Here is a 57,260-nt window from a genome sequence, read left to right as displayed (position 1 = left end):
CGTCGCGTACCTCGGCAACGCGGTGCGGGTCGGCGGCTGGGCCGCCGACGCCGACGCCGGCTCCGCCCCGATCAGCGTCCACGTGTACCAGGACGGTGCCTTCGCGGCGGCGCTCACCGCCAACGGCTACCGGCCGGACGTGGCGCAGGTCTACCCGTCCTACGGCGCGTACCGCGGCTACCAGGCCGTCATCCCGGCGGGCCTGGGCACGCACCAGGTCTGCGCCTACGCGATCAGTGTCGTGCCGGCGGGCGCGGCGCACCCGGGCAACCCGCAGCTGGGCTGCCGCACCTACACGGCCACCCTGGCCGCCCCGAGCAACCTGCGCAACGTCTCGTGGGACCAGGCGACCGGCACCGCGGTGATCGGGTTCACCGACAACTCCGTCGAGGAGACGGGGTTCCGGATCACCATCCGCACCCAGCACTGGGAGCAGTACACCGACCCGCGCTGGGGCCAGCTGTGGCGGGCCTACTACACCGAGCGGTCGTTCACCGCGCCGGGCCACGCCGGCACCGGCGAGGTGACCGCGTCGACCACCCTGTGGGGCAGCGACTGCCGCACGACGGTGGTGGCCACGGCCGGCGCGTTCACCAGTCCGGCGGTCTCCACCGGCTGGTGCTAGTCCGGCTGGTGCTAGTCCGGTAAAGCACGACGGGCCGCGCGGGACTTCCCGCGCGGCCCGTTCGTAGTTCGGAGACGTCAGCGCAGGTCGAAGCGGTCCAGCTCCATGACCTTGACCCACGCGGCGACGAAGTCGCGGACGAACTTCTCCGTCGCGTCGTCGGCCGCGTAGACCTCGGCCAGCGCGCGGAGGATCGAGTTCGAGGCGAACACCAGGTCGGCCCGGGTGGCCGTCCACTTGGCCTCGCCGGTCGCGGCGTCGCGGCCCTCGAAGATCTCCTCGCCCTCGCCGACCGCCTTCCAGACCGTGCCGGGCTGGAGCAGGTTGACGAAGAAGTCGTTCGTCAGCGTGCCCGGCCGGCTGGTGAGCACGCCGTGCTGCACGTGCTGGGCGTTGGCGTCCAGCGCCCGCAGGCCGCCGACGAGCACCGTCGTCTCGGGGGCGGACAGCGTCAGCAGCTGGGCCCGGTCGACGAGCAGCTGCTCGGTCGGGCGCGACTGGCCCTTGCCGAGGTAGTTGCGGAAGCCGTCCGCGGTCGGCTCCAGCACGGCGAACGACTCGACGTCGGTCTGCTCCTGCGACGCGTCGGTGCGGCCCGGGTGGAACGGCACCTCGACGTCGACACCGGCGTCCTTCGCGGCCTTCTCGACGGCGGCGGAGCCCGCCAGCACGATCAGGTCGGCGAGCGAGATCTGCGTGCCGGTCCCGGCCGCGTTGAAGTCGCGCTGGATGTCCTCGAGCCCGCTGAGCGCCTTCGACAGCTCGGCCGGGTCGTTGACCTCCCACTGGTTCTGCGGGGCGAGGCGCACCCGGGCGCCGTTGGCGCCGCCGCGCTTGTCGGTGCCGCGGAACGACGCCGCCGACGCCCACGCGGTCGCGACGAGCTGTGCCACGCTCAGGCCCGACGCCAGCACCTTGGCCTTGAGCGCCGCGACGTCGTCCGGCCCGACCAGGTCGTGGGTGACGGCGGGCACCGGGTCCTGCCAGATCAGCTGCTCCGCCGGGACCTCGGCGCCGAGGTACCGGGAGACGGGGCCCATGTCGCGGTGGGTGAGCTTGAACCAGGCGCGGGCGAACGCGTCGGCGAACTCCTCGGGGTTCTCGTAGAAGCGCCGCGAGATCCGCTCGTAGTTCGGGTCGACGCGCAACGCCAGGTCGGTCGTCAGCATCATCGGCGCGTGCCGCTTGGCCGCGTCGTGCGCGTCGGGCACCAGCTCGCCGGCGGCCGGGTCGGTCGGCTTCCACTGCTTCGCACCGGCCGGGCTCTCGGTCTGCTCCCACTCGAAGCTGAACAGCGTCTCGAAGAACGTGTTGTCCCACTTCGTGGGGGTCGGCGTCCAGGCGCCCTCGAGGCCGCTGGTGATGGCGTCGCCGCCCTTGCCGGTGCCGTGGGCGTTCTTCCAGCCCAGGCCCTGCTCCTCGATCGCGGCGCCCTCCGGCTCGGCGCCGACCTTCGCGGCCGGGCCGGCGCCGTGCGCCTTGCCGAACGTGTGGCCGCCGGCGATGAGCGCGACGGTCTCCTCGTCGTTCATGGCCATGCGGCCGAACGTGTCGCGGATGTCGCGGGCCGCGGCCAGCGCGTCCGGGTTGCCGTTCGGGCCCTCCGGGTTGACGTAGATGAGGCCCATCTGGACGGCGCCGAGCGGGTTGGCGAGCTTGCGGTCGCCGCTGTAGCGCTTGTCACCCAGCCAGGTGTCCTCGGTGCCCCAGTTGACCTCGGTCGGCTCCCACACGTCCGCGCGGCCGCCGGCGAAGCCGAACGTCGTGAAGCCCATCGACTCCAGCGCCACGTTGCCGGCGAGGATCATGAGGTCGGCCCAGGAGAGCTTCTGACCGTACTTCGCCTTCACCGGCCACAGCAGGCGCCGCGCCTTGTCGAGGTTGCCGTTGTCCGGCCAGCTGTTCAGCGGCGCGAAGCGCTGATCGCCGGAGCCGCCACCACCGCGGCCGTCGAAGGTGCGGTAGGTCCCGGCGCTGTGCCAGGCCATCCGGATGAACAGCGGGCCGTAGTGCCCGTAGTCGGCCGGCCACCAGTCCTGCGAGGTGGTCATGACCGCGGTGATGTCGGCCTTGACGGCCGCGAGGTCGAGGGTCTTGAACGCCTCGGCGTAGTTGAAGTCAGCACCCAGGGGGTCGCCTGCCGGCGGGTTCTGGTGCAGGACGGTCACGTCCAGCTGGTTGGGCCACCAGTCCCGGTTCGACCTGGCCTTGTCCGCGGTTGCCACGTTGCTCTCCTTGGTGGGCTCGGAAGCGATCCGCGAAGAGTGTGGACCAATTTTCTGGAAAGAGTCAAGAATATCCGGCGAGTCTCACCGCAGGTGGCGATCCAGCCACGGACGCAGGACGGGTAGCACATTGACCGTCTGCATCGCCCCCATGTGGTCGAGCCCGTCGAACACGGTGACGTCCCAGCCGAGCGCCTCCAGCTCGGCCCGCGCCGCGACCACCGGACCGGCCAGGTCGACGGTGACGCCACCCCAGCGCTCCTCGTACGTGATCGCGTCGGCCGACCCGACGAGGCACAGCCCCGGTACCGCCCGCCGGGCAAGCTCGGCCGTGGCGGCGCGGTCGTCGAAGTCCCGCAGGGCCTCGTACAGCGTGACGAACTGCCGGGTCTGCGCCTCGGACATGGTGAACTCGGCGGTCGACCAGTCGTCACCGCCACCGGTCACGGCGGCCGCCGGCTGCGGGTCGATCGCCGCCGCGTGGGCCGCCGCGGTGACCTTGAGCATCGCCGCGTACGGCCCGCCGACCGGCGGGTACCCGCCCATCGCCAGCCCGGTGATCCGGTCGGTCCGCAGCGCCAGCTGGAGGCCGGCGACGGCGAGCCAGGAGTACCCGTAGTACGCGAACCGCTCCACCCCGGCCGCGTCCGCCACCGCCAGCAGGTCGGCGGCGAGGGCGTCCGGCGTCAGCGTGTCCGGCTTCGGCGTGCCGAGCACGTGCCCCTCGTAGTCGAACGCCACCACCCGGTACCCGTCGGCGAGCCCGTCGACCAGGTTGCGCCCGAGGGCCGGGTCGGCGCCCCACCTGCGCAGCTCGTCGGCCTGCGCCCCCTCGACGGGCACCGGGTTGACCGGCAGCAGGACCGCCGGCCCGTGCCCGTGGACCTCGATCGTCATCCGGTTGCCGTCATGCAGCTGGACCTCTGTCATGGCCTCTACCGTATCGTTGCACCAGCCTGTGAGGATTTTCCGAGAAGCGGCCTGGAGTTCTAGGGTGAAGCCTCAAACCGCGGTGCAGCACCGGCCGGTCGACCTGGCCCGGGAGCACGGCATCTCGCCACAGACGGTCCGCAACTACGAGCGCGACGGCGTGATCCCGCCGGCCGAGCGCGCCGAGAGCGGCCACCGCCGGTACACACTCATCCACGCCAGCGCCCTGCGCGCCTATCTGGCGCTGGTCGCGGCCCACGGCTACGCGACCGCAGGTGACGTCATGCGGGCCGTGGCGGCCGGCGACCTCGACACCGCCCTGCGCGCGGTCGACCGCAGCCACGCCCAACTGCTGCGAGACCGCGAGACGCTCGACGCCGTCGAGTCAGCCGCCCACGTCCTGACGGCGGCCCCACCGCCGTCGCCAACCGCGGCGGACCGGGCGACCGCGGCGGACCGGGCTGGTGCGGCGGAGCGGGCTGGTGCGGCGGGCCGGGTGGGCTCGGGGGAACGGGCTGGTGCAGTGGAGCGGGTGGGCGGGGCGGACCGGGTGGGTGCGGGGAACCGGGTGGGCGGGGCGGAGCGGGCGGGCGGGGCGGACCGGGTGGGTGCGGGGAACCGGGTGGGTGAGGCGGAGCGGGTGGGCTTGGGGGAGCGGGCTGGTGTAGTGGAGCGGGTGGGCGGGGCGGGCCGGGTGGGTGCGGGGGACCGGGCGACTGCGGGGGACCGGGCGACTGCGGGGGACCGGGCGACTGCCGCGGAGCGGGCGCTGCCGATCGGGGCGGTCGCGCACCGGCTCGGCGTGCGGCCGGCGACCCTGCGCAAGTGGGAGCGCGCCGGCATCCTGCGGCCGGAGCGGGACCGGGCGACCCGCCAGCGCGTGTACCGCCCGGCCGACGTCCGCGACGCCGAGCTCGCGCACCTGCTGCGCCGCGGCGGCTACCTGCTGGCCCACATCGCCACGGTCGTCGACCAGGTGCGCATCGCGGGCGGCCCGGAGCCCCTGGCCGCGTCCCTGGCGACCTGGCGGGAACGGCTCGCGACCCGCTCCCGCGCCATGCTCACCGCAGCGGCCCGCCTCGACGAGCACCTGCGCGCCCTGGGCCGCTGACCACACGTCCCGCCCTGCTCCGCCCCCCGTCTCGCGCCGCCCCGTCCTGCCCCGTCCTGCCCCGTCCTGCCCCGTCTCGCGCCGCGCCGCGCCGCCTCGTTCCGTCCCATGCTGCCCGCGCCGTGCTGCTGTCCCGCGCCCGTCGGGTCACTGTGGTCGCGCGGCGGATATTCCCCTCAGGAACATCGTGCGGCCGAACATCACCACCGCCCGCGAGAGGCGGTGCGGGCGGTGCGCGGCGGGCGGCTACGGCTTCGGGCGTTCCTTGTGGCCCGCCGCGAGCAGCGCGACCACCTCGGCGATGCGTGCCGGGCGCTGCTCGGGGTGGCGCTTCGTGGCGTCGATCCAGCGTAGGTACGCGCGGCGGTAGAACTGCGCCAGCGAGTCGAAGAAGGCGCCCGCGGCCGGGTCGGCGGCCAGCGCCGCGGCCAGGTCGTCGGCGAGGTCGGCGCGCTGCGGGCCCTCCGGGAGGAGTTCGACCGTGACGGTGTCGCCCGCGGCCACGCCGCAGTCGCGCAGCCAGGCCGGGCCGACCAGCAGCCGCGCCCCGGCCGCGGTGCCCGCTTCGGTTCCGGCCGCGGCCTCGGTACCGTGCGCTGCCACCTCGCCGCGGACGCGGATGCCGTTCACCGTGCCGCCGACCAGGTGGCGGTCCTTGCGGCCCCAGACCGTGTCGGGGTCGAACGGGACCGGGATCGCCAGGTGGCCGCGCGGGCCCGCCGCCACCGTCGTGGTGAAGCGTTCCATGCGGCCAACCTACGCGCTCAGTTCAGCTGGAAGAGCGTGAGGACCGCGGCGTGGTCCGAAGGCCAGGCGTTGGCGGACGGGTTCGACTGCGACGGGGTGCCCTCCCAGACGGCCTCCGAGGACAGCACCGTGAGCGGACCCTTGTAGTGCACGAAGTCGATGCGGTCCTGGGGCTCGGGCTCGCCCGCGTGGGCGTCGTAGCCGTAGCCGCCGGTGAAGGTCTTGTACACCGGGGACCAGGTCGCTCCGGGGGCTGTCGCCGGGTTCGGGTGGGCCTGGCGGTACGAGTCGACGAGGCCCGCGCCGGCCGGGACCGTCGAGGTGGGCCAGGGGACGGCGCCGTAGCCGCAGCGAGGGTTCGCGGCCGTCCAGTCGAGGTGCGACGGGGCGTTGAAGTCACCAGTCAGGAGGACCGGGGTGGTCGCGGACGCCGCCAGGTCGGCGGACATCGCGGCGACGATGTCGGTGATCTGGCCGGTGCGGCCCGCCGACGACTCCCGGTTCAGCAGCTGCTGGACGGTCATCCGGCCGAAGCAGGCGTCGTACGGGCCGTAGGGGGTGTAGCCCAGGTGGGCGCTCCACAGCCGCAGCGACCGGGCGCCGAGGTCGATCCGGGCGGCGACCGCCGCGCCGGCGACCGTCGGCGTGGTGGCGGTGATCGGGTAGCGGCTGAGCACCGCGGTGTCCGAGTTCTGGAAGTAGGACCAGCCGAGGGCGGCCGCCAGGGCCTGGGCCGCGGTCTGGTTCTCCTGAATGCCGACGACGTCGACGTCGCGTTCGAGCAGGAACTTCAGCTCCTTCTCCAGGCCGTTGGAGACCGCGGTGCCGCCGTGCCAGAGGTTCCAGCTCAGCGCCCGGAACTGCGGGACGAGCGCGCCGGACTGGACCCGGATCGTCACCGTCGCGTCGGCGGTGCCGGTCGTCGTGGTGGCCCGGATGCCGACCGTCGCGGTGCCGGCCGCGGCCGGCGTGCCGGTGACGGCGCCGGCGGCGGAGACCGTGACCCAGGCCGGGCCGGACGTCTTGGCGAAGGTGAGGCCGGTGGTGCCGCCCTGCACGAGCCCGCCGACCGTCGCCGAGTACGCGGTGCCGGCCCTGGCGTTGCGCAGGGTGAACGCCGAGGTGGGGAAGCGCGGCGCGGCGGTGCTCGTCAGCCGCAGGGAGACGGGCTGGGCGAGCCAGGTGTACCCGTCGTTGAACAGGAAGTAGACGACGTAGTCGCCGGCCGCGAGGCCCGACGTCGGCAGCGCCGCGGTGCCGCTCGAGCCCGGCGTGTAGGTCCAGGCCAGCGACGGGCCGACGTAGGCCTGGCCGACCGGCCCGTTGCCGGGGTTGCGGTACAGCCCGACCCAGTTCTTGGCGTTCGGCTTCGACGTGGTGTAGGTCAGCTGGATCGGCGTGCCCGCGGCGACCGTGGCCGAGCCGAGCGTCAGGCTGCCGGTGGGTGCGGCCGTCAGCTGCACGGGGACCGGCTGGGCCAGCCAGGTGTACCCGTCGTTGTACAGGAAGTACAGGACGTAGGCGCCCGGCGCGCGGCCGGTGGTGGGCAGCGTCCCGGAGCCGCTCGACCCTGGCGTGTAGGCCCAGGCCAGCGACGGGCCGACGTACGCCTCGTTCACCGGGCCGTTGCCGGGGTCGGCGTACAGGCCCACCCAGTTCTTCGCGTTCGGCCGGGGCGTGGCGAAGTCGAACCGCAGCTCGGCGCCGGCGCCGACCGACGTCACGGGCACCGTGAGCGTCCCGTCGGCCGCGGCCCGGGCGGGGTGGACCGGCAGGGTGACGGCCAGGGCGGCGATCATGACGACGGCCAGGACGCTGGACAGGAGGCGCATCGGGGGCTCCGTTGATCGACGGACGACGATCAGATGAGCATCGGCACCCGGTGTGCACCCGACGTGACATCGGATCGACGGGCAACCCAACGCTGGCTGACCTTGGTGGATGGCCCGCCGCGGACCGTGTGCGGATCGTGATCGGAGCGCCTTGCGCGGCCCGTGCCGGGTGCCCTACTGTCGGCCCCGCCTACACCCCGACACTTCCGGACGGAAGGGATGCGCCGTGCGCCCCGATCACGACGAGCCGCTCGAGCCCGGCGACGGCCGCGGTGAGGCCTCCGGCGCGGGCGTCCTGGTCGCCATCGGCGTGATCGGCATCCTGGTCATCATCGGCTTCGTCTTCAGCGTCGTCAGCCGCTGACCTGCGGATCCTGCCGCGGCAGGTTTCCTTACCGTATCCGGTGCACCGAAGAATTTACGTGCGGACGCCGCTGCGCACCCCATCGCGGCGGCTGGTGAACGTACGCTACGTGAGCGGGGGCATACGCGTCCGTTGCATGTAGAAGCTTCGATCAAGTGCACCGAGGAGCTCGGGTCTGTGAGCGGAAGTCCTGTCCGTGTCCTGCTGGTCGACGATCACACGCTCTTGCTGGAGGCCGTGTCCGAACTGCTGCGCATGGAGGACGACATCGAGATCGTCGGCACCGCGGGCGACGGCGGGTCGGCGGTCGCCATGGCCGCCTGCGTGCTGCCCGACATCGTGCTGCTCGACATCGAGATGCCCGGCGAGACGCCGCAGGAGACGCTCGCGCGGATCAAGGAGGTGTCGCCCGCCTCCTCGGTCATCGCGTTGAGCATGCACGACGGCGCCGGGCTGGTGCGGGAGATGCTGTCCGCCGGCGCCCGGGGGTACCTCCACAAGAGCGTGAGCCGCCAGGACCTCGTGGCGGCCATCCGCAGCGTCCACCGCGACCGCAGCCGGATGGTCGTGTCGGTGTCGAGCAACGGCTTCCACGCCCCCGACCCCGCCGACACCACGGGGCCGGGCGCGCTGTCCGCCCGCGAGCACGAGGTGCTCGCGCTGGCCGCCCAGGCGCTGAGCAACCGCCAGATCGCCAAGCAGATGTCGATCACCGAGGGCACCGTCAAGCGCCACCTGCGCAACATCTTCGCCAAGCTGGGCGCCGTGTCCCGCATCGACGCGGTCAACAAGGCGATGGCGCTGGGCGGCCAGCCCGGCTTCCCGGGCCGCCGCTCAGCCTGAGACCCGCTCAGGGACGGCCTCGGACTCCAGGCCGCTCACCCGGCGCTCGCGCAGCAGCGCGAAGGCGAGCACCGCCGCCACCGCGCAGAACACCGCGCAGGCCACGACCGCCACGTGCACGCCGGAGGTGTGCGCCTCGGCCAGGAACGTCCGGAACGCGCCGCCCGGCAGGCCGCTCACGTCGCCGCCGACCACCTGGTTCGCCAGGTCACCGGCGTTGCCCTGCTGGTCGGGGAAGCGGCCCAGCCCGTCGGCGATCTTCGGCCGGACGACCGACACCACGATCGCGACCATGCCCACGACCGCGACCGCCTCGCTCGCCAGCCGGACCGTGTTGAACATGCCGGCCGCCATGCCGGCCCGGGCCGGCTCGACCGTGCTCACCGCGGCGCCGTCGAGCAGGCCCACCATCGCGCCCATGCCGACGCCGATGAGCAGCAGCGGCCCGGCCAGCGCGAGGATGCCGACCTGCGGGCTCACCACGGTCAGCCCCAGGCAGCCGGCGGCGATGATCAGCATGCCGGCGCTGAGCATCACCCGCACCGGGACGCCCCGGGCGACCAGCCGGCCGGCCAGCAGCGGTGAGACCAGGATCGGGCCGGTCATCAGCAGCATCGTCAGGCCGGCGCTGCGGGCGCTGGCGCCGGTGGCGCTGATGAAGTACGCCGGCAGCACCACGAGCAGGGCCACGAATCCGACCGAGATCCCCACGTTGAGCAGGTTGACCGAGATGAACGCCTTGTTCCTGAGCAGGCTCAGGTCGAGCATCGGGTCCGGCCGGCCCCGCTCGACGAGCGCGAACACGACCAGGACGACCGCCGAGGCGGCGAACAGCCCGATGACCCGGCCGCTGCCCCAGCCGTACTGCGGGCCGGAGATGATGGCGAGGGTGAACAGCACCAGGCTGGCCGTGAACGTCACGACACCCGCCCAGTCGACCCGGCCGGCGCCCGGCCCGCGGCTCTCGGCCACGAACGGCAGGCCCACCATCGACGCCACGACGATCACCAGGTGCGCCACGAAGACCGCCCGCCAGCCGAACGCGCCGACGAGCAGGCCGCTGGAGGTCGGGCCGAGCGCCAGGCCGGCGCCGATCGTCACGCCGAGCAGGCCGAACGCCCGCGCCCGGGCCGCGCCGTCGAACGTCGAGGCGAGGATCGCGGTGCCCGCCGTCATGATGCCGGTCGCGCCGAGGCCGGCGAAGCCGCGGGCCACGTCGACGACGTAGATGTTCGTGGCGAAGACGGTCACGAGCAGCGACAGCGCGTAGAGGCCGGTGCCGAGCGTGAAGATCCGCCGGCGGCCGAAGCGATCGCTGAACGAGCCGGCCACGAGCATGAGGCTCGCCGCAACGATGTTGTAGGAGTTGACCGCCCACTGGAGGGGGACGAGGTCGGCATCGAGCCGCGCGCCGATCTCGGGCAGGGTCGCCGACGTCCCGCTGATGCCCAGCGGCACGATGAGAACGGCCATGCAGACCACGAATAGCGTGATTCCCGGATGGTTCCGGGTCGGTGTCGCGGAATTGGCCAGTGCCGTCATCCGAGCGTGCTCCCTCGTCATGTGAAAATGCCGACACCGTCACGTCATCATGCGGAAACGCGGCCCCGCAATGCGGTGACACCCAAAGACCCGCGGCATGTCACTTAAGAGGCATCGCCGCTGCCCGCTTGGTGGCAGGTAACATGCGCCGGGTCCCGTAGCATTGAGGGAGGTCAAAGCGTGTCCCTGGGGGAATGAATGCTGAAACCCGAATGCGTGCGCTACGGCATCCTCGGTCCGCTGCAGTTGCGGGCCGGCCCGGATCCGCGGCCGTTGCGCGGACCGAAGGTCCGGAAGGTCCTGGCGCTGTTGCTGGCCCGGGCGAATCAGGTGGTGTCCGCCGACACGCTCGTCGACGAGCTCTGGGACGAACAGCCGCCGAAGACGGCGGTGGCGACCCTGCGGACGCACATTTACCATTTACGACGGTCACTGGACAATGTCGCGCCGGGACTGAGTGACCGGCTCCAGACGGCGGAGACGACCGGGTATGTGCTGACCGCCGGGCCGGGGCAGCTCGACGTGCACCGGTTCGGCGAGCTGACCCGGCAGGCCGCGGACGCGGAGCCGGCCGCCGCCCTGCGGCTGCTCGACGAGGCGCTCGGCCTGTGGCGTGGGCCGGCGCTGTCCGACCTGCCGGCCGGACGCCCGCTGCGCCAGCACATCGCGCAGCTGGAGGAAATGAAGATCACGACACTGGAGTCGTGGGTCGGCCTGCACATGCAGCTCGGCCGGCACCGGGCGCTCGTGGCCGAGCTGCGCGGGCTGGTGTCGCGCTACCCGCTGCACGAGTGGTTCCACACCCGCTACATGGAGGCGCTGTTCCGCTCGGACCGGCGCAGCGAGGCGCTGCACGCCTACCAGCGGCTGCGCCGGATCCTGGCCGACGAGCTCGGCATCGACCCGTCGGCCCAGGTGAGGTCCCTCCACCGAGAGATCCTCACCTCAGGGGCTTAGGAACGGTCACCAGCGGACCGGCAGCGCCGTGGGCCGGCGCAGCAGGACCCCGTCGTCCCACGGCAGCGTCGCCGGGTCGGCGTCGAGGGAAAGCTCCGGGAACTCGGCGGCCAGCCGGGTCAGCACCGTCGCGATCTGCAGCCGCGACATCGCGGCGCCGAGGCAGTGGTGCATGCCGTAGCCGAACTGGAGGTGCCGCGGGCCGGTGCGGTCCGGGTCGATGACGAGCGGGTCGCGGTACACCTCCGGATCCCGGTTGGCCAGGAACGCGTTCGGGTAGACCAGGTCACCCTCGCCGAGCTCCCCCTCGGTACTGCGGAAGGGGCGCGTCGCGACCCGCGGGAACGCCGACATGCGGCCCAGCGGGATGAACCGGATGAGCTCCTCGACGAGCCGCGGCGCCACGTCCGGCTCGGCGACCAGGCGGTGCCACAGCGGCGGCGCGGCCAGCAGCGCGTACGCCGACTTCGTCAGCACCGACAGGCTGTTCTGGTCGCCGCCGAGCACCGAGGCGAGCACGAGCCCGGCCAGGTCGGCGTCGGTCAGCGGCGGGTCGCTGCGGTCCCGCGCGGCGAGCAGCCGGGCGATGAGCCCGTCCGGCCGCACCGGCCGCCGCCCGCCGACGAGGTCGAGCACGTAGTTGTACACCAGGAAGAAGTGCTCGACGAGGCCGTCGACGTCGTCGCGGGCGGCGATCTGCACGATCCGCGCCGAGGGCCGGAAGTACGGCACGTCCTCGTCGGGGATGCCCAGCAGCAGGCAGTTGAACCGCAGCGGGATCTCGTCGAGCACGTCGGCGAACAGGTCCGGCCGGTCGGACGCGCGCAGCGCCGCGAACCGCGCCGTGATGAGGCCCTCCAGCGCCGGCAGCAGCGCGCCCATCGCGTTGGCGCTGTAGTCGCTCGTCACCAGCGCCCGCAGCCGCGGGTGGTGCGGCAGGTCGAGGTTGATGAGCAGCTCCGGGGGCGTGATCGTGGGCAGGAAGCTGGGCCCGTCCGGCGTGTTCGTCACCGACCGGCTGAACGACGAGTCCATGAGGACGGCCTTGACGTCCTTGAACCGGGTCAGGTGCGCGGCGGTGTGGCCGCTGGGCAGGACCACCTGCGGGATGCCGCTCGGCGTGCGGTCCTGTTTCACGGTGTACAGCGGGGAGGGGTCGAGGCCGGGGATGTCGCCGATCGACACCCGGACATTGGCGGCAGTCGTCACGTCGTCTCCAGTTCGATGAGGGCGAACAACAGGTCACGGGCGTCCGCGTCGGTGCGGTGGTGCACGGCCCGCCAGCCCAGCGACCGGGCGGCGGCGCAGTTCTCCGCGACGTCGTCGACGAGCACGCAGTCCCCGGGCGCGACGCCGGCGGCGTCGGCGGCCATCCGGAAGATGGCCGGCTCGGGCTTGCGCACGCCGACCTCGCAGGAGTTGACGACGCAGTCGACGTCGCCGACCGGGCGGACGATCTCGCGCCAGTACGGCTCCCACTCGCGGACGTTGTTGGTGAGGATGCCGACCCGGCAGCCGTGCTCGCGGACCGCGTGCAGCGTCGCGACCATGGCGTGGTTGGCCTCGATGCCGTCGAACCACTGCCCGCCGAACGTCTCGAGGCGGCTGCGGGTCAGGTCGGCGCCGGGGAACCGCACCCGCAGCGCCGCCCGCAGCCGCCGGCCCCACTCGGCCTCGGTGATGAGCGCGACCTCCAGCGCCGCGAGCGGGTGCCGGCCGAGGTCGGCGGTGACCGCGTGCATCGCGGTCTCCAGCTGCTCGCGCGACAGGCCGGTCTTGCGCTCGTACGCCGCGAAGATGTCGGCCATCGGCGGCGACAGCACCCCGCCGAAGTCGAACCACACCATCGGCTTCACGACGCGCTCCCGGTGGTACTCCGCACGACGAGGCAGCCCGCCGAGCCGTCCGGCCCGAGCGCGGTGAGCAGCGCGACGGCCCCGGAGGGCGCGTGCGTACGCCAGTGGGCCAGCACCGCGGCCAGCTGCAGCGCGCCGTTGGCGCTGAAGCACTCGCCGACGACGTCCTTCACCCGCAGCTGCGCGGTGTCCGCGCCGACCGTGCGGCGGATCGCCCGCTGCTCGGCGGCGTCCAGCCCGGCCAGGCCGGTGGCGCCCGGCGCGACCAGCGACACCTCGCCGGGCCGCACGCCGCTGCGCTCCAGGGCCCGGGTCACGGTCCGCGCGAGGCGGTGCGCCATCGGCGGCCGGGCGTCGACCGGCCCCGGCGACTCGACCTCGCACGCGAGCAGCTCCGCCACGGCCGGCCGGCCCGCCGCCGCGGCCGCCTGCGCGTCCTCGACCAGGAACAGCGCGCAGCCCTCGCCGATCGGCAGCTGCGGGTCGAGCAGCCGGGTGGCCCGCCAGCCCCACGCGGTCTGTGGGCACAGCTCCTCGACCCCGCCGAGCAGCACCCGGCCGACCTGACCGGCGTTGATGGCGTTGCGGCCGTACCGCACCGCGTGGAAGCTCGACAACTGTCCACCCGCGACGGTCGCGTTGACGCCCCGCAGCCCGTTCCAGATCGCGATCTGGCCGGCGCAGCAGTTCATCACCGTGTTCGGGAAGGTGGCCGCGTCGACCAGGTACGGCTCGTCGCGCACGAGCGTGTCGCGGGCGAACTCGCCGATGCTGCGCAGGCTGCCCGCGCTCGTGCCGACGACCACGCCGGTCCCCGCCAGGTCGCCCGCCGGGTCGCCCGCCGGGTCGCCGGACGGGTCGCCGCGCAGCGCCAGGCGGCTGCTGACCAGGCCGAGCGCGGTGGTCCGGTCGAGGTACCGGGTGCCCTTGCGCCCGACGTGCTCGGCCAGGCGCAGGTCCTCGACGAGTCGCACGGGCTCCGGCAGTACCTCCTGACCGGGCAGCTGCTGCGGGTCCGCGCACGCGGCCGCCCGCCCGGCGAGGGCGTCGACGAGCGTGCCGAGCCCGATGCCGGCCGGCGTCACCACGCCCTCGGCGGTGACCGCGAGGGGCCGTACTGCTGTCGTCGTCATGCGACCTTCCCCAGGATCGTGATGGCGTTGTTGCCCCCGAACGCGAACCCGTGGTTCTCGGCGATCCGCACGTCGGCCGGGCGGGCCGTGCCGGGCACGCAGTCGAGGTCCGGCCCGAGCGCCGGGTCGACCGCGCGCAGGTTGGCCGTCGGCGGCAGGAACCCGTCGTGGATGGCCCGGCAGCAGACGAGCGCGCCGAACCCGCTCGCGGCGCCCATCGTGTGGCCGAGCATCGACTTGATCGAGCTGATCGGCGGCACCCGGTCGCCGAACACCTCCCGGACCGCCGCGACCTCCGTCACGTCGTTCGTCGGCGTGCCGGTCCCGTGCGCGCAGATGTAGTCGACGTCGGCCGGTGTGATCCCGGCGTTGCGGTGCGCCGAGCGGACGCACCCGGCGATGCTCGCCGCGTCGGGGTGCACCATGTGCTTCGCGTCGCAGCTCAGCCCGTAGCCGAGGAACTCCGCGTAGACGCGGGCGCCCCGGGCGAGCGCGCGGTCGTACGGTTCGAGCACGAGGGCCACGCCGCCCTCGGCGGTGAGGATGCCCTGCCGCTCGGCGTCGAACGGCCGGCAGACCTCCTCGGTGAGCGCGCCGAGCCGGTAGAAGCCGGCGTGGTTGTACCGGTTCACCGAGTCGGCGCCGCCGCAGACCATCAGGTCGGCCTCGCCGGTGCGGACCAGGTCGGCGCCGTAGCCGAGCGCGTAGTTGCTCGCCGCGCACGCCGTCGACAGGGTCAGCGCGTCGCCGGCCAGCCCCAGCTCGGTGTTGACCGCGACCGCGATCTGGCTGGCCGGGACCTGGGCGACCAGGTCCGGGTCGAGCGACTTGAGGCCGCCGCCGACCCACTCGGCGGCGAGCCGGTCGACGACCTGCGACTCGCCGCTCGTGGTGCCCATGACCGAGCCGGCCCGCAGCCGGTCCAGCCGCGCCTGGTCGGCCCGGTCGAGGCCGGCGTCCCGCACCGCCAGGACCGCCGCGGCGGCCGCGAGCAGGCTGCTGCGGCCCCACCGCTGCGGCGTGACCCGCCGCAGCAGGGCGGCCGGGTCGAAGTCACGCACCTCGCCGGCCCGCACGTAGGGGAAGCCGGTCGTGTCGAAGCCGGTGATCGGCCCGGTGCCGACCTGGCCGGCCCGGATCGCCGCGGTCAGCGCGTCGGCACCGATGCCGAGGCTGCTGACCGCGCCGAGCCCGGTGACGACGACGCGCCGGTTCATCCCTGCGCCTCCACCGCGGCCCGGATCGCGTCCAGGTTGACCAGCCGCTCGATCTCCGCCGCCGGCAGCTTCACGCCCAGCTCGCGGTCCATCCGCGAGACGATCTGGATCAGCGCCAGCGAGTCGGCCTCGTACTCGTCGACGAAGCTCGCCTGCCCGTCGAGCTCCTCGGGGGCCAGGTCGAGCTCGAGCTCGTCGACCACGATCTGCCGGATCCGCGCCAGCCGCTCGTCGACGGTGGCCGCGACCGAAGTGTTTGACATTGCCGCCTCCCCGCATTTCGACGCCCCTTTTCGGCGTCACCGTTCGGAAGCGTAGATCGCGGATTCGCGATTGTTGAGAGCAATACCACGGACAGCACATCGGGCCGGATATTAAGGGGTATTGACACCCTTCAGTCACGGCGCGGGTTCGACGGCGATTCTACGGTACTTCTATGCGCCGCTGGAAGCCTGTGGGAAACGCATTCGAGCAACCATCCGAGCGAGGAGCGGCGATGAGCCTGGAGACCCAGAAGCCGGCCCCACCCGTGCCGGACCCGCGGCCCGGACCGGCCCGCCTGCACCGGCCCCTGCTGTTCGTCGCGGCGGTCACCGCCGTGGGTTTCCTGGGCACCCTCGCGGGCCTGGTCGCCGACGACCGGACGCTCGGCGGGGCGCCGGTGTGGCTCAAGCCGATGAAGTTCACGCTGTCGTTCGGCATCTACGCGATCACGCTGGCCTGGCTGCTGCCGCGGTTCCGGCGGGGCCGGCGGGTGGCGTGGTGGGCCGGCACCGCCCTCGCCGCCGCGCTGCTGGCCGAGCTGGGCGCCATCTCGTTCCAGGCCGCCCGCGGGCACTACAGCCACTTCAACACGGTGACGCCGGTCGACGCGCAGGTCATCCAGGTGATGACGGTGGGCGTCCTGGCGCTGTACCTCGGCAACCTCATCCTCATCGTCGTGCTCCTGCTGCGCGACCACGCGCTCGAACCCGAGCTGCGCTGGGCGTTCCGGCTCGGCCTGCTGCTCGCGTTCGCCGGCATGGTCGAGGGCTTCTTCATGAACCTGCCGACCGCCGCGCAGCAGGCCGCGGCCCAGGCCGGCCAGCCGACGCTGATCGGCGCCCACACCGTCGGCGCGCCCGACGGCGGCCCCGGCCTGCCGGTCACCGGCTGGAGCACGATCGGCGGCGACCTGCGGATCCCGCATTTCCTCGGCATGCACGCCCTGCAACTGCTGCCCCTGCTGGCGCTCGCGCTGCGGGCGCTGAGCCGTCGCCGGCCCGTCCTGCGGGCCACCGCGACCCGGGTGCGGCTCGTGCTGGTCGCCGCCGGCGCCTACGCCGGGATCGTGGCGCTGACCACCTGGCAGGCGTACCGCGCGCAGCCGCTGTTCCGCCCCGACGCCACCACGCTCGCGGCCGCCGCGGCGCTCCTCGTGCTCACCGCCGCGGCAGCCGTTCTGGTCGTTTCCGCTGGACGCTCCGCGGACCGGCGAATATAGTGGACATCGCCTTTCCCGCCATTGGAAAGGCATCCGGGAATGCCTCCGAGCGAAATGGACGCGGGGCGATTATGGTCAGCGTTCGCAGCAATTCCGAGATCGGTGACCGGGTCGCGCGGCAATTCGACGACCCCGAGCTTCACGACCTCGTCGGCCAGGTGCTCGCCGGGCGCGGCCCGGGCGGGCTCGCGGTGGAGCTGGCCGGGCACTACGGTGCGGCGGCCGAGGCGCTCGGGGTGCTGTTCGACGAGGTGGCCGCCGACCTCGCCGCCGCCGGGACCGAGCCGCGCGCACTCGCCGAGGCCCTGGTCGCGCTGCGGCGGTGCGCCGACGGGTGGCTCGCGGCGATCGCCCGGGCCACCGAGGCCGCACAGCGGGAGCGGGACCAGGCCGACCGCACGGCGTACCGGCAGCGGCTCGCCCGGGAGATCCACGACCAGTTCGGCAACGGGCTGAGCGTCGTGATGCGCCGCCTCGACCTGTACAAGCTGACCCTCGAACGCAACCCCGCCGCGGCCGCCGAGCGGATGGACGCGGTGAGCGGGTCGCTCGACGAGCTGTTCGGCGTGGTCCGCTGGATCACCACCGACCTGCGGCCGTGCGAGGCCGGGCCCACCGAGCTGGAGACGGCGCTGTGGGACTTCGTGCACTCCGTCGAGCCGGCCCGCACCTTCGTCACGGTCGCGGTGCACGGCTGGGAGCACGGCCTCACCGACGAGCTGCGCTGCGAGGTGGTGAGCGTCCTGCGCGAGGCGATGCGCAACACGCTGACCCACGCCGACGCGGCCCGCCTCGAGGTCGCCGTCCAGGTCTCCTCGGCCGGCGTGCGGGCCACGGTCACCGACGACGGCACCGGCTTCGACCCGGCGGTCCCGGGCGAGGGCAACGGTCACGGCCTGCGCTCGATGGCCGAGCGGGTGGCCGGCGCCGGCGGCACGCTGCGCGTGACGAGCGAGCCCGGCGCCGGCACGAGGACCGAGGTCTGGTTCCCGCTCGACGCCCGCGGCGTGACCGACGCCCCGACCGCGGTTCCGGCAGCGGTCCCGGCAGCGGTCCCGGGACGGCCGCGGGTCAGAGTCCCATCGCCAGGCCGCCGCTCACCGGGACCGCCGCGCCGGTGACGAAGGCGGCCTCGTCGCCGGCCAGGAAGCGCACGACGGCGGCCACCTCCCGCGCGGTGCCGGTGCGGCGCAGCGCGGTCTGGCGGACGAGGTCCTCCCGGCGCCGGTCGGACAGATCGGAGATCATGTCGGTCTCGATGAGGCCCGGCACGACGACGTTCGCCGTGATGTTGCGCGGCCCCAGCTCCCAGGCCAGGGACCGGGCCAGGCCGAGCATCGCGCTCTTCGAGGCGGCGTAGTTCGCCTGGCCGGGGGAGCCCATGAAGCCCATCACCGACGACACGAACACGATCCGCCCCCACCGCGCCTTCAGCATGCCCTCGCTGGCCCGCTTGGCCACCCGGAACGCCGCCACCACGTTGGTGTCGAGCACGGTGGCGAAGTCGTCGACCGCGAGCATCGGCACGAGCGCGTCCCGGATGATCCCGGCGTTGGCGACGAGCACCTCGACCGGCCCGTGCTGCGCCTCGATCTCGCCGAACGCCGCCTCGACGGCCGCGGGGTCGGTGACGTCGCACCGCACCCCGAACAGCCCCTCGGGCGGCTCGCCGGTCCGGTACGTGACGGCGACCTTGTCGCCCGCGTCGGCCATCGCCCGCGCGACGGTCAGCCCGATGCCCCGGTTGCCACCGGTCACCAAGACGGTCCTGCTCATGCGTCCTCCGCTTCGCTCCGGCCGCCTGAGCCCCACCCTGAGCCCATCGTGAGCGGCCTCCTCCACTTCGCTCCGGAACCGCTCACGAGTGCCTCCCGGTGCGAAGGAAACAGACCAGTTCGGCGATCGGCGCCGCGTCCTGGTGGACCTGCACCGGCACGGCCAGGCGGCCGTCCGGCTCCGTGCGGTACACCGGATCCGGCTGGCTGAGGCGGACCGGAGCGTCCAGCTCGGCGTAGCGCAGGAACCGCGCCCGCAGGCCGAGCGCCGTCGCCGGCCCTCCCGCGACGAGCAGCGCGTACTGCCGGGCGCCCTCCATGAGCACCATGCCGGGATGGTGGTCGTAGTCGTGGTCGAACATGCCCCGGTTGCCGAACGCGGGCCGCAGCTCCGCGACCGGCCCGGGCACGCCGGGGACCACGTCGGCCAGCACCACGTTGGCCGGGTCGCGCCGGCCGACCAGACCCGGCGCGACCGTCCGCTCGGGAGACCGCACGGCGCGCAGGTCCACGGTGGTCGGCGGATCCGACTGCCGCTGGAGGTACCGCAGGCCCCGGTAGTCGGCGGCCGACATCGCGCTCACCTCCATCGCGACCGTGCCCAGCCGGTGACCGCCCATCTCCAGCTCCTGGTGCACCCGGAAGTGGCGCACGTCGGCCCCGCGCCGGCGCACCTGCGGGAACGTCATGACGATCCACAGCTCGCCCGGCGCGGGCCCGACCCGCAGCCCGTCGCCGTCGGCCAGCTGCACGTCGAGGGTCCGCACCGCGAACGCGGTGCCCAGCGGTACGTCCAGGAAGCGGTGGCACGCGTACATCGCGGCCTGCCGGCTCGCCTCGGCGACGAGCAGGATGTCGAAGCGTCTCGGGGTCGACAGGTCGTCGCTGTAGTACGCGTGGGCCATCGGCAGCTGGGCCGCCGCGACGTAGGCCGGCCCGGGTGTCTCCTGCACGTCGGTGACGAACACCTCGGCGACCGCGGCGCGGTGCACCAGGTGCCGGTCGACCGTGCTGCGGAACGACACGTCGGTCACTCCCTTCGCCGAACTCGGTTGGGTCCGGTCGAAGTATTCAAGGCCGGCGTCGAACCGGTATCGATGTCACGTAAAAGCGGCAGGATCAGCAGCACCTGCTCGGCCCGGCAGGCGGGCACCGCCGCGCCGTCGACCTCCACGGTGATCCGGACGGTCACCTGGATGCCCCGCGGCAGCTCGACGACCCCGACCACCGCGCCGCGCCCGCGCACCCGCGACCCGGCCGGCACGGGGGTGCGCAGCCGCACCTTGTCGAACCCCGCGTTGACCGTCATCGCGGGGGTCTCGACCCGCAGCAACCGCGTCACGAACGTGGTGCACAGCGCGAGGGTCAGCGCGCCGTGGGCGACGGTCGTGCCGAACGGGCTCGCGGTGCGGGCCCGCTCCGCGTCGACGTGGATCCACTGGCGGTCCCCGGTGACGTCGGCGAACGCCAGGATCCGGGCCTGGTCGACGACCTCCCACTCGGTCGTGCCGAGCTCGCCGACCCGCACCGCTTCGATGTCAGTGAATGCAGCCATGCCCCGATTCTGTCGGGTCCGGATAGAAAGCGCGTCGAGCCGTCAGAGGAACCGCCAGAGGTGGTCGCTGGTGCCGTTGTCGTCCCAGACGACGATCTGCGCGCCCTGGGCGGTGGAGGCGCCGCTGACGCCGAGCACGCGGCCGCCGTTGGCGCTCTGGATGCGGAAGCTGCCGCTGCCGGTGTGGCGCAGCCGCCAGCGGCGGTCGTTGGCGCCGGTGTCGGGGAGCTGGACGGCGCGGGTGCCGTTGGCCGTGCCGTTGTTCTCGACGCCGAGGACCTTGCCGCTGTTGCCGTTGCGCAGGCGGAGGTAGGCGCCGTCGACGACGGCGGTCCAGAGGTGGTCGGCGGTGCCGCTGTCGTCCCACTGGACGACCAGGGCGCCGTCGGCCGTGGACATGTTGGTGACGCCGAGGACGCGGCCGCTGGCGACGTTCTGGATGCGGCGGGCGCCGTTGGGCACGAACCGCCACAGGTTGTCGGCGCTGCCGTCGTCGGGGGTCTGCACGGCCTGGCCGCCGTTGGCGGTCGAGTTGCCCTGGATGCCGAGGAGCTTGCCGCTGTTGGCGTTGCGCAGCTTGTGCGAGCCGTCGCCGTTGTCGACGACGGTCCAGCGGTGGTCGGCGGTGCCGTTGTCGGCCCACTGCAGGACGACGGCGTTGTCGGCGGTGGACATGTTCGTCACGCCGAGGACCTTGCCGCTGTTGCGGTTGCGCAGCCGGACGTACGTGCCGTCGACGACGAGCTCCCAGTCGTGGTCGGCGGTGCCGTTGTCGGTCCACTGCAGCGCGAGGCCGCCGTCGGCGGTGGACATGTTCTGGATGCCGAGGACGAGCCCGCTGGCGGCGTTGACGAGGCGGTAGTTGCTGCCGCCGGTGCTCCAGTAGACGGTGTAGTTGAAGCCGTGCGCGTCGTGGAACGGGCCGAGGCCGACGTTGCTGCCGTTCGCGCTGGCGGTGAACTGCAGGGCCGTGGTGCTGGTGCGGGTGACCGACGACGTGGTGAGCGCGGGGAGCGCGGTCAGGGCGGTGCTGCCGTAGTTGCCGGCGAGCACGACGGGTCCGTAGTGGACGGAGACGACGTTGGCGTTGTCGTTGGCGGCCTTGACGGCGACCTGCATCGGGAGCCTGACGGTGACGGTGTCGCCGCCGGCCCAGGTGCGGGTGAGGGTGGCGTACGTGCCGGGGGTGACGTTCTGGGTCGTGCCGTTGACGGTGACGGTGGCGCCGCTCGTCCAGGCCGGGATGCGGATGCGCATGGTCCAGGTGCCGCCGCCGGTGACGGTCAGCGTCGTGGTGTCGCCGGCCGGATAGGTGGTGGTCTGGGTGACGGTGACGCCCTGCTGGGTCCAGGTCAGCACCGACGGCACGAACAGGTTCACCGTCAGCGTGGTGCCGTTGTAGAAGTAGATGGAGTCCATCAGCTTGGTGTTCGTCTCCACGCCGGTGCCCTGGCAGCACCAGAAGCTGTCGTAGTCGGTGCTCCACGTCCCGCCGCCCCATGCCGGGCCGACGCCGCGCCGGCCCCCGGGGCGCAGCGGCGTGAAGTACGTGACGTGGCCGTGGCTGTCGGCCGGGTTCTGCGCGCCGATGAGGTGGTTGAGCAGGGCCCGTTCGTAGAAGTCGAAGTACGCCGTGTTGTCCGGCGTGAGCAGCCACAGCTCGCGCGTCAGCTTCAACATGTTGTAGGTGTTGCACTGCTCGCACGTGTCGTCGGTGAGGTAGCCGGCGATCGCGTTGGGGGCGCGGAAGTGTTCGGCCTGGCTGTTGCCGCCGACGGCGTAGGTGTGGGCGGCGACGGTGATGTTCCAGGCGTTGACGGCGATGTCCCGGTATCTGGTGGTGCCGGTGGCCTTGTACTCGCGGGCGGCGCCGATCCACTTCGGGACCTGGGTGTTCGCGTGCAGCCCGTTGAGCTGGTCGGTGTTGGACGCGAGGGGGTTGAAGACGGCGGCGTGGTCGAAGCGTTGGGCGGTGGTGAGCCAGCGGGCGTCGCCGGTCTGCTGGTAGAGGTCGGTGAGGACGGCGTTCATGCCGCCGAACTCGGTCCCGAGCACCGTCTGCAGCTGGCTGGAACTGAGCCGCCCGGTGCGCCAGTCGACCCATCCGGCGAGCGCGAGGAGCACGTCGCGTGATTGATTTGTGCCGATGTACCGCCAGACGTCGAGCAGGCCGGCGAGGGTCTTGTGGATGCAGTACCAGGGGACGTTGCCGTTGCTCAACGTCCCCGACTCCAGGGCGGTGAAGTCGGACTCGGGGAAGCCGGACAGATAGCCCGTGGAGAACCCGGCCGCCGCGTTGTTGGCCTGGCACGCGGCGAGGGCGGCGACCATGGCGTTGGCCTTGTCGCGGCAGGTCGTGTCGCCGAGCACGGCCCAGGCCTGGGCCCACGCGGTCAGGAGGTGGCCCTGCATGTGGGTGCGGAACGGGAACGTCGGCGCGTCCCACCCGCCGGTCGCCGCGGCGCCGTTCGTGGACAGGCGGTGGTTGCCGCGGAAGTTGTACAACAACCGGTCGACGTCGACGAACCTCAGGTACGACAGCGTCCGGTTCTGGTTGTCCAGGAAGCGCCCGGTCGTCAGCCGGACCTGGCCGAGCTCGAACGGGTATGCACCGACACCGATGTCGGCACGCGCCGGGGCCAGCGCGGCCTCCGCGACCGCGCCGGGGATCAACGTCGTCGCCACGGCGGTGGCGCCGGTGGTCTGCAGCAGCCGGCGGCGGCTCAGTCGGGCCATGATGTGGTCCTTTCCTGGTTACCCGGGTTACCCGGCGATCTCGCGCAGGAGGCGGGCACTGTCGAGGTGGTCGGTGTCGGTGACCCGCGCGACGATCCGGCGGTCGCGCAGGACGGCGATCGTGTGGCTCATCCGCAGGATCTCGGTGAGCTCGGCCGAGACGAACACGACGGCCATGCCGGCCCCGGCGAGCTCGACGACGAGCCGCTGGATCTCGGCCTTGGCGCCGACGTCGATGCCGCGGGTCGGCTCGTCGAGGATGAGCAGGCACGGGTCGGTGAGCATGGCCCGCGCCAGCAGCACCTTCTGCTGGTTGCCGCCGCTGAGCTCGCGGACCGGCAGGTCGGGGTTGGCCGGGCGGATGTCGAGGCCGGCGATGTACCAGTCGACGACCTCCTGCCGGCGCCGCTTCGGGATCGGCCGGGACCAGCCGCGCGAGGCCTGGAGCGCGAGCAGGATGTTCTCCTCGACGGTGAGCTGCTCGACGAGCCCCTCGGTGCGCCGGTCCTCGGAGCAGAACGCGATGCCGCGCCGCACCGCCTCGTGCGGCTCCGGCGTGACGGCCGCGGCCTTCACGGTGAGCCGGCCGGTGTCGGGCCGGTCGGCGCCGAACAGCAGCCGGGCGATCTCGGTGCGGCCGGAGCCGAGCAGCCCGGCCAGCCCGACCACCTCGCCCTTGTGGATCGTGAGGCTGAACGGCTCGACCGCCGGCGAGCGGCCCAGCCCGTCGGCGACGACGACCGGCTCGGCGCGGTCGGGCCGGTGCCGCGGCAGGTCGTCGAGGCTGTCGAGCTCCTTGCCGAGCATCAGCCCGACGAGCTCCAGCTGGGGCAGGTCGCCGACTCGGTGCTCGCCGACGACGGTGCCGTTGCGCAGGACGGTCATCCGGTCGCAGATCTCGTACACCTGGTCCAGGAAGTGCGACACGAACAGGATCGCGATGCCCTGCTCCCGCAGCCGGCGCATGACCCGGAACAGCCGGTCGACCTCGCCCTGGTCGAGGCTGGACGTCGGCTCGTCGAGCACCAGCACCTTGGCCTCGACGTCGACGGCGCGGGCGATGGCGACCATCTGCTGGATGGCGATCGGGTAGTCGTCGAGCTGGGCGGTCACGTCGAGGTCGAGCTGGAGGTCGCGGAGCAGCTCCGCCGCGCGCCGGCGCATGGTCCTCCACCGGATGTGCCCGAAGCGGGTCGGCTCGCGGCCGATGAAGATGTTCTCCGCCACCGAGAGGTTGGGGCAGAGGTTGACCTCCTGGTACACGGTGCTGATCCCGGCGTGGGTGGCCGCCGCCGGCCCGGCGAAGCTCACGGCCTCGCCGTCGAGCGTGATCCGCCCGGCGTCGGCGCTGTGGACCCCGGTCAGCACCTTGATCAGGGTCGACTTCCCGGCGCCGTTCTCGCCCATGAGGGCGTGGATCTCTCCGGGGTACAGCCGGAAGTCCACCCCGGCCAGGGCCTTGACCCCGGGGAACTCCTTGCTGATCCGGCACATCGAGAGCACGGGCGCGCGATCCATGGTCACCCCAGTGGCGGTCCAGGGTTGGTTGTTAGCGCTAACAAATCGGACCCAAGCTGGCGGCAGGTGCCCGTTGTAGAGCGCTAACATTGACGGCTTCCGCTGCACCGTACTGAACCGCGGGGCGCCCGTCAACGGGGGCTGGACCCGGCCACTGTGGGAGGGTCCAGGATGGGCCCGTGCCCAGTGAACGTCTCACGATCGGCGGGTTCGCCCGGCTGTGCCGGCTGACCGTCAAGCGGCTGCGCCACTACGACGAGCTCGGCCTGCTGCGGCCGGCCGAGGTCGACGCCGCGACCGGCTACCGGTTCTACCGCCGCTCGCAGGTCCGCGACGCGATGGCGATCGGGCTGCTGCGGTCGCTCGACGTGCCGCTGCCGGCGATCGCCGAGATCCTCGCCGGTGACGAGGACGACCGGGCGGCCGTGCTCGTGGCCCAGCGCGACCGGCTGGAGCGGGAGCTGGCCCGGGCCCGCCGCACGGTGGACGCGCTGCAGCGGCTGCTCACCGAGGGGCTGCTCCAGCACGACGTGCGCCTGACCCGGGAGCCCGTCCGCCGCCTGCTCGTCGCCCGTTCCGTGTGCACGGCCGACGACGTGGGCCCGGCGGTCGCCGGCTGCGTGGCCCGCTTCCTCGCCGCCGGCGTGCCGTTCACCGGCCCGCTGTGGGGCCTGTTCCCGACCGACCTCGACGGCGACCTGCCCGTCGCCGCCGGCGCGCCCGCGGCCGGGCCGCCGCCCGCCGGGCTGGAGGTCGCCGAGCTGCCGGCGACGGCGGCGGCGGTGGCCGTGCACAGCGGGCCCTACGAGCAGCTGCCGCTGACGTACCAGTCCGTCTTCGCCTGGATTCACGAGCGCGGGCTCGTGCCGCTCGGCGCCGCCCGCGAGCTCTACCTGACCGACCCGACGACCACCGAACCGGACCGGCTGGTGACCCAGCTCGTGGTGCCGGTCGCAGAGGAGTGACCGCCGATGACCACGCTGGATCTGCGCAGGCTGTACCGGCCGCTGTACACCGCGGGCGCCGAACCCGGGTTCGTCGACGTCCCGCCGCTGCCGTTCCTGATGGTGGACGGCGCCGGGGACCCCGCCGGGGAGGCGTACCTCGACGCGGTCGGGCGGCTGTACCGGGCCGCCTACCGGGTCCGGGCCGCGCTCAAGGCGTCCGGCGTCGTGTACAGCGTGCCGCCGCTGCAGGGCCGGTGGAGCGACGTCGGGGACGGCCGCGGCGACCGCTCGGCCTGGAGGTGGACGATGCTGCTCCAGCAGCCGGCCGAGGCGGACCCGGCGATGCACGACATCGAGGGGGTGCGCTTCGAGACGTTCGCGGAGGGCCCGTCGGTGCAGGTGCTGCACGTCGGCCCGTACGCGGAGGAGACCCCGGCGATCGAGCGGCTGCTGGCGTTCGCGGCCCGGCACGACCGCGAGGTCACCGGCCTGCACCACGAGATCTACCTGAGCGACCCGCGCCGCACCGCACCGCAGCGCCTGCGGACGATCATCCGCTACGGGGTCACCGGCTGATGGGGCGCGTCACGTTCGGGGCCGGCGCCTCGCTCAGTAGGTGACCGGCTCCCAGCGGCCCGACCGCATCGAGCGATAGCAGGCGTCGATCACCGTGTTGACGACCCAGCCGTCGTGGAAGGTCTCCAGCGGCGCCTCCTGGGCCGCGAACCGCTCGACGAAGTGGCGCATCTCCTGTGAGAACCCGTAGGCCCGGGTCTCCTCGGGCACGGGATACACCCAGCCGGTGTCGGCGTCGGCCTTCTCCACGAGATAGCCGACGGGATTGCTGATGAACCCCCACACCGGCGTCGACGCGGTGTCGGTGACGAGCCGGCCGGCGCTGCCGACGATCTCGTGCCGCAGCTGCATGCCGCCCTTCTCCACCCAGGAGCTCTCGATCGACGCGACCTGACCGCCGGCGAACTTCAGCAGCGCGATCGACGTGTCCTCGCCCGTCGTGCGGTCGGCGTGCGCGAGCGTCGCGCCCCACGCGAAGACCTCGACGATCCGGTTGTCGCGGCCGAAGAAGTGCCGTGCCGACTCGATCGTGTGGCAGCCCATGTCGAGCAGGGCACCGCCGCCGGCCGTCTCCGCGTCCCAGAAGTGCGGGGCGTGCGGGCCCGAGTGGCCCTCGCGGGCCCGCATCCACAGCACGTCGCCGATGCCGCCGGCGGCGACGATGTCGTGGGCCTTGACGATGTTGGGGGAGAAGACCGAGCTCTCGGCGTAGCCGTGCCAGACGCCGGCCTCGGTGACCACCCGGAGGATCTCGGCCGCCTCGGGCCCGGTGCGGGCGAGGGGCTTGGTGCAGATGACGCCCTTGCCGGCCGCCGCCACCAGCCGCACCGCCTCCAGGTGCACCTCGTTGGGCAGCGCGACGACCACGAGGTCGACCCCGGGGTCGGCGCACAGCGCCGCCATGGTCTCGTGTGGTCTCGAGTCGCGGCCCGGCCGTGCGGCGAAGGCGGCCGCGCGCTCGCGCGAGCGCGAGTAGTGCGCGACGAGGCGCGCGTCCCGGACGTCGTCGAGCGCCTCCGCGTAGGTCTCGCCGATGAACCCCGACCCGAGCAGGCCGACGCCGATCATGGATCCTCCTGGAAGTGGTCTGCGGTGGACATGCACCATAGCATCACTGCAAACCAAAGCTGTACCTCTTGTTACCACAGTGTCTACCTGTGTATGCTCCCGCATCAGGCGCCGGCCCCTCGTGAGCCGCGCGATGGCAACGATGACGAGAGGCAACCCCATGCGTGCATTCCGTGCGTCCGTTGCGCTGGTCGCGACGGCGGTGGCCGTCCTGACCTCGGCCTGCTCACCCTCGGCCGGCGGTGACTCCGGCAAGGTCGTCCTCACGCTCGGCAGCTGGCGGACCGAGGACCTCGCCATGTGGCAGGACGAGATCCTGCCGGCGTTCGAGAAGGCGCACCCGACGATCGACGTGAAGTTCAGCCCGACCAATACCAATGAATACAACGCGGCGATCCAGTCGCAGGTCGACGGCGGCACCGGGCCGGACCTCATCACCTGCCGGCCCTATGACGTCAACCGGTCGTGGATCAAGAAGGGCTACTTCGAGAAGCTCGACGGCAAGCCGGTTCTCGAGGCGTTCGACGCCCAGGCGCTGGACCCCTGGTCCGACGACGCCGGCAGCCGCTACTGCGTGCCCACCGCCGCCGTGCTGGCCGGCTTCTTCTACAACAAGGACATCTTCGCCGAGCTTGGCCTGAAGGTGCCGACCACCCAGGACGAGTTCCTCGGGGTGCTCAAGGCGATCAAGGACAACGGGAAGTACGCACCGCTCGCCCTCGGGTCGGCGGAGTCCTGGCAACTGGCGTACAACGGCCTGTACAGCATCGGCCCGGCCTACTGGAAGGGCGAGGAGGGTCGCCAGGGGCTCATCAAGGGCACCAAGAAGGTCACCGACCCGGAGTTCGTGGCCGCGTTCTCGGCGTTCGACGCCTGGAAGCCCTACCTGCCCAAGGGCTCCGAGAGCCTGAAGTACGCCGACATGACGCAGCTGTTCGCGCTCGGCAAGGCCGCGATCCTGCCGGACGGCTCGTGGGACATCAACCAGGTCGCGGTCGGCAACCTCAACGTCGGCGTGTTCGGCCCACCGGCGGCGACCGCGGGCGGCGACCGTTACCTGCAGGAGATGCCCGACATGGCGATCGGCATCAACGCGGCGAGCAAGCACAAGGCGGAGGCGGAGACGTTCCTCGCGTGGACGGCGACGCCCGAGTTCCAGTCGCTCTACGTCAACAAGCTGCCCGGGTTCTTCTCGATGGGCAAGCAGCCCGTGCAGTACACGAACGCGCTCGCCCAGTCGTTCGCCGACCTCAAGAAGGGCGCGAAGCTCACGCCCCGGCTCGGCCTCGACCGGCTGAGTGCCGGCACCCCGCCGTTCGACGACGAGGTCTGGCGGGTGCTGCAGCTGATGTACACGAAGAACCTCAGCCCGCAGGAGGCCACGGCCGAGCTGCAGAAGGGGCTGTCCGGCTGGTACGAGCCGCAGAAGAAGTAGGCCCGGCGGGGATGTGCCGGGCGTAGCCTGACACATCCCCATGATCACGCTCGTGGAACGGACCCGAAAGGAACCCGTCGGTGCGAAGGGCCCATTACCGGTACTTCCTCGCCTTCACGCTGCCCGCGCTCGCGGTCTACGTGACGTTCGCGGCCCTGCCGCTGCTCAACTCGATGTACTTCAGCCTGTTCGACACCGACGAGGGCGCCGCCCGGTTCGTCGGTCTCGACAACTACGTCCACCTGTTCAGCAACCCGACGACGAGCGAGCGCTTCTGGAACGCGCTGACGAACAACGTCGAGTTCTTCGCGATCCACCTGCTGGTCGAGGTGCCGCTGGGCCTGCTCCTCGCCGCGCTGCTCACGTCCGGGCGGCTGCGCCGCTCCACCGGGCTGTACCGGACGCTGCTGTTCATCCCGACCACGCTGTCGGTCGTCATCGTCGGCTTCATCTGGCGGCTCATCATCAACCCGCTGTGGGGCCTGGTGGACTTCCCGCTGCTCGGTGACGAGCGCACCGCGCTGCCCACGATCTCGCTGATGTCGGTGTGGCAGTACGTCGGCATCCCGATGATCTTCCTGTACGCGGCGCTGCTGGCCGTGCCCGGCGACATCCTCGAGTCGGCCCGGGTCGAGGGCGCGAACGCGTGGACGGCGTTCTGGCGGATCAAGTTCCCGCTCATCGCCCCGCAGTTCGGGCTGATCGCGATCCTGACCTACATCTGGACGTTCAACGGGTTCGACCTGGTGTTCGCGCTCAACGGCTCGGCACCCGGCCCGAACTACAGCACCGACATCCTCGGCACGCTGTTCTACCGCACGTTCTTCGGCTCGAGCGGCCAGGTCGCCGACCTCGACCTCGGCGCGACGGTCGCCAGCGTGATCTTCCTGATCATCCTCCTCATCACCGGTGCGTACTTCGGGCTGCTGCACCGCCGGCTGAGGTCCTACGAGCTGTGAGTGGTGGCGACGTGACTGGTGTGAGCACCGCGGCCGGGCCGGTGCCGGCGGCGAAGGCGCGTGACGCGCGGCGGACCGGCAGCAAGCGCGGGTCGGAGCGGGCCGGGTCGCTGGTCGTCCACGGGCTGCTGATCGTGTTCGCCGTCCTGGCGATCGCGCCGATCCTGCTGATCGTGGTCAACTCGTTCAAGACCACGCCGGCGATCTTCGAGCATCCGTTCGCCCTGCCCAATAGCGACACGTTCAGCATGGGCGGCTACGAGCGGGTGTTCCAGCGCGGCCACTTCACGGCCAACTACCGCAACAGCCTGATCGTCACCGTGAGCAGCACCGTGCTGACGCTGGTGCTCGCGACGCTCGCCGCGTTCGCGCTGACCGAGTACCGGGTGCGGTTCGCGCCGCTCATCGGCGGGTTCTTCGTCGCCGGCATCATGCTGCCGATCCGGCTGGGCACGGTGCCGATCCTGCGGACGATGATCTCGTGGGGCCTGATGGACACGCTGACGGCGCTGGTCCTGGTCTACACGGCGATGAGCCTGCCGCTCGCCGTCGCGCTGCTCATGACGTACTTCCGCAGCGTCCCGCACGACGTGAAGGAGGCGGCGCGCCTCGACGGCGCGGGCGAGCTGCGCACGCTGTCGATCGTCCTGCCGATGGTCCGGCCCGGCCTGGCCGCCGTCGCGTCGGTCACCATGCTGCCGATCTGGAACGACCTCTGGTTCCCGCTGATCCTGGCGCCGAGCGAGGAGAACCAGACGGTGACGCTCGGGGTGCAGCAGTTCGTCGGGCAGTTCCTCAACGACTACCCCGCACTGCTCGGCGCGCTGACGCTGGGTGCGGTGCCGCTCGTCGTGCTGTTCGTGGTCTTCTCGCGCCAGTTCATCCAGGGCCTCAGCCAGGGCATCGGCAAGTGACGCTAGCGCAGCCCCCACGAGGGCCGGGCCGGGCCGGTGCGCAGGAACGAGGTCCGCAGCCGGTAGCGGTCGCCGCGGTAGCGCACCACCGAGGAGAAGAGCGGCCGGTCGGCGCCGTTGAACACCAGCTGCCGCATCACCAGCACCGGCTTGCCGATCTCCAGCTGCAGGTGGTCGGCGAGGTAGGCGTCGGCCTCCTGCGCCTCGATCGTCGCGTCCGCCTTGACCGGGTCGAGCCCGGCGGTGGCGAGCTGGCCGTAGAGCGAGCGGATCCGGAAGTCGGCCTCGACGATGCCCGGCACCATGTCGGCCGGCACCTGCGTCAGGTCGAGCGCGATCGGCACGTCGTTGAGCAGGCGCACCCGCTCCAGCACGAACAGCGGGGTGCCCGGCGCGATCGACAGCTCCTCGGCCTGGTCCAGGTCGGCGGCCACGATCTCCTGCCGCAGCACGCTGGAGCTGGGCGCCAGGCCCATCCGGTTGGCGGTCTCGGTGAACGACTCCAGGCTGTTCGGCCACTCGCGGGTGGTGGCGCTCGGCGCGACATACCAGCCGCGGCCGTGGGACGCGCTCAGGATGCCCTCGTCCACCAGCGTGGTGAGGGCCTTGCGTAACGTCACCCGGCTGATGCCCAGCCGCTCGCACAGCTCCCGCTCCGGAGGGAGCCGGCTGCCGGCATTGAGCGCACCCGTGGCGATCTGGTCCTTGATCAGGTTGACGGCCTGGATCCAGAGCGGCTCGGGATGGTCGGCGCGGATCGACGTGGACATCGAAGCCTCGGTCACAGTCGCATCATCGCGGAAGATCACGGTTTGTGCAAACCACAGAAGACCAGATAGGGCGATTGCCGCGGTGGTTTTGCCGGATTCGGCAGCATCTTGTGAGTGAGTGCCACGCCACGCTGTACCACAGCGCAAAAATTGGTATTGTGTGGTCGACATCGGGTATGGCTCTGGTCCGGGGAGGAACTGTCGTGGTCGCACCGTCCAGCGTGTCGAGCGCACTGGCACCGTTGCGCGCCGAGGAGATCTCGGCCGCTCGCGAGCTCCTTGTCCGCGGTGGTCTGCTGACGGAGACCACGCACGTGGCCTACCTGGGCCTGCTCGAGCCCGACAAGCGGCAGCTGTCCGCCGGCGGCGCGCAGGTGCCGCGCCGGTTCCGGGCGATGCTCATCGACATGGCCGACGGCACGTCGCACGACGTCGTCGTCTGCCCCGGCGAGGACCGGGTCGTCTCGTCGGTCCGGATCGACCCGGCCCGCGACGGCCAGGTGCCGGTCGTGATGCTGGAGTTCGCGATGGTCGAGGAGATCGTCCACAAGGACCCGCGCTGGCTCGCCGCCATGCAGCGGCGGGGCCTGACCGACCTGTCGGTGCTGCGCGTGCAGCCGCTGTCGGCCGGTGCGGCCATGACCGACGACGAGCAGGGCCGGCGCCTGCAGCGCACGTTCACCTTCCTGCAGAAGAGCCCCGACGACCTGCCCTGGGCGCATCCGGTCGACGGAGTCGTGGCCTATGTCGACGTCATCGCCCGCGAGGTCGTCGAGGTCCTCGACGCGGCCGTGCTCGCCGTGCCCGAGGAGGACGGCAACTTCCACCTCGCCGACTTCGTCGGACCGGTCCGTGAGGGCTTCCGGCCGATCGAGATCACCCAGCCGCACGGGCCGAGCTTCGCCATCGGCGCCGACAACGTCCTGGAGTGGCTCGGGTGGCGGCTGCAGGTCTCGTTCGACTCACGCGAGGGGCTGGTGCTGCGCGACATCTCCGTCGCCGGCCGGCCCGTGCTCTACCGCGCGTCGATCGCCGAGATGGTCGTGCCCTACGCCGACCCCAGCCCACAGCGCTGGTTCCAGACGTTCTTCGACGGCGGAGAGTATCTGCTCGGCAACTTCGCCAACTCGCTGGAGCTCGGCTGCGACTGCGTCGGCGACATCACCTACCTCGACGTGGTCGTCGCCGACAACGCCGGCAACCCGCGCACCATCCCGCAGGCGATCTGCATCCACGAGGAGGACTGGGGCGTGCTGTGGAAGCACACCAGCTCCTTCACCGGCTCCAGCGACGTGCGGCGCAACCGGCGCCTCGTCGTCTCGTTCTTCGTCACCGTCGGCAACTACGACTACGGGTTCTACTGGTATTTCTACCTCGACGGCACGATCGAGCTGGAGGTCAAGGCCACCGGCGTCGTGTTCACCTCCGGCCATCCCAACCCCGGCGGCGACTACCCGTTCGCCACGGAGGTCGCCCCGGCCCTCGGCGCGCCGCACCACCAACACCTGTTCAGCGCGCGCCTCGACGTCACGGTCGACGGGCCGGACAACTACGTAGAGGAGGTCGACGCGGTCGCCGTGCCGCGCGGGCCGGCCAACCCGACCGGCACCGGCATCACCCAGCAGGTGACCCGGCTGCACCGGGAGAGCGACGGCCCCCGCACGGCGGACGGCAACCGCGGCCGCACCTGGCGGATCGGCAACCCGGCCGTGCAGAACCGGCTCGGCCGCGACGTCGCCTACGTTCTGCATCCGCAGGGCCAGCCGGCGCTGCTCGCCGACGCCGGCTCCGACCTGCACCGGCGCGCCACGTTCGCCACCGGGCACCTCTGGGTGACGGCATACGACCCCGCCGAGCAGTATCCGGCCGGCGACCTCGTCAACCAGCACCCCGGAGGCGCCGGCATGCCGGCCTGGGTCGCGGCCGACCGCGACGTCGACGGCACCGACATCGTGGTCTGGCACACGTTCGGGCTGACGCACTTCCCGCGCCCCGAGGACTGGCCGGTGATGCCGGTGGACACCACCGGGTTCGCGCTCAAGCCGTCCGGCTTCTTCGGCGCCAACCCGACCCTCGACGTGCCCGCGTCCGTCGGCCACCACTGCCACAGCTGAACGACCACCCGACCTCACCGCCGCTGCGACCGAACTACGGAGTAACGATGTCAACGCCGGAGGGCCACATCACCTTCGCCGCCGCCCGCGCCCAGCAGCACGACGCGCTGCGCGACGCGATCCGAACGCTGACCGCCGAGGTCGAGGCCCGGCAGGCGGACGGCTGGTTCCGCGGGCCCGGCCCGATCTTCGTCGCGATCGGGGCCAGCCTGGCCGCCGCCTGCGCCCCCACCTGGACGCTGCGCCGGCGGGGGGTCCACGCTTGGCGGCTCGGTGCCGGCGACCACCCGTTGCCGTATCCGGAGACCGACCACCCGCTCGTCGCCGTGTCGCAGAGCGGCCGCAGTGCCGAGACCCTCGCCGTGCTGCAGTCGGTCGGCGAGCCGCTGCGCTACGCGGTGACCAACGCCCGCCGGTCGCCGATCGCCGCCGCGGCAGCCCGGCACCTGCCGCTGGGTGACCTGCCCGACAGTTACGCGTCGACGATCGGCTACACGGCGACCGTCGCCGGCCTCGGCATGATCGCGGAGGCGTGGGACGACGGCCGCGGCGACGGTCGGGGCGGTGGCCGCGTCGACCCGTCGTGGGCGCTGCTGCCGCAGCGGCTGCACGAGCTGGAGGCGGCGCTGGCGGCGCGGGCCGACGAGCTCGCCGCCACGTTCGCCGGGGTCCGCGCGGCCGACTTCGTCGGCGCCGGGCCGTCGGTGGGCTCGGCCGAGGCCGGCGCGCTGCTCTTCCGCGAGGTCGTCCGCCTGCCGGCGACCGCCATGAGCACCCGGCAGTATCTGCACGGCGCCATGGAGTCGGCCGGCGGCACCGCCCACGTCCTCATCGGCGACCAGCGCGAGGCCGACGTGGCGCGCACCCTCGCCGCCGCCGGCCACGCGGTCGTCCTGGTGACCGCCGAGGCGGCCGAGCCGGGGCCGCGGTTCCAGGTGGTGCGGCTGCCGGCCCTGCCGCCGAGCCAGCGCGCCATTCTGGAGGCCGTGGTGCTCCAGACCCTGGTGGCGCAGACGGCGGCCCGGTCCGGCATCGACGTCGAGGACTTCGTCTTCGAGCACGACGACACGAAGGTCGCGGCCCTGTGAGCGGCCCTGTGAACGCCCCTGCGAGCGCCCCTGGCGGGTCGCCCGCGGGCCTCCCGGCGGCCGGCGGCGTCGCGGTGGTCGCCGGGCTCGACATCGGTGGCACCAAGACCCAGATCTGGATCGAGACCGTCGACGGTGTGCGGCTCGCCGACGCGGTCGACGTCAGCGACGACTGGGCGGCCGAGCCGGCGGCGGGCGCCGCGCGCTGGATCGCGGCCGCGGTCGAGCGGCACCGGCCACCGGGCGCCACCGTCGTCGCGATCGGCGTCGGCGCCCAGGGCTGCGACACCGAGGAGCACTGCGCCGAGCTGCAGCACGCGCTCGCCCGGGTGACCGGCGTCCCCGCGACCGTCACCAACGACGCGGCGCTCCTCGTCCCCGCCGCGGGCCTGGCCGCCGGCATCGGTGTCATCGCCGGGACGGGGTCGATCGCCGTCGCGGTCCGCCCCGACGGCTCGCTCGGCTTCGCCGGAGGCTGGGGCTGGGTCCTCGGCGACGAGGGCAGCGCCCCGGCACTGGTGCGCGAGGCGGTCCGGGCGGCCCTGACCCGGCACGACGCCCGCGGCCCGGCCGACGCGCTGCTCCCGGCGCTGCTCGAGGCGTTCGCCGTCGACAGCCCGACCGCCCTGGCCCGCACCGTCAACGACAACACCGACGCCACGCACTGGGCGACGCGCGCCCCGGCGGTCTTCGCGGCGGCCGACGCCGGCTCCGCCGACGCCCGCGCCGTCATCACCGCCGGCGCCACCAGCCTCGCCGCGCTCGTCGGCGTCCTGCTCCGAACGACGCCTCCCGCATCGGCCGGTCTCGACCGGCCCGACACCCCACGCAACGCCGCGCTGACGCACGTGGTCGCGGCGGGCGGGGTCATGACGAGCCAGCCGGCGCTGTTCGACGCGTTCCGCGACGCTGTCGCGCGCGAGCACGCCGGGCTGACCGTGTACCTGCTCGACCGGCCGCCGGTGGCGGGGGCGCTCGCCCTCGCCCGGCGGCACCTCCACGGAACACCGCCATCCTGAGGAGCAGACCAATGACCACACTTCTCGCCCTGGACAAGGCATCCGGTGCCACGCTCGGCAGCGTGGCGGCGACCACGGCGGCGGATGTCGACGCCGCCGTCGAGCGAGCGGCGCAGGCACAAGCGGGGTGGGCCGCCCTGACGTACGCCGAGCGCGCCGCCGTGCTGCGCCGGGCCGCGGCCGAGCTCGGCGCGCGGGCCGCCGCGCTGCGTGAGCTCATTGTGCGGGAGACCGGCTCGATCCCCGGCAAGGCGGACTACGAGATCGGTGCCGCCACCGGCGAGCTGTACGAGGCCGCCGGCCTCGCCTCCCGGCCGGTGGCCGAGGTGCGGCCGTCGAACCACGCGGGCCGGTTCAGCCTCGCCGAGCGGGTGCCGCTGGGCGTCGTCGCCGCGATCACGCCGTGGAACTTCCCGCTCGTGCTCGGCATGCGGGTCATCGCGCCCGCGCTCGCCCTCGGCAACGCCGTGGTGCTGAAGCCGTCGCCGGAGACGCCGCTGTCCGGCGGCGCGGCGCTCGCCGAGCTGTTCGAGGCGGCCGGGCTGCCCCCGGGCGTCTTCGAGGTCGTGCAGGGCGGCGCCGAGGTCGGGGAGCGGCTCGTCGTCCACCCCGCGACCGCGATGGTCCACTTCACCGGGTCCACGGCGGTCGGGCGGTCCATCGCGGCGACGGCCGGCGGACTGCTGAAGAAGGTGTCCCTGGAGCTCGGCGGCAACAACGCGCTCGTCGTGCTCGACGACGCCGACGTCGAGCAGGCCGCGATGATCGGGGCCTGGTCGAGCTTCCACTACCAGGGCCAGACCTGCATCACGGCCGGCCGCCACGTCGTGCACGCCGCCGTCGCCGACGCCTACGTGGCGGCGCTGACGGCGCGGGCCGCCGCGATCCGGGTCGGCGACCCGCACACCGACGCGGTCGGGCTCGGTCCGATGATCAACGGGCGGCAGCACGCCCGGGCGGCGGAGCTGCTGTCGGCGGCGGTCGCGGACGGGGCGACGGTGCTGACGGGCGGGCCGGAGCCGGTGCCGTACTTCCGGCCGGCGGTCGTCACGTCGGTGCACCCGGGCATGCGGCTGTGGCGGGAGGAGATCTTCGCGCCGGTCGCCCCGGTGCTCGTGGTCGCGGACGAGGAGGAGGCGATCCGGGTCGTCAACGACACCGAGTACGGCCTCGTCAACTCCGTGGTCACCGCCGACCAGCGCCGCGGCCTCGCGGTGGCGCGCCGCCTGCGCGGCGGCATGGCGCACGTCAACGACGCCACCCCGCAGGACGAGGCGCTGGCACCGTTCGGCGGCATCGGCCAGTCGGGCCTGGGCGGCCGCTCGGGCGGCGACGACAACCTCGACGAGTTCACCCAGCGCCGCTGGCTGACCACGACCGAGGTGGCGCCCCACTACCCCTACTGAGCCGCGGCCGCAGCGGGTAGGACGGTCAGACGGCCATCTCGCCGAGCTGTGACCAGTCGTCCTGCGGGACGGTGACGTTCACGATCCGCGGGGTCTCGACGAGGTACTGCGGGAGCGTCCGCTGCGCCTCCTTGAAGTGCTCCGACGTCACGTGCGCCTCGCCGGCGTCGTCGCGGAACGCCTCCACGAGCACGTACTCGTCGGGGTCGTCGAGGCTGCGGGACCAGTCGAACCACAGGTTGCCCGGCTCCGCGCGGGTCGCCGCGGTGAACGCGGCGGTGATCGACGGCCAGGCGTCGGCGTGCTCGGGCCGGACGCGGAACTTCACGGTAATGAAAATCATGGTTATCCGATCAGCAGGAGGACGGCGACCGAGGCGCCGAGGGTGACCACGGCGGTGACGGCGCCGGTGAGGACGAAGGTGCGCCAGGAGACGGTCACGTTCTGGGCCCGGCACCGTTCGTACCACAGCAGCGTGGCGAGGGATGCCCAAGGCACGATGATCGGCCCGATGTTCGTCCCGAGGAGGAGGCCCAGCAGCTGGGTGTGGTTGGCGACCGGCACCGCCGACTCACCCGCGACGTAGGCCGGCAGGTTGTTGATGAGGTTGGACAGGCCGGCCCCGGTCGCGGCGGCGCGCACGGTGCCGGCGACGCCCGGGTCGGTGCTCATGATCGTGGTGAGCAGGTCGTCGAGGCCGAGCCGGCCGACGGCCTGCATGACCAGGAACAGGCCGGTGACGAAGCACAGCAGCCGGACCGGGATGAGCGACCAGCGCAGGCTGGCCCGGTCGCGCAGCAGGAAGCCGACGAGGACGGCGCCGGCGCAGGCGCCGGTGGTCCAGGCGAGCGGCACCCCGGCCAGGATGAGCACGACGAAGCTGACGCAGGCGACCGAGGCGAGCACGAACAGCACCCGGTCGTGCGGGCGGTGCGGGGCGGGCGGCGTGTAGCGGTCCGCCCCCCGGCGGCCGCGCCGCCAGTAGAACAGCCACAGGCAGGCCATGGTGGCCAGGATCGACGCGGCCTGGGGCAGGACCATGCGGGCCGCGAACTCGGCCGGCGTCAGGTCGATGCGGTCGCCGGCCAGGAGGTTGGTGAGGTTCGAGACCGGCAGCAGCAGGCTCGCGGTGTTCGCCAGCCAGACGGTCGTCATGGCGAGCGGCAGGGGAGGGACGCGCATCGCGCGGGCCACCGCCAGCATGACCGGGGTCAGCAGGACCGCGGTCGTGTCGAGGTTGAGGAACATCGTGGTCGCCGCGGCGAGCAGCACGCAGAGCACGAACAGCACCGCGTAGTGGCCGCGGCCGAGGATCGCGAGCCGGGCCGCGACGACGTCGAACACCTCCGCCTTCGCCGTCAGCTCGGCCAGGATCACCACGAAGCCGAGGAAGATCAGCAACTCCACGACCCGGTCCAGGGTCGCCGTCGCGTCCTTGAGGGTCAGCGGGCCGACGAGCACCGCGGCCGCCCCCAGCACGCTGACCGCGATCGCCACCCAGGTCAATGCGTCGGGCCGCCACCTGGCCGCCCGCGCGGGCCGCTGCTCGACCACCACCGAGTCGTTCACAGCGCCCAGTATCAGGGATGGGTGCACTCGATCGGTTGTCGCACCGTGATCGCGTGAACCGGTAGAGTAGGCGCCAGTCGATGGGCGACAGGGGGCACCGTGTCCACAATCGTGGCCGGAAACGAGCAACGACCTGCGATTACGGTGCTACAGCTGGCCGGGCTGCCGGAGTTCCGCAAGCCCGACGACGGCCCCGGCGAACGTCCGGACCAGGCAATGCGGATCATGCTCGGCGCCGGGCTGCCCCGGCCCGACCTCGTGGTGGTGACCGGCAACCTGGCCCGGCGCGGCCGCAAGTGGGAGTACGACCAGGCGCTGCGCTACCTCGCCGAGCTGGCCGCGCTGTTCGACCTGCCGCCGCGGCGGGTCGTGCTGGTGCCGGGCGAGGGCGACATCAACCGCGAGGCCGCCGCCTCCTACTTCCTGCAGCGCGCCGCCGAGGACGAGGAGGCCGAGCCGCCGTTCTGGCCGAAGTGGACCCAGTTCGCCGCCATGTTCGGCCGGTTCTACCACGACGTGGCCGACGTGTCGTTCGCGCCGGGCGAGCCGTGGTCGCTGTTCGAGCAGCCCGACCTGAAGGTGGTCGTCGCCGGGGTCAACTCGACGATCGCGCACAGCCACCGCGACGAGGACGCCTACGGGCTGATCGGTGAGCAGCAGGCCCAGTGGTTCGAGTCGCGGCTGCCGCGGTATGCGGGGCAGGGCTGGCTGCGCATCGGCGTGCTGCGGCACGGCCCGGCGGGCGCCGCCGGCGAGGAGCTGCGCGACGCCGAGCTGCTCGACCGGCTCGTCGCCCCGCACCTCAACCTGGTCGTGCACGGCTCGAACGGCGGGGTCCGCGCGGGCACGCCGATGCTGGCCGCCGGGCCGGGCGGCGCCGCGCTCGTGCGCATCGCCCCGGAGGGGCTGACCCGCTGGACGCCGCGCGACGGCGGCCTCGTCCGCGAGGACCTCCCGGCCGCCCTCGACGCCGTGACCGCGACGTTCCCGTCGGCCGGGCCCACGGCGGCGCCGGTCGAGACGATCCAGCCCGGCGGCCGGGCCCGGCGGGTCGAGGAGTTCGCCGACCGGGTCAAGGAGATCTGCGCGCTGCGGCACGGCGGCGCCACCATCGTGACGGTGGCCGCGACCGCGAAGGCGCCGATGTACCTGCGGGTCAGCTCGGTCGAGGACTCGTTCGTCACCCAGCGGCCGGTCGGCCTGGCCGAGAACGGCGTGACCGAGCGGATCATCGACCAGTTCGTGCAGCACGTCCACCAGGACTTCGCCGCCGCCGACCCGTATCTCGTCTCCGAGTTCGTCTACAGCGGCGCGCCCGCCGGCGAGGGGCTCGTCGCGCACGCCCGCAAGCGCGGGGTCAACCTGCGCAGCTTCGTCGAGTACCAGGGCCTGATGGACCTGCGCAGCTACCTCGCCCGCCAGACCGAGCGCCTGGAGAACAGCCGGCTCTACCCGCCGGCCACCTACGTGCCGCAGCGGTACCGGGTGATCGGCGCACCCGGCGAGATCCGCCCGGGCCTGCTGGAGCAGGTGTTCAGCTGGATGGAGACCGACGAGCAGGAGTTCGTGCTCGTCCTCGGCGACTTCGGCCTGGGCAAGACCTTCCTGCTGCAGGAGCTGGCGCGGCGGATGCCCGAGCGCCTGCCGCACCTGGTGCCGATGCTGCTGGAGCTGCGCACCCTGGAGAAGGCCCGCAGCGTCGACGAGCTCGTCGCGCAGCACCTCGCGTTCTCCGGGGAGAAGCGGATCAACCTCGACGCGTTCCGGTACATGCTGCGCAGCGGCCGGATCGTGCTCATGTTCGACGGCTTCGACGAGCTGGCCCTGCGGGTGTCGTACGACCGGGCGGCCGACCGGCTGCAGACCCTGCTCCAGGGCCTGGAGGGCCGGGCCAAGCTGGTCATCAGCAGCCGCTCGCAGCATTTCATGTCGACCCAGCAGGTGCTCACCGCGCTCGGCGAGCGCGTCGAGCGGGTCCGCAGCTCGCACCTCGTCGAGCTGGTCGACTTCACCGACGAGCAGATCCGCGAGTACCTCATCCGCCTCTTCGGCGGCGACCACCGCAAGGCCGACGCCCGCCTCGACCTGATCCGCGAGATCCGCGACCTGCTCGGCCTGTCCCGCAACCCGCGGATGCTCGGCTTCATCGCCAACCTCGACGAGGCGCGGCTGCGCCGCGTGCACGCCCGCGAGGGCAGCATCAGCTCCGCCGACCTGTACCGCGAGCTGCTCGACCACTGGTTCCGGCACGAGGACTGGCGGGCCAGCCCGCGCGGCGCCACCCCGGTCCTCACCACCGACGACCGCTGGCGGGCCGTGCGCGCCCTCGCGATGCGGCTGTGGCAGTCCGTCGAGTGGACCGTCGCCGTGTCGGAGCTGGAGGAGGAGACCGCGCAGGCGCTCGGCCCGCTCGCCGACCGCTTCCTCGACGAGGACCAGGCGGCCCAGCTCGTCGGCTCGGGCACCCTGCTCGTGCGCGACGACGACGGCCGGTTCGGCTTCGTGCACCAGTCGGTGCTGGAGTGGCTGATCGCCGCCGAGGCGGCCCGCCAGCTGCAGGGCCCCGACCGCAACCCGGCCGTGCTCGGCCACCGGCCGATCTCCGCGCTCATGGCCGACTTCTTCGCCGGGCTGGTCGGCCGCGGGCCGGCCGTCGAGTGGGCCCGGCAGGTGCTCGACAGCCTCACCGCCAGCGACGTGGCCAAGAAGAACGCGCTGCTCGTGCAGGACCGCGTCGGCGTGCAGCACGCCACCCAGGCCCGGCTGTCCGGGCAGAACCTGCGCGGCAGCCTCATCGCCGGCAACGACTTCAGCGAGGCCGACCTGGCCGGCGCCGACCTGACCTCGGCCCGGCTCGTGCAGAGCGACCTCAGCCGGGCCTCGCTGCGCGCCGCGCAGTTCGTCGGCGCCGCGCTCGACCGGGTCCGGCTGGTCGGCGCCGACCTCGCCGGCGCCGACTTCAGCGAGGCCCGCCTCGTCGCGACCGACCTCTCCGGCACCGTGCTCACCGGCAGCCGGTGGACCGGCGCGTCGCTCATCAACGTGACCGCCGACCCGGCCGCGCTGGGCGGCCCGGAGCTCGCCGAGGCCGCCGTCGCCGGCCGCGACCCGGTCCTCGTGCAGCGCCCGCCCGCGGTCGCACCGGCGCGCAGCGTGGCGTTCAGCCCGAACGGCCGGCTCGTCGCCTACGGCATGGGCCAGACCGTCGTCATCGCGGGCCCGCAGGGCGGCCGCATCCACCGCACGCTGTCCGGCCACGCCGGCGAGATCACGTCGGTCGCGTTCAGCCCCGACGGCGGCCTGCTGGCCAGCGCCGGCCTCGACGGGACCGTGCGGGTCTGGCGGACCGACGACGTGACCCTGCGCGAGACGTTCGCCGAGCCCGCCGGGCCGGTGCAGGCGGTCGCGTTCAGCCCCGACGGCACGTTGCTCGCCGCCGGCGGCGAGGACGGCAGCCTGTACCTCTGGCGGGTCGCCAACGGCGTGCTGCACCGCACCCTCGGCGCCGAGGACGCGGCCGGTCCCGGCGTCACCGCGGTCGCGTTCAGCCCCGACGGCACGCTGCTCACCGCGGCCGCCGCCGACGGCCTGGTGCGCATGTGGAGCGTCGCCGACGGCACCCGCGGCCGCACGCTGCACGTGTCGGCCCGGCCGGTGCAGGCGCTCGCGTTCAACGCCGACGGCACGCTGCTGGCCACCGGCAGCGGCGACGGCAAGGCCCGGGTGTGGCGGGTCGGCGACGGCGCGCTGCGCGACGAGATCGCCGCGCACATCCGCGTCGTGCTCGGCGTCGCGCTCAGCCCCGACGGCACGGAGCTGGCGACCTGCGGCGGCGACGGCCTGGTGCGGCTGTGGAGCGTCGCCGACGGCTCGGTCGTCGCCAGCCTGTCCGGCCACGACGACGAGGTCCTCGCCGTCGCCTACAGCCCCGACGGCGACCTGCTCGCCACCGCCGGCACCGACGGGAGCGTGCGGATCTGGACGGTGTCGTCGCACAGCGGCCGGTTCGCGTTCGGCGGCCGCCAGCACGACATCAACGACCTCTCCGGCACCCCCGACGGGCGGCTCCTCGCGGCCGGCACCGACGACGGGCGGGTCCGGCTGTGGCGGGTCGCCGGCGGCACCTCCACCGTGCTGCACCGCGACCACACCGACGGCGTGTTCGGCGTCGGGTTCAGCCCCGACGGCGCGCTCGTGGCGATCGGCGGCGCGAAGGGCACGGTACAGCTGCGGCGGCTGGCCGACGGGGAGCTGCACGCGTCACCGGCGGGCGCCCCGCACGGCGGCCCGGTCCGCAAGCTGGTCTTCAACCACGCGGGCGACCTGCTCGCCACGTCGGCGGGGGAGGGCCGCATCCGGCTCTGGCGGGTGTCCGACGCGGCCCGGGTGAACACCCTCGCCAGCCCGACCCGCACGGTCGCCGGGCTGGCGTTCACCCGCGACGACCGCACGCTGGTGGCGGCCGGCGGCGACGAGACCATCCAGCTGTGGAGCATCGACGACGGCACCTGGGGCGAGCCGCTGCTCACCGGCCGCACCCGGGTCGTGTCGGCGCTCGCCTTCAACGCCGCCGGCAGCCTCCTCGCCAGCGGCGGCAGCGACGGCACCGTCCAGCTGTGGCAGTACGCCGACCGGGCCCACGTCGCGACGCTCGCCGCGCACCGCGGCTGGGTGCACAGCGTGGCGTTCAGCCCCGACGGCACCACGTTCGCCACCGCCGGGCAGGACGAGACGGTCCGCGTGTGGCGCACGGCCGACGGCGCGCCGGTGGCCACCCTCACCGGGCACCTCGGCGCCGTCTACGACGTGGCCTACTGCGCCGGCGGCCTGCTGGCCAGCTCCGGCGCCGACGGCGTCGTCCTGCTGTGGCGGCCGCCGAGCCCGGTGCCCGCCGCCACGCTCGTGCCGTTCGACCAGGACGGCTGGGCCACGATCCTGCCGGACGGCCGCTACAAGCTCGAGGGCGAGCCCGGCGAGGCCATGTGGTGGGCGATCAAGCTCTGCCGCTACGCGCCCGGGCAGCTCGACGCGCCGGTCGACGCCGCGATCCGCCGCCTGCCGGTCGAGGCCCCGCTGCTCTGGTGACCGCTTACCGCTGGCGCGGCGTCGCCGTGCGGCCCGGGGCGACCGGTAGCGCGGGCACCGCCGGGAGCGCCCCGGCGGGCAGCGGCTGGCCGCGCCGGTAGGCGGTCAGCGTCGCGATCGTGTCCCGCAGGAACCCGACGAGCACCTTGCGCAGGTCGGCCGCCTGCCGGTCGACCGCGAAGCCCCGGTCCTCGTCGGTCTCCGCGAGCCGCTCCTGCCGCATGACAGCGCGTTCACGCTCGTCGATCGCCGGGAGGAACCGCTCCAGCAGCGTGTGCGTGCGCTCCGGCAGCTCGGCGAACGCCGCCGGCAGCAGCACCGGCGCGTGCAGGTCGACGGCCGTCTCCAGCTCGCTGGCGAGGGCCGACATCGCCTCGGCCCGCGACGCCCGGGTGCGGGCCACGGAGTGGTCGGCGAGCTGGTTGAGCCGCTTGAGCGCCTCCAGGAGCGCCTCGGTGAGCCGCGCGGCGGCGGCCAGGGACAGCTCCTCGCGCCGGTTCTCCCGGTCGGTACGCTGCGCGCGGCGGATCGCGTACAGCGCGACGAGCACGGAGAGGATCGACCCGAGGAACGCCCCGACGAACCCGTCGGCGAGCGTGTGCGGCCAGCTTTCCTGCACTGCGGTCCCCCGTCCCTGCGTACCCCTTGTATGTACGGATGCGGTTCCGGCACGCGTGATACAGATGCTGTCACAGCTCGTGCCCGCGATCCCGGTAGGCGAACGTCTCGTTCAGGTCGATGTGCCGGCACTCGCCGGTGTCGAGGTCGACCAGGATCGGCGCGTTGCCGCCGAGCTCGGCGTCGAGGTCGCCGTGGTCGAGCAGGTCGATCGAGTTGTACGGCACGACGTAGCGCCGCCCGTCCCGGAACGCCCGCTCCGGCTGGGTCCGCACCGGCATCGGCTCGCCCGGCCGCAGCCACTGCCGGTACTCCTCGGCGAGGAAGGCCGCCGCGGCCGCGGCCGCCTCCTGCTCGTCGAGGGCGCTGCGCTCGGGCCGCGGCTCGCCGGCGGTGGCGTTCCACCCGGCCGGGTCGACCCGCGCGGGCGGCGGCACGGGCGGCTCGTGGTCGAACAGGCGGCCGCGACTCGTCTCCTCGACGAAGTCGAGCACGCTGAGCCCGGTGGTGCCGGCGAGGAACGCGAGCAGGAACTCGGCGCACCCGCCGTCGAACGGGTGCAGCACCGCCCCGCCGTGCCGGTCGAACACCCCGGTCCGCCACGCGCCGGGCGGCCCGTCGGCGACCCAGCAGACGATGTAGTCGTCGCCGATGTGCGCCCAGGGGACGAGGTCGTCCGGGACAGTCTCCCGCCGGCCCTCGAACACCAGCCGCAGCAGCACCGCGAGGCCGAGCTGCGGCCGGAGCACCTGGAGGCAGCCCCGGTAGGTCCCGTCCGGCACCCGCCGCACGAGCTCCAGGAAGTCCGCCGGCAGCGGGGTCCCGAAGATGTCCTCGAGCTCCGCCACGGCTACCGGCGGCGGTGCCTCGTCCGGCTCGCCGATGACGGCGAGCAGCCGATCGACGACGTCATCGTGATCCATCGCCGTCCAGCGTTCCCCAGACCCCGGGCGCCGTCCAGTCCGGGCCGAGCCACCGCCGCCAGCCGGTCGGCGTGACGGCAAGCGGTCGGATCCGTCCCTGGGCTGAGGCCACGAGACGCGACGACGAGGGTGAGTTGGGGGAGCGCCGCGCGAGCAGGCTCGGGCTCAGGGCGGTGGTCCGCCCAGCTGTCCCCGCCGTGCACGGGAAGCGGGCGGTGAGCCTCGGTGGTCTGGCCCGCGTGAGCGCGGCCGGTGCCGCGCTCGCGCGGCATGGGGGGTGCGGGGTGGGAACCCCCCGCCTCGCGCCGGAGGCGCGAAGCTATACAGCTCAGACGCCGTTGCGGGCGATGACCTCCTTGTACCACTTCGCGCTCGCCTTGAGGGTGCGCTGCTGGGTGGTGAAGTCGACGTGGACCATGCCCCAGCGCTGGGTGTAGCCCTCGGCCCACTCGAAGTTGTCCATCAGCGACCAGACGTGGTAGCTCTCCAGCTTCACGCCCGCCGCGATCGCGCGCTGGGCGGCCGCGAAGTGGTCGCGCAGGAACGTGACGCGGTCCTGGTCGTCGAAGGCGTTCGTCGTGGCCATGCCGTTCTCGGTGATGGTCAGCGGGACGTCGCCGTAGTCGCGCTTGATGCGGATCAGCAGATCGTACAATCCATTCGGGTCGATCTCCTGCCACGTCGCCTGCGAGGTCGGGTGTTTCATCACGCGGGAGCCCGTGCCGGTGATGTGGGTCGGGCCGTAGTAGTTCACGCCCAGCAGGTCGCTCGCGGTGCCGATCACGGCCAGGTCGCCGTCGCGCATCGCCGTGCGGACCGCGGCCGGCTGGGTCGCCAGCCAGTCCTGCGGGTAGCTGCCCTTCAGGACCGGGTCGAGCCAGCGGCGGTTCTCCTCGGCGTCCGACGCCGTCGCCTGGCTGCGGGCCGCGTCCGTCTCGTCGGCGGGATAGACCGGCGACAGTGACAGGGCGGCGCCGATCCGCCCGCCGGTGCCGGCCGCGCGCAGCGCCTGCACCGCCAGGCCGTGGCCCAGCAGCAGGTGGTGGCCGACGATGTTGGCCAGCTGGCGGTCGCGCTTGCCGGGGGCGTGGATGCCGGCCGTGTACCCGACATCGACGACCGTCTTCGGCTCGTTCAGCGTCAGCCACGTCGGGTCCGCGTCGCCGAGCGCGGTGTACATCGTGTGGGCGTAGTCCGCGAACCACTGCGCGCAGTCCCGGTTCTCCCAGCCGCCCAGCTCCTGGAGGGCCTGCGGGGTGTCCCAGTGGAACAGCGTGACGACCGGCGCGATGCCGCGCTCGCGCAGGCCGTCGACGAGCCGGCGGTAGAAGTCCAGGCCCTTCTGGTTGACCACACCGCGCCCGGTCGGCAGCACCCGCGACCAGGAGACCGAGAAGCGGTACGAGCGCAGGCCGAGGTCTCGCATCAGGTCCAGGTCGGCCGTGAGCCGGTGGTAGTGGTCGGCGGCGACGTCGCCGGTGTCCCCGTTGCGGGTCCGGCCCGCCTCGTGGCTGAAGACGTCCCACACCGACGGGCCCCGGCCGTCGTCGGTCGCGGCGCCCTCGATCTGGTACGCCGACGTGGACGCGCCCCAGCCGAAGCCCGGCGGAAAGGTGGTGGCGGCGCTGGAAGCGTCCGAGGCCGGCTGGGCGGTGGCGCCGGTGCGGGCGCAGCCGGCCAGCGCGCCTAGCCCGGCCAGGGTGAGCAGAGAACGCCGTCGCATGGCGGCGAACCTAGCGCGGTTTTCCCGGTACGCCCAGAATTCCCCCGAAATGGCGAGGTGTCACGTGCGGCGGACGAGATAGCGGACGCTGTACCACAGGCTGGCGAATCCGACGACGTTGCTGATCGCCAGCAGGCGGGCGAGCGCGTCGCTGTCGACCGGCTGGGACAGCAGGAACGCGACGCCGAGCACGATGGCGAAGTAGACGGTGTTCAGCAGCGCGGCGGCGCCGGCCCGGCCGATCTGCTCGAGGTACGTGAGGATGGCGAGGGTGGCGCCGAAGAGCGCGAACGTGGGGGCGAGCCACTGCAGGTAGTCGGCGGCGACCGCGGCGATCTCGCGGTCGGAGGTCAGCAGCCGCGCGATCGGGTCGCGCAGCAGGAAGCTGACCGCGCCGACCGCCAGGTAGACGAGCATCGCGATGCGCGCCGTGACCACCAGCCCGCGCTCGTTGAGCTCCCGGCGCTGCTCCCCGGGGCGCAGGTTGACGGCGATCGCCGCGCCGGAGCCGGCGGCGAAGGCGCCGACCATGAGGAACGAGGTCGCCATCTGGCCGAGGCTGAAGCCGGCGATGTCGACGTCGCCGGCGTCGCGCAGCACCCGCAGGTAGCCGAAGGTGACCACCGACAGCAGCAGGAACGTGGCGGCGACCGGTGCGGCCAGGGTCCAGGCGGCGCGCAGCGCCGCGCGGTCCAGGCGCCAGCCCGGCGCGCGCAGGTCGCACCGGCGCAGCACGAGGACCGACGCGACGCCGATGACGACCGTGCCGAGCAGGCCGCCGACCGGGACGCTGAGCGCGCCGAGGTCGGTGAACTCGTTGCACAGCAGCATGCCCACGATGGACAGCACGGCGAACGGGACGCCCAGCGCGGTCGACAGGCCGGGCCGGCCGACGCCGCGCAGGGCCGCGCCGCACAGGTACGGCACGAGGCCGAGGATCGACGCGGCGGTGACGGCGACGACGAACTCGACGACCGGGCGCCGCTGCTCCTGGGTGACCTCCAGGACGGCCAGGAACGGGTCGGCGAACGCGACGAAGACCAGCGTGGTCACCGCGAGGAAGCCGCCGCCGACCGCGACGAACGTCGGCAGGTGCCGCAGCGCGTCCTCGCGCCGCCCGGTGCGGGTCGCGATGCCGGCCGACACCTGGGCCGCCACCACCAGGCCCTCGACGATCGCGGTCGTGATGAACCCGACCGGCGTGTAGATCGAGCGGACGTACAGCGCCTCCCGTCCGAGCCAGCCGAGGAACGCCATCGTCCACACCTGCAGGACGATCCCGGCGGCCATGCCGAAGAGGATCGACAGTGCGAACCGGATCGCCGTGCGCAGTAGCGTCGGCTCCGCGGGTGCGGCGGTCCCGGTGTCGGTCGTGACCGTGCTGGACTCGGGTGTCGATGTCATCGCGAAAACTCCGGCCTGGTGAGGAAAAAGCGCACGCGGCAGCCGCGACAGCATTGGTGAATTGGCTTCCGGCGACGCCGTGCGGGCGAGCCTAACAACATTTTCCGGCAGATTTCCAGGCGTCCGCGCAGGACCGCACCGGTGCCCTGCCCGCTTGGGTATGGCAAGAGTCGGCGTTTCCATGGCGGCCCGCACGAGACAGACTCGGGTCAATTGCCGAAGGAGTGAGGAATGCCAATCGTTCCCAGCCTCCGGGAGGGGCGGCTGACCGGACCACGGGGCCCGCAGACCGCGTTTCTGCAGGAGTTCCTCGCCGTCTGGGGGTTCCGGGTGGTGCTGGCCGGCTTCCGGCTCGGCGTCCTCGACGCGCTGCGGCAGGAGCCGGTGGACAGCGCCGCGCTCGCCGGCCGGCTCGGACTCGACCCGCGCGGCACCGGCTTCCTGCTCGACGCGCTCGACGTGCTCGGGTACGTCGAGGCCGGGCCGGGTGGGCGCTACCGGGCCACCGGGCGGGCGGCCGCGCTGGTCGACATGGTAGGGATGGGACTGCCGTACTTCGAGAAGATCGTCTTCACCGACTGGCAGACCCTGGAGGACCGCCTCCGCGGCGAGTCCGGCCTGCCGTTCGAGGTCGACGAGCCGCGCACCCCGCGGTGGCTGGCCAAGGAGTGGCGGTTGTTCCAGGACGGCATGGTCGCGCTGGCCAACCTCAACCTCGACGAGGTGCTGCGCCGGGTCGCCGTCCCCGCGGGCGAACAGCACCTGCTCGACATCGGCGGCGGGCACGGCCTGTACAGCATCGAGTTCTGCAAGCGCCACCCGCGGCTCACCGCGACCGTGTTCGAGATCCCGTCGATGGAGCGCATCGCCCGCAGTACCATCGCCGAACACGGGCTGGCGGAGCGCATCTCGTTCCGGGCCGGCGACTTCTTCACCGACGACCTCGGCAGTGCCTCGATCATCCTGCTGTTCAACGTCATCCACTCCAAGAGCGAGGCGCAGAACGTCAAGCTGATCGAGCGCGCCGCGAGCGCGACCGAGCGGGGCGGCCAGGTCGTGCTGCTCGACCAGTTCCCCGACCGGCGGCTCGGCGGCGTCGGCCGCGCGTTCGGCTCGTTCATGGCGCTGAGCATGTTCAACGCGCTCGGGCAGCAGACCTACCACCTCGACCAGGTCGCCGGTTGGTTCCGCGCCGCCGGCCTGACCCGGGTGCGGACCGTCCCGCTGCGCAGTGCCCCCGGCAACGGGCTCGTCCTCGGCCGCCGCCGATGACCTCGGACGAGAGCGTCGCCGTCGTCGTCGAGCGGATCAACCGTGTCCCCGACCGGTTCCGCGCCTACACCGAGCCGCAGGAGCGGGCCACCCGCTTCTACCGCATCCCGCCGGAGCTGCTGACCGGCCTGCTCGACCACGGCCTGCCGCACGCCCGCGACGGCGACCGGCTGTTGTTCGACCGGCGCGACCTCAAGAACGTCGTGCTGCGCCTGTCGGTCCGCTCGCCCCAGCACACCGCGCTGCGGTCGATGGCCGAGGCTCTGGAGCACGGCAGCCGGCACGCGGTCGTCCGGCGCACCCTCAACGTGACGGCCGGCTGCCCGGCGCCCGGCCACGAGGGCGACTGCGACGTCACCCTCGCCGCGCCCGTCCGCGCCGCCGCCCGGGAGGTCACGCGGATGGCCGGCGGGCACTACCAGATCGCGGTCGAGGTGCCGGGCGGCCCGGCCGAACTGCTGGACTTCGGCCCCGCGCACTGGCAGCTCGTCGAGGCGGCCGCGGCGCTGGAGTTCCACCGCGTTCCCTACCACGTGATCGCCGACGTGGGCTTCACCGCGGAGACCGGGCTGGCCGACTGCCGGTCCGCGACCCGGTACCTCGTGCACGTCGGCCGCCGCCTCGGACTGGACGTGCGGCCGGCGGCCGGGATCCACCTCTCCCGGCCGTTCGCCAACACCCACTGCTGGCTGGAGCTGCGCATCGGCGGCGAGTGGCGGACCGCCGACCCGTTCTTCAACCTGGTCCTCGGCCGGTGGGGCATCGTGGACGGCGCCGCCTGGCCGGCCAACCGGGTGCCCAAGGGTGCGTTCTGGCGCCTCACCGAGCTGCTCGAACCGGTCATGCACCACGGCGACACCATCCTCCGCCCGTCGCTGCTCGTCCGTTGAGGGAGTGCACCGTGCTGGATCCGGGGCTCGGCCCGAAGGCCTGTGCCGCCGCCCGCGCCGGCGGCCCCGAGGCCGCGGTGCGGGTGCTCTACTCGGGCTTCGACGGCCCGACCCTGGTCCGCGGCCCGCGCGGCCACGGGATCGCCGCCATCCGGGCCGTCGACCCGGCGGCCCGCGTCTGGCCGTCCGGGGACGCCGCCCGCCTGCGGCTCTGCGCCCGTCAACCGGCGGCGCTCGACGGCACCGGGCTGCGCGCCTTCGCCAGCGTCGACCCGGTCGACGACGGCGAGCCGCCCGGGGAGTGGCAGCTCGCGCTCGCCTGGCTGCGGCTCGGCCTGTCGACCAGGCTGGCGGCGGCGGTCGTGACCTACCTCGACGGCCGCACCGTCGGCGGGCAGCCGCAGCTGCAGCTGCAGCTCATCAAGGGCGCCCTGGCCGACATCGCCGTCGCCCACCTCGACGTGCACACGGCGCTCGGCGAGCCGGCACTCACCGCGGACGAGCTCGGCGACGTGCACGAGCAGCTCACCGACGCCGACCGCGCCGCGCTGCTGCTGCTCGGCGCGGCCGGTTTCGTCGCCGACGGGCCCGGCGTCCTCGCGCACGTCTCCGAGCTGCTGGCCGACGCGTACGTCCGGAGCACCCGGTGAACCGGCTGGCGGTGCTGCGCGCGCAGACCCGGGAGTGGGCCGCCGAGCTGCGCCCGCACGCGCTGGAAGTGGACCGCGACCCCGACGCCGTCGTGCGGCACCTCGGGCTGCCGGCGCTGTCGCGGGTGGCCCGCCTGCAGATCCCCCCGCAGTACAACCCGGATCCCCTCGTGCTCGACGGGCACAGGTTCTACCTGGACAGCGCCGCCGAGCGGGTGGTGTTCCTGGAGGAGCTGGCGTGGGGCGACCTCGGCCTGACCCTCGCCGCACCGGGCGGCGCGATGGCCGGCGTGCTCGTCGGCGCGCTCGGCAGCCCGGCGCAGCAGGACTGGTTCTTCGACCGGCTGCTGTCCGGCCCCGGCGGTCCGGCCTGGACGTGCTTCGCGCTCACCGAGGCCGGCCGCGGCTCCGACGCCACCGGGATGCGCACGACCCTGACCACCCGCGGCGACGGCACGCTCGTGCTCGACGGCGGGAAGCGGTACGTCGGCAACGCCGTGCGGGCCCGGCTCGGGGTGACGTTCGCCCGCACCGGCACCGGCCCGCTCGGCTTCGCCGCCGTGCTCATCGAACCCGGAGGGCCCGGAGGCCCCGGAGTGGCCGGAAACTCCGGAGAGCCAGGAAGCCCCGGAGAGCCAGGAAGCCCCGGCATGCGCGGCATCACGGCCGAGCCGGTGCCGACCATCGGCCTGCGCGGCGCCCAGCTCGGCGCGCTGACCTACGACGGCGTCGAGGTACCGCCGGAGCGGGTGCTCGGCCGGCACCTGCCGGCGAGCCGGCGCGGGATGTGGGGCTGGGTGCGCACGTTCAACCTGCTGCGGCCGTCGGTCGCCGCGATGGGCCTGGGCATCGCCCGGGCCGCCTACGAGTACATCCTCGACCACCGGCCGGCGGACGAGCGGCTGGACCGCATCGGGCGGCGGATCGCCGCGGTGCGGCGGCTGACCGCGCGGGCCGCGGAGGCGGTGGACCGCGACCCGGGCGACGGGCACCTCGCGTCGGCGGCCAAGGTCCGCGCGGCCCGGCTCGTCGAGGACGTGACCCGGGAGTGCCTCGACCGGCTCGGCCCCGGCGCGGTGTTCGACCACCCGCTGCTGGAGAAGCTGGCCCGGGACGCCCGGGGCATCGAGTTCATGGAGGGCGCCGGCAACGTGCAGCGGCTCGCCGTCTTCGGCGCCCTCCAACGCGGTCAGCTGGCGCTCGAGCCGGCCTGAACGCCGAGGAGCCGGGCCGCGCCGTCCAGGGTCAGGTCCGGGTCCCCGCTCGCGGCGACCAGCACCGCGTCGACGTCCCGGACGAAGGTCTCGGCGCCGCCCGGGCGCAGCACGCCCCGGTCGGCGGTGAGCAGCCACCGGGTCACGGCGGGGGACAGCTCCAGCACCCGGAAGAACATCCGGTGCCCGACCTGGCCGTCGTGCTTGTCGATGCGGTGGCACTCGCGCCCGGCCGGCGCCTGGATCGGGCCGTCGTGGCTGGTGACGGTCGCCGCCGCGCCGTTGTCGTTGTAGAACCAGCCCATCGGCTGTGCGCCGCCCCGCTCGGCGGCGACGCGGGCCAGCATTGCGTCCTGCTCGTCCTGGTCGTACTCGCAGTGCGCGTATGCGCGAACCGCGCTCTGCGCCGCCCGACCCAGGAACTCGGCGTAGCTGCCGGCGTCCCAGTCGGGACGGAACAGCGCGTTCTGGTTGAACGCCGAGACCAGCCGGCGCGACGCCGGCCGGAACCGGGTCGCCGTCACCGTCCACAGTGCACTGTCCCGGGCGCCGGTGTGCAGGCCGATGACGAGGGCCACCGTCGCCTGCAGGCACAGCGCCGGGGTCACCTTCGCACGCTCGGCGACGGCGGCGATCGCGCGGGCCGCCTCGGGCGACGTGTAGACGACGCTGTCGTAGTCGTCGGCGACCGGCGCCGGCGCGAAGTACAGCGGCGGCAGCGTGCGCAGATGGCCGGCCCAGTACTCCAGCGACGCCGCCTGCCGGCGCCGCCCGCGCTCGGAGCGCTCGTACAGCGCGCGGTCGATCGGCTGCTCGCCGACCGGCGGGAGCTCGCCGCCGTCGAGCGCCGCCACGAGCTCCTCGACGACGATCGCCAGGCTCCAGCCGTCGAGGGCGAGGTGCGACAGGGCGAGTACCAGGTCGGTGGGCGCGTCGCCGGCGGCGAGCACCGCGGCGCGCACCGGGCGCGGGTCGCCGGGCGGGAACGGCACGGCCCGCATCGCGTCGCGCAGGCGGAGCGCCTGCCCGGGGTCGGCCGGGTCCGCCGCGACGACGTCGAGCGGGATACGCAGGGTGGGCGGCACCTGCTGTACCGGAGAACCCTCCGCGTCGGCGAGGAAGCGGGTCCGCAGTGCCTCGTGGCGGCCCAGCACCAGGCGCAGCGCGCCGAGCAGCCGGTCCCAGGTGGTGCCGGGCGGCACCGGCAGGTGCGTGGCCATGTTCGTCGACACGTCGTCCGGGGGCAGGTCGCGCAGGATGTTCCACATGATCCGCTGCCCCACGGCGAGGGGGCCGCTGCGGCTCGTGCCGTCGCCGTACTCCAGCACGGTGTCCTCCTTCAGCAGGGTGGGTGGCCGATCGGCGGGACCAGCCGCGCGGCGGCCAGGGTGGTCAGGTCGCCGAACCGGGGGCCGCTGAACGCCACGCCGATCGGCAGGCCGCGGCTGTCGAGGGCGGCCGGGACGACGGTCGTCGGCAGGTGGCACACCCCGGTGAGGGTGGCCCAGGCGACCTGGTCCCAGTAGGGCCGCTCGGCGCCGCCGACGAGCACGCGCCGCTCGGCGAACGGGCGGCCGTCGTGGACGATCGCGAGGTTCGGGGTGACCGGCGTGAGGATCGCGTCGTACCGCGCGAAGAACCGCTCCCAGCGGGCGGCGAGCCGCCAGCGGGCCACGTCGGCGTCGTACCAGTCGGCGTACGACTGGCCGGCGTGCGCCCCGCCGAGCGCGGCGCGGTCGTGGTCGCCCCGCAGCGGCACCCCCACGCCGGCGAGCAGCCGGTCCGCGATCCGGGACGCGTCGGCCAGCCGCACGCCGGGCGGCGCGTCCTCCTCGACCGTGACCCCCTCCTTGCCGAGGCGCTCGGCGACGTCGTGCAGGACGGCGACGATCTCGGGATCCGTCGGTACCGCGGGGTCGCCGGTCCACAGCGCGATCCGCCGGACCGGCCGGGCGGGCGGCAGGTCGAGCCGCCAGGGCGAGCCGTCCCGGCCGCCGGGCCCGCTGAGGACCCCGAGCATCAGCTCCAGGTCGTCGACCGTGCGGGCGAGCGGCCCGACGACCACCACGTCCGGGGTCGTCGGGTGGTACGGCGGCAGGTGGCCGTCGAGCGGCACGATGCCGTAGGTCGGCTTGTGCCCGGCGACGCCGCAGTACCCGGCCGGGATGCGGATCGAGCCGGCCACGTCGGAGCCGACCTCGACCGGGGTGAGGCCCGCGGCCACCGCGCCCGCGCCGCCGCCGGACGAGCCGCCGGTGCTGTACGCCGGGTCCCACGGGTTGCGGGACACGCCGTAGACGCTGCGGGCCTGGATGTCGGCGCAGTGCTCGGGCAGGTTCGTCTTGCCGAACACGATCGCCCCGGCGCGGCGCAGCGCGGTCACCGCGCGGGCGTCGGCCGCCGGGACGTGGTCGCGGCGCAGCGCGCTGCCCGCGGTGGTCCGCAGGCCGGCGGTGGCCAGGCTGTCCTTGACGGTCAGCGCGACCCCGTGCAGCGGGCCGAGCGGCTCGCCACGGGCCACCGCCCGGTCGGCGGCGCGGGCCCGGTCCCGGGCGGTGTCGTCGACGGTGACCAGCAGCTCCAGGCCGGGGTCGAGCCGCGCGACCCGGTCGAGCAGCAGGTCGAGGTACTCGGCCGCGGACAGCTCGCCGCCCGCGATCGCCGCCGCGACCCGGCCCGCCGGCCACCAGTGCGCAGCGGTCACCCCGCGGCGAGCGCCGCGCGGTGCCGCGTGACCGCGTCGCCGAGCGCCTGCGGGGTCGCGTCCTCGAACAGCACCAGCAGCAGCGCCGCCCCGAGGTTCTCGTCGGGTGTCCCGTCCTGCGCCGGGAAGGCGGCGGACAGGCGCGCGATGAGCTCCACCGCGCGCAGCGAGTCGCCGCCGCGGATGAAGAAGTCGTCGGCAGGTTCCAGCGGCGGTGCCGACAACAGCTCACCCATCGTCCGGGCGACGACGTCGGTCTCAGTCATGGGTCCCAATCTGTCGGCCCGGCCCGCGGGCCGGGATCGGCGAGCGGCCGCCCGGACGAGATGCCCGGTTGGCCATGTCCGGAAGGACCGATGCCGCTGCGCGGGCGGCGTCGATACCGTCGGCCAGGTGACCAATGCCCGAGCCGTCGGTGGCGTCGCCGACACCGCGCTGTGGACCGCCGCCGCCCGTGCCCGCGAGAGCCGGCGCGCGGACCGGCTGTTCTCCGACCCGTTCGCCGAGGTGCTCGCGGGACCCACCGGCGTGGCGCTGCTCCAGCACTTCCACACCGAGCACGCGGCCGACGACGGCAACCCGTTCCTGCCGATCCGCACCCGCTGGTTCGACGACACCGTCGTCGCGGCGGTCGCCGCGCCGGGCGGGCCCCGGCAGGTCGTCGGGATCGGTGCCGGGCTCGACAGCCGCGCGTTCCGGCTCGCCTGGCCGGCCGGCACCGTGCTGTTCGAGCTCGACCAGCCGGCCCTGCTCGACTACAAGGCCGACCGGCTGGCCCCGCTCGCGCCCGAGCCGCGCTGCGAGCGGCGGGTGGTGCCGGCGAACCTCGGCGGCGGCTGGACCGGCGCGCTGCGCGACGCCGGCTTCGACCCGGCTCGGCCCACGCTGTGGTTCGCCGAGGGCGTGCTCTTCTACCTGCCCGAGGCCCTCGCCGCCGAGGTGGTCCGGGCCATGGCCGCGCTGTCCGCGCCGGGCAGCCGGCTCGCCGCCGACCTGGTCGGCCTCGGCGTGTTCCGGCTGCCGTACACCCGCCCGTTCCTGCGCAAGCTGGCCGACGCCGGCAGCCCGTGGCAGTTCGGCACCGACGACCCGGCCGGGTTCGTCCGCGCCAACGGCTGGGCGGACGTGACGGTCCTCGAGCCGGGCCGGCCGGACGCCGACTTCGGGCGCTGGCCGGCCGGCGCCAACCCGGTCAACCTTCCGGGGCTGCCGCGGAGCTTCCTGGTGTCCGCCGTTCGTGGCACACCGTGATGCGGGTGTACTCCAGCAGGCCCCAGTAGCCGTACTCCACGCCGAGGCCGGACGAGCGGTGCCCGCCGAACGGGACGTCGGCCCGCAGCTCGCCGTGGGTGTTGACCCAGGCGGTACCGCACTCGAGCCGCCCGGCGACCGCCCGCGCCTCGTCCGGGTCGCCCCACACCGACCCGCCCAGGCCGTAGCGCGTCCCGTTGGCGCGGCGCACGGCCTCCTCGACGCCGTCGACCGCGATCACCGGGATGACCGGGCCGAACTGCTCCTCCAGCTCCAGCTCGGTCCCGGGCGGCAGGTCGCCGACGACCGTCGGGGCGTAGAAGCTGCCCGGCCGGTCGAGCGCGGCGCCGCCGGTGAGCACCCGCGCGCCGGCCGCCGACGCCTGCGCCACCATGCGGGCCACGGTGTCGCGCTGGGCCGGCACGGTCAGCGGGCCAAGCTCCGACGCCGGGTCGAGCCCGTCGCCGACGACCGCCTTCGCCGCCAGCTCGGCCAGCGCCCCGGCCAGTGCTGAGGCCTGCTCCCGGTGGGCGTAGACGCGCTTGATGGCGGCACAGAACTGGCCGGTGTTGCGCATCGCGGCCGCGTACACGGCCGGCGCGACCGCGTCGAGGTCGGCGCCGGGCAGGACCACGCAGGCGTCGTTGCCGCCGAGCTCCAGCACGACGCGGGCGAGCCGGGGCGCGACGGCGGCGGCGATCGCCCGGCCGGTCTCGACCGAGCCGGTGAACGACACCAGGCGGATCCGCGGGTCCGCGGTGAGGGCCGGTCCCAGGGCGGGGCCGCCGGTGAGCACGGTGAGGACGCCGGCCGGCAGGACGCCGCCGAGGATCTCCCCGAGGTACCGCGTGGTCAGCGGCGTGACGGGGGAGGGTTTCAGCACGACGGTGTTCCCGGCCAGCAGTGCCGGGGCGACCTTCGTGACCGCGAGGATGACCGGGAAGTTGTTCGGGGCGATAGCGGCGACCGGCCCGTGCGGCATCCGAGCGACGGTCACGTGGACCGGACCGTCCTCGACGATCTCCGGGTCGAGCGTGAGGTCCGCCGTCAGGTCGAACCAGTCGACGGCGAGGCCGACCTCCGCCGCGGCCTGCACGAGCGGCTTGCCCTGCTCGCGGGTCAGCAGCCGGGCCAGGTCGCCGGCGTGCGGCCGCAGGGCCGCGGCGCACTCGCGCAGCAGCGCGGCCCGTTCGGCGTGCGGCCGGGCGGCCC

At 73.5% G+C, this 57,260-nt stretch carries 49 protein-coding genes (1 of these 49 running past the window's edge); 22 read left to right on the top strand and 27 right to left on the bottom strand.

What is annotated here, in order from left to right:
• Positions 1-625: the 3' portion of a hypothetical protein gene (locus tag ABZS66_RS24455; RefSeq protein ID WP_354761326.1), read on the top strand. Its footprint begins 188 nt before the window's first position; 625 of the gene's 813 nt are visible here — the last part of the coding sequence; its start codon lies off the left edge, out of view; it ends in the stop codon at positions 623-625.
• 77 nt (positions 626-702) lie between these two features.
• Here the strand turns inward: ABZS66_RS24455 and katG are convergent, their stop codons facing one another.
• Entirely contained in the window at positions 703-2,850 is a 2,148-nt protein-coding gene (gene katG, locus ABZS66_RS24450) for a catalase/peroxidase HPI (protein ID WP_354761324.1), read from the bottom strand.
• Between the two features lie 84 nt (positions 2,851-2,934).
• Positions 2,935-3,780, bottom strand: coding sequence for an alpha/beta hydrolase (locus tag ABZS66_RS24445; RefSeq protein ID WP_354761322.1), 846 nt, complete (start codon positions 3,778-3,780; stop codon positions 2,935-2,937).
• A gap of 64 nt (positions 3,781-3,844) precedes the next feature.
• Here ABZS66_RS24445 and ABZS66_RS24440 point away from each other — a divergent pair, with 64 nt between their 5' ends.
• Complete coding sequence (locus tag ABZS66_RS24440) at positions 3,845-4,891, top strand: TioE family transcriptional regulator (RefSeq protein WP_354761320.1); 1,047 nt, start codon at positions 3,845-3,847, stop codon at positions 4,889-4,891.
• Between the two features lie 246 nt (positions 4,892-5,137).
• Here ABZS66_RS24440 and ABZS66_RS24435 read toward each other — a convergent pair whose 3' ends face one another.
• Both ABZS66_RS24435 and ABZS66_RS24430 read right to left on the bottom strand, forming a co-directional pair.
• Positions 5,138-5,638, bottom strand: a complete 501-nt coding sequence (locus ABZS66_RS24435; protein WP_354761318.1) for a YdeI/OmpD-associated family protein — start codon at positions 5,636-5,638, stop codon at positions 5,138-5,140.
• Between the two features lie 17 nt (positions 5,639-5,655).
• Positions 5,656-7,470, bottom strand: a complete 1,815-nt coding sequence (locus ABZS66_RS24430) for an endonuclease/exonuclease/phosphatase family protein (protein WP_354761316.1) — start codon at positions 7,468-7,470, stop codon at positions 5,656-5,658.
• A gap of 226 nt (positions 7,471-7,696) precedes the next feature.
• Here ABZS66_RS24430 and ABZS66_RS24425 point away from each other — a divergent pair, with 226 nt between their 5' ends.
• Entirely contained in the window at positions 7,697-7,834 is a 138-nt protein-coding gene (locus ABZS66_RS24425; RefSeq protein ID WP_354761314.1) for a hypothetical protein, read from the top strand.
• 177 nt (positions 7,835-8,011) lie between these two features.
• Positions 8,012-8,677, top strand: coding sequence for a response regulator transcription factor (locus ABZS66_RS24420; RefSeq protein WP_354761312.1), 666 nt, complete (start codon positions 8,012-8,014; stop codon positions 8,675-8,677).
• Here ABZS66_RS24420 and ABZS66_RS24415 read toward each other — a convergent pair.
• The gene (locus ABZS66_RS24415; protein ID WP_354761310.1) at positions 8,669-10,150 is read right to left on the bottom strand and encodes an MFS transporter; all 1,482 of its coding nucleotides are present in this window, start codon (positions 10,148-10,150) and stop codon (positions 8,669-8,671) included. The genes ABZS66_RS24420 and ABZS66_RS24415 overlap by 9 nt on opposite strands.
• 267 nt (positions 10,151-10,417) lie before the next feature.
• Here ABZS66_RS24415 and ABZS66_RS24410 point away from each other — a divergent pair, with 267 nt between their 5' ends.
• Complete coding sequence (locus ABZS66_RS24410; protein WP_354761308.1) at positions 10,418-11,176, top strand: AfsR/SARP family transcriptional regulator; 759 nt, start codon at positions 10,418-10,420, stop codon at positions 11,174-11,176.
• Positions 11,177-11,182: 6 nt separating this feature from the next.
• On the opposite strand, the gene ABZS66_RS24405 is transcribed toward ABZS66_RS24410, so the two are convergent.
• The 5 genes from ABZS66_RS24405 to ABZS66_RS24385 are packed head-to-tail and all read right to left on the bottom strand — an operon-like array spanning position 11,183 to position 15,645.
• Positions 11,183-12,385 carry a cytochrome P450 gene (locus ABZS66_RS24405; RefSeq protein WP_354761306.1) on the bottom strand — a complete coding sequence of 401 codons (1,203 nt, stop codon included), beginning with the start codon at positions 12,383-12,385 and terminating at the stop codon, positions 11,183-11,185.
• Positions 12,382-13,023: an HAD family phosphatase gene (locus tag ABZS66_RS24400; protein ID WP_354761337.1), complete on the bottom strand. Its 642-nt coding sequence runs from the start codon at positions 13,021-13,023 to the stop codon at positions 12,382-12,384. Before ABZS66_RS24400 ends, ABZS66_RS24405 begins: the two co-directional genes overlap by 4 nt.
• Before the next feature lie 5 nt (positions 13,024-13,028).
• Positions 13,029-14,165: a beta-ketoacyl synthase N-terminal-like domain-containing protein gene (locus ABZS66_RS24395; RefSeq protein ID WP_354761304.1), complete on the bottom strand. Its 1,137-nt coding sequence runs from the start codon at positions 14,163-14,165 to the stop codon at positions 13,029-13,031.
• A complete protein-coding gene (locus ABZS66_RS24390; protein ID WP_354761302.1) occupies positions 14,162-15,382 on the bottom strand; it encodes a beta-ketoacyl-[acyl-carrier-protein] synthase family protein in 1,221 nt (406 codons plus the stop codon). The genes ABZS66_RS24395 and ABZS66_RS24390 overlap by 4 nt, the downstream gene beginning before the upstream one ends.
• Positions 15,379-15,645 carry an acyl carrier protein gene (locus tag ABZS66_RS24385; protein ID WP_354761300.1) on the bottom strand — a complete coding sequence of 89 codons (267 nt, stop codon included), beginning with the start codon at positions 15,643-15,645 and terminating at the stop codon, positions 15,379-15,381. The genes ABZS66_RS24390 and ABZS66_RS24385 overlap by 4 nt, the downstream gene beginning before the upstream one ends.
• A gap of 233 nt (positions 15,646-15,878) precedes the next feature.
• Between ABZS66_RS24385 and ABZS66_RS24380 the strand changes: the two genes are divergently transcribed.
• Positions 15,879-16,865, top strand: a complete 987-nt coding sequence (locus ABZS66_RS24380; protein ID WP_354761298.1) for a hypothetical protein — start codon at positions 15,879-15,881, stop codon at positions 16,863-16,865.
• A gap of 71 nt (positions 16,866-16,936) precedes the next feature.
• Complete coding sequence (locus tag ABZS66_RS24375; RefSeq protein WP_354761296.1) at positions 16,937-17,986, top strand: histidine kinase; 1,050 nt, start codon at positions 16,937-16,939, stop codon at positions 17,984-17,986.
• On the opposite strand, the gene fabG is transcribed toward ABZS66_RS24375, so the two are convergent.
• The 5 genes from fabG to ABZS66_RS24350 form a co-directional block, all read right to left on the bottom strand.
• Entirely contained in the window at positions 17,937-18,641 is a 705-nt protein-coding gene (fabG, locus tag ABZS66_RS24370; RefSeq protein ID WP_354761294.1) for a 3-oxoacyl-ACP reductase FabG, read from the bottom strand. The genes ABZS66_RS24375 and fabG overlap by 50 nt on opposite strands.
• 82 nt (positions 18,642-18,723) lie before the next feature.
• Positions 18,724-19,665, bottom strand: a complete 942-nt coding sequence (locus ABZS66_RS24365; RefSeq protein WP_354761292.1) for a ScbA/BarX family gamma-butyrolactone biosynthesis protein — start codon at positions 19,663-19,665, stop codon at positions 18,724-18,726.
• A 5-nt stretch (positions 19,666-19,670) separates the two neighbouring features.
• Entirely contained in the window at positions 19,671-20,195 is a 525-nt protein-coding gene (locus tag ABZS66_RS24360; protein WP_354761290.1) for a MaoC family dehydratase, read from the bottom strand.
• 42 nt (positions 20,196-20,237) lie between these two features.
• A complete protein-coding gene (locus ABZS66_RS24355; protein ID WP_354761288.1) occupies positions 20,238-22,931 on the bottom strand; it encodes a beta-L-arabinofuranosidase domain-containing protein in 2,694 nt (897 codons plus the stop codon).
• A gap of 27 nt (positions 22,932-22,958) precedes the next feature.
• Entirely contained in the window at positions 22,959-24,449 is a 1,491-nt protein-coding gene (locus ABZS66_RS24350) for a sugar ABC transporter ATP-binding protein (RefSeq protein ID WP_354761286.1), read from the bottom strand.
• Between the two features lie 179 nt (positions 24,450-24,628).
• Here ABZS66_RS24350 and ABZS66_RS24345 point away from each other — a divergent pair, with 179 nt between their 5' ends.
• Together ABZS66_RS24345 and ABZS66_RS24340 are read left to right on the top strand one after the other, a co-directional pair.
• On the top strand, positions 24,629-25,414 hold the full coding sequence (locus ABZS66_RS24345; protein ID WP_354761284.1) for a GyrI-like domain-containing protein: 786 nt from the start codon (positions 24,629-24,631) through the stop codon (positions 25,412-25,414).
• Between the two features lie 6 nt (positions 25,415-25,420).
• Entirely contained in the window at positions 25,421-25,972 is a 552-nt protein-coding gene (locus ABZS66_RS24340) for a GyrI-like domain-containing protein (protein WP_354761282.1), read from the top strand.
• Between the two features lie 33 nt (positions 25,973-26,005).
• Here the strand turns inward: ABZS66_RS24340 and ABZS66_RS24335 are convergent, their stop codons facing one another.
• Entirely contained in the window at positions 26,006-27,040 is a 1,035-nt protein-coding gene (locus tag ABZS66_RS24335) for a Gfo/Idh/MocA family oxidoreductase (protein ID WP_354761280.1), read from the bottom strand.
• 160 nt (positions 27,041-27,200) lie between these two features.
• Between ABZS66_RS24335 and ABZS66_RS24330 the strand changes: the two genes are divergently transcribed.
• From ABZS66_RS24330 to ABZS66_RS24320, 3 genes are all read left to right on the top strand, one after another.
• On the top strand, positions 27,201-28,475 hold the full coding sequence (locus ABZS66_RS24330) for an extracellular solute-binding protein (RefSeq protein ID WP_354761278.1): 1,275 nt from the start codon (positions 27,201-27,203) through the stop codon (positions 28,473-28,475).
• Between the two features lie 80 nt (positions 28,476-28,555).
• Entirely contained in the window at positions 28,556-29,434 is an 879-nt protein-coding gene (locus tag ABZS66_RS24325; RefSeq protein WP_354761276.1) for a sugar ABC transporter permease, read from the top strand.
• A gap of 11 nt (positions 29,435-29,445) precedes the next feature.
• Complete coding sequence (locus tag ABZS66_RS24320; RefSeq protein WP_354761274.1) at positions 29,446-30,348, top strand: carbohydrate ABC transporter permease; 903 nt, start codon at positions 29,446-29,448, stop codon at positions 30,346-30,348.
• A 2-nt stretch (positions 30,349-30,350) separates the two neighbouring features.
• Here ABZS66_RS24320 and ABZS66_RS24315 read toward each other — a convergent pair whose 3' ends face one another.
• Positions 30,351-31,133, bottom strand: a complete 783-nt coding sequence (locus ABZS66_RS24315; RefSeq protein WP_354761272.1) for a GntR family transcriptional regulator — start codon at positions 31,131-31,133, stop codon at positions 30,351-30,353.
• Positions 31,134-31,321: 188 nt separating this feature from the next.
• On the opposite strand from ABZS66_RS24315, the gene ABZS66_RS24310 reads away from it, so the two are divergent.
• From ABZS66_RS24310 to ABZS66_RS24295, 4 genes are read left to right on the top strand one after another with little or no spacing between them, the layout of a single operon-like run.
• The gene (locus ABZS66_RS24310; protein ID WP_354761270.1) at positions 31,322-33,232 is read left to right on the top strand and encodes a primary-amine oxidase; all 1,911 of its coding nucleotides are present in this window, start codon (positions 31,322-31,324) and stop codon (positions 33,230-33,232) included.
• 47 nt (positions 33,233-33,279) lie between these two features.
• Complete coding sequence (locus ABZS66_RS24305; RefSeq protein ID WP_354761269.1) at positions 33,280-34,320, top strand: SIS domain-containing protein; 1,041 nt, start codon at positions 33,280-33,282, stop codon at positions 34,318-34,320.
• Positions 34,317-35,339, top strand: coding sequence for a BadF/BadG/BcrA/BcrD ATPase family protein (locus tag ABZS66_RS24300; RefSeq protein ID WP_354761267.1), 1,023 nt, complete (start codon positions 34,317-34,319; stop codon positions 35,337-35,339). The genes ABZS66_RS24305 and ABZS66_RS24300 overlap by 4 nt, the downstream gene beginning before the upstream one ends.
• A gap of 11 nt (positions 35,340-35,350) precedes the next feature.
• The gene (locus tag ABZS66_RS24295; RefSeq protein WP_354761265.1) at positions 35,351-36,745 is read left to right on the top strand and encodes an aldehyde dehydrogenase family protein; all 1,395 of its coding nucleotides are present in this window, start codon (positions 35,351-35,353) and stop codon (positions 36,743-36,745) included.
• A 25-nt stretch (positions 36,746-36,770) separates the two neighbouring features.
• Here ABZS66_RS24295 and ABZS66_RS24290 read toward each other — a convergent pair whose 3' ends face one another.
• Together ABZS66_RS24290 and ABZS66_RS24285 are read right to left on the bottom strand one after the other, a co-directional pair.
• A complete protein-coding gene (locus tag ABZS66_RS24290) occupies positions 36,771-37,088 on the bottom strand; it encodes a putative quinol monooxygenase (protein WP_354761263.1) in 318 nt (105 codons plus the stop codon).
• Positions 37,089-37,090: 2 nt separating this feature from the next.
• Positions 37,091-38,314 carry an SLC13 family permease gene (locus tag ABZS66_RS24285; protein ID WP_354761261.1) on the bottom strand — a complete coding sequence of 408 codons (1,224 nt, stop codon included), beginning with the start codon at positions 38,312-38,314 and terminating at the stop codon, positions 37,091-37,093.
• Positions 38,315-38,413: 99 nt separating this feature from the next.
• Between ABZS66_RS24285 and ABZS66_RS24280 the strand changes: the two genes are divergently transcribed.
• A complete protein-coding gene (locus ABZS66_RS24280; RefSeq protein WP_354761259.1) occupies positions 38,414-43,399 on the top strand; it encodes a pentapeptide repeat-containing protein in 4,986 nt (1,661 codons plus the stop codon).
• A 4-nt stretch (positions 43,400-43,403) separates the two neighbouring features.
• Here ABZS66_RS24280 and ABZS66_RS24275 read toward each other — a convergent pair whose 3' ends face one another.
• From ABZS66_RS24275 to ABZS66_RS24260, 4 genes are all read right to left on the bottom strand, one after another.
• Positions 43,404-44,018 carry a hypothetical protein gene (locus ABZS66_RS24275; RefSeq protein WP_354761258.1) on the bottom strand — a complete coding sequence of 205 codons (615 nt, stop codon included), beginning with the start codon at positions 44,016-44,018 and terminating at the stop codon, positions 43,404-43,406.
• 70 nt (positions 44,019-44,088) lie between these two features.
• Positions 44,089-44,940, bottom strand: a complete 852-nt coding sequence (locus tag ABZS66_RS24270) for a YrhB domain-containing protein (RefSeq protein ID WP_354761256.1) — start codon at positions 44,938-44,940, stop codon at positions 44,089-44,091.
• Positions 44,941-45,268: 328 nt separating this feature from the next.
• On the bottom strand, positions 45,269-46,663 hold the full coding sequence (locus ABZS66_RS24265) for a GH1 family beta-glucosidase (protein WP_354761254.1): 1,395 nt from the start codon (positions 46,661-46,663) through the stop codon (positions 45,269-45,271).
• 60 nt (positions 46,664-46,723) lie between these two features.
• Entirely contained in the window at positions 46,724-48,067 is a 1,344-nt protein-coding gene (locus ABZS66_RS24260) for an MATE family efflux transporter (RefSeq protein WP_354761252.1), read from the bottom strand.
• A gap of 231 nt (positions 48,068-48,298) precedes the next feature.
• Between ABZS66_RS24260 and ABZS66_RS24255 the strand changes: the two genes are divergently transcribed.
• Genes ABZS66_RS24255 through ABZS66_RS24240 form a run of 4 tightly spaced genes read left to right on the top strand, consistent with a single transcriptional unit; the run spans position 48,299 to position 52,093 of the window.
• Positions 48,299-49,339: a methyltransferase gene (locus tag ABZS66_RS24255; RefSeq protein ID WP_354761250.1), complete on the top strand. Its 1,041-nt coding sequence runs from the start codon at positions 48,299-48,301 to the stop codon at positions 49,337-49,339.
• Positions 49,336-50,229, top strand: a complete 894-nt coding sequence (locus ABZS66_RS24250) for a transglutaminase domain-containing protein (RefSeq protein WP_354761248.1) — start codon at positions 49,336-49,338, stop codon at positions 50,227-50,229. Before ABZS66_RS24255 ends, ABZS66_RS24250 begins: the two co-directional genes overlap by 4 nt.
• A gap of 11 nt (positions 50,230-50,240) precedes the next feature.
• Positions 50,241-50,879, top strand: a complete 639-nt coding sequence (locus ABZS66_RS24245; protein WP_354761246.1) for a hypothetical protein — start codon at positions 50,241-50,243, stop codon at positions 50,877-50,879.
• Positions 50,876-52,093, top strand: a complete 1,218-nt coding sequence (locus ABZS66_RS24240) for an acyl-CoA dehydrogenase family protein (RefSeq protein WP_354761244.1) — start codon at positions 50,876-50,878, stop codon at positions 52,091-52,093. The genes ABZS66_RS24245 and ABZS66_RS24240 overlap by 4 nt, the downstream gene beginning before the upstream one ends.
• Here ABZS66_RS24240 and ABZS66_RS24235 read toward each other — a convergent pair.
• From ABZS66_RS24235 to ABZS66_RS24225, 3 genes are read right to left on the bottom strand one after another with little or no spacing between them, the layout of a single operon-like run.
• Complete coding sequence (locus tag ABZS66_RS24235; RefSeq protein ID WP_354761242.1) at positions 52,069-53,421, bottom strand: condensation domain-containing protein; 1,353 nt, start codon at positions 53,419-53,421, stop codon at positions 52,069-52,071. The two genes, ABZS66_RS24240 and ABZS66_RS24235, sit on opposite strands and share 25 nt — an antisense overlap.
• Positions 53,422-53,432: 11 nt before the next feature.
• Complete coding sequence (locus ABZS66_RS24230) at positions 53,433-54,797, bottom strand: amidase family protein (RefSeq protein WP_354761240.1); 1,365 nt, start codon at positions 54,795-54,797, stop codon at positions 53,433-53,435.
• Positions 54,794-55,063: a phosphopantetheine-binding protein gene (locus ABZS66_RS24225; RefSeq protein ID WP_354761239.1), complete on the bottom strand. Its 270-nt coding sequence runs from the start codon at positions 55,061-55,063 to the stop codon at positions 54,794-54,796. The genes ABZS66_RS24230 and ABZS66_RS24225 overlap by 4 nt, the downstream gene beginning before the upstream one ends.
• Before the next feature lie 127 nt (positions 55,064-55,190).
• Between ABZS66_RS24225 and ABZS66_RS24220 the strand changes: the two genes are divergently transcribed.
• Positions 55,191-56,048 carry an SAM-dependent methyltransferase gene (locus ABZS66_RS24220; RefSeq protein ID WP_354761237.1) on the top strand — a complete coding sequence of 286 codons (858 nt, stop codon included), beginning with the start codon at positions 55,191-55,193 and terminating at the stop codon, positions 56,046-56,048.
• Here the strand turns inward: ABZS66_RS24220 and ABZS66_RS24215 are convergent.
• On the bottom strand, positions 55,990-57,260 hold a 1,271-nt coding region (locus ABZS66_RS24215), incomplete at its 5' end, for an aldehyde dehydrogenase family protein (protein ID WP_354761235.1). The genes ABZS66_RS24220 and ABZS66_RS24215 overlap by 59 nt on opposite strands.

Source organism: Dactylosporangium sp. NPDC005572, assembly GCF_040605515.1.
GTDB lineage: Bacteria > Actinomycetota > Actinomycetes > Mycobacteriales > Micromonosporaceae > Dactylosporangium.
This window is presented reverse-complemented; position numbering and strand designations above follow the sequence as displayed.

Coding starts and splice junctions, on each gene's coding strand:
- ABZS66_RS24410 (WP_354761308.1), top strand. CDS start 10,418: ATGCTGAAACCCGAATGCGTGCGCTACGGCATCCTCGGTCCGCTGCAG.
- fabG (WP_354761294.1), bottom strand. CDS start 18,641: ATGAGCAGGACCGTCTTGGTGACCGGTGGCAACCGGGGCATCGGGCTG.
- ABZS66_RS24290 (WP_354761263.1), bottom strand. CDS start 37,088: ATGATTTTCATTACCGTGAAGTTCCGCGTCCGGCCCGAGCACGCCGAC.
- ABZS66_RS24350 (WP_354761286.1), bottom strand. CDS start 24,449: ATGGATCGCGCGCCCGTGCTCTCGATGTGCCGGATCAGCAAGGAGTTC.
- ABZS66_RS24335 (WP_354761280.1), bottom strand. CDS start 27,040: ATGATCGGCGTCGGCCTGCTCGGGTCGGGGTTCATCGGCGAGACCTAC.
- ABZS66_RS24390 (WP_354761302.1), bottom strand. CDS start 15,382: ATGAACCGGCGCGTCGTCGTCACCGGGCTCGGCGCGGTCAGCAGCCTC.
- ABZS66_RS24265 (WP_354761254.1), bottom strand. CDS start 46,663: ATGCGACGGCGTTCTCTGCTCACCCTGGCCGGGCTAGGCGCGCTGGCC.
- ABZS66_RS24415 (WP_354761310.1), bottom strand. CDS start 10,150: ATGGCCGTTCTCATCGTGCCGCTGGGCATCAGCGGGACGTCGGCGACC.
- ABZS66_RS24445 (WP_354761322.1), bottom strand. CDS start 3,780: ATGACAGAGGTCCAGCTGCATGACGGCAACCGGATGACGATCGAGGTC.
- ABZS66_RS24295 (WP_354761265.1), top strand. CDS start 35,351: ATGACCACACTTCTCGCCCTGGACAAGGCATCCGGTGCCACGCTCGGC.
- ABZS66_RS24375 (WP_354761296.1), top strand. CDS start 16,937: ATGGTCAGCGTTCGCAGCAATTCCGAGATCGGTGACCGGGTCGCGCGG.
- ABZS66_RS24355 (WP_354761288.1), bottom strand. CDS start 22,931: ATGGCCCGACTGAGCCGCCGCCGGCTGCTGCAGACCACCGGCGCCACC.
- ABZS66_RS24400 (WP_354761337.1), bottom strand. CDS start 13,023: ATGGTGTGGTTCGACTTCGGCGGGGTGCTGTCGCCGCCGATGGCCGAC.
- ABZS66_RS24430 (WP_354761316.1), bottom strand. CDS start 7,470: ATGCGCCTCCTGTCCAGCGTCCTGGCCGTCGTCATGATCGCCGCCCTG.
- ABZS66_RS24385 (WP_354761300.1), bottom strand. CDS start 15,645: ATGTCAAACACTTCGGTCGCGGCCACCGTCGACGAGCGGCTGGCGCGG.
- ABZS66_RS24305 (WP_354761269.1), top strand. CDS start 33,280: ATGTCAACGCCGGAGGGCCACATCACCTTCGCCGCCGCCCGCGCCCAG.
- ABZS66_RS24225 (WP_354761239.1), bottom strand. CDS start 55,063: ATGACTGAGACCGACGTCGTCGCCCGGACGATGGGTGAGCTGTTGTCG.
- ABZS66_RS24340 (WP_354761282.1), top strand. CDS start 25,421: ATGACCACGCTGGATCTGCGCAGGCTGTACCGGCCGCTGTACACCGCG.
- ABZS66_RS24255 (WP_354761250.1), top strand. CDS start 48,299: ATGCCAATCGTTCCCAGCCTCCGGGAGGGGCGGCTGACCGGACCACGG.
- ABZS66_RS24380 (WP_354761298.1), top strand. CDS start 15,879: ATGAGCCTGGAGACCCAGAAGCCGGCCCCACCCGTGCCGGACCCGCGG.
- ABZS66_RS24330 (WP_354761278.1), top strand. CDS start 27,201: ATGCGTGCATTCCGTGCGTCCGTTGCGCTGGTCGCGACGGCGGTGGCC.
- ABZS66_RS24435 (WP_354761318.1), bottom strand. CDS start 5,638: ATGGAACGCTTCACCACGACGGTGGCGGCGGGCCCGCGCGGCCACCTG.
- ABZS66_RS24260 (WP_354761252.1), bottom strand. CDS start 48,067: ATGACATCGACACCCGAGTCCAGCACGGTCACGACCGACACCGGGACC.
- ABZS66_RS24395 (WP_354761304.1), bottom strand. CDS start 14,165: ATGACGACGACAGCAGTACGGCCCCTCGCGGTCACCGCCGAGGGCGTG.
- ABZS66_RS24360 (WP_354761290.1), bottom strand. CDS start 20,195: ATGGCTGCATTCACTGACATCGAAGCGGTGCGGGTCGGCGAGCTCGGC.
- ABZS66_RS24250 (WP_354761248.1), top strand. CDS start 49,336: ATGACCTCGGACGAGAGCGTCGCCGTCGTCGTCGAGCGGATCAACCGT.
- ABZS66_RS24270 (WP_354761256.1), bottom strand. CDS start 44,940: ATGGATCACGATGACGTCGTCGATCGGCTGCTCGCCGTCATCGGCGAG.